The 49,966-nt window shown below is 60.5% G+C and carries 53 protein-coding genes, 1 tRNA gene and 1 pseudogene; 16 read left to right on the forward strand and 39 right to left on the reverse strand.

The features are described 5' to 3' along the window. Together FEU76_RS17745 and FEU76_RS17750 are read left to right on the forward strand one after the other, a co-directional pair. Nucleotides 1–331 (forward strand): FAD-binding protein (locus FEU76_RS17745; protein WP_222114797.1); only part of this gene is annotated, 331 nt, incomplete at its 5' end. A gap of 204 nt (nt 332–535) precedes the next feature. Further along, entirely contained in the window at nt 536–1,495 is a 960-nt protein-coding gene (locus FEU76_RS17750) for an NAD(P)H-dependent flavin oxidoreductase (RefSeq protein WP_144984781.1), read from the forward strand. Here FEU76_RS17750 and FEU76_RS17755 read toward each other — a convergent pair. The 8 genes from FEU76_RS17755 to FEU76_RS17790 form a co-directional block, all read right to left on the reverse strand. Continuing rightward, nucleotides 1,477–2,256: an enoyl-CoA hydratase/isomerase family protein gene (locus FEU76_RS17755; protein ID WP_052196464.1), complete on the reverse strand. Its 780-nt coding sequence runs from the start codon at nt 2,254–2,256 to the stop codon at nt 1,477–1,479. The genes FEU76_RS17750 and FEU76_RS17755 overlap by 19 nt on opposite strands. A 10-nt stretch (nt 2,257–2,266) precedes the next feature. After that, a complete protein-coding gene (locus FEU76_RS17760; RefSeq protein ID WP_144984784.1) occupies nt 2,267–3,385 on the reverse strand; it encodes an acyl-CoA dehydrogenase family protein in 1,119 nt (372 codons plus the stop codon). Between the two features lie 9 nt (nt 3,386–3,394). Then, the gene (locus tag FEU76_RS17765; RefSeq protein ID WP_144984787.1) at nt 3,395–4,588 is read right to left on the reverse strand and encodes an acyl-CoA dehydrogenase family protein; all 1,194 of its coding nucleotides are present in this window, start codon (nt 4,586–4,588) and stop codon (nt 3,395–3,397) included. Further along, nucleotides 4,585–6,078, reverse strand: coding sequence for an enoyl-CoA hydratase/isomerase family protein (locus FEU76_RS17770; RefSeq protein ID WP_144984790.1), 1,494 nt, complete (start codon nt 6,076–6,078; stop codon nt 4,585–4,587). Before FEU76_RS17770 ends, FEU76_RS17765 begins: the two co-directional genes overlap by 4 nt. 282 nt (nt 6,079–6,360) lie before the next feature. Continuing rightward, nucleotides 6,361–7,506: a TAXI family TRAP transporter solute-binding subunit gene (locus FEU76_RS17775; protein ID WP_144984793.1), complete on the reverse strand. Its 1,146-nt coding sequence runs from the start codon at nt 7,504–7,506 to the stop codon at nt 6,361–6,363. A gap of 21 nt (nt 7,507–7,527) precedes the next feature. Next, the gene (locus tag FEU76_RS17780; RefSeq protein WP_144984798.1) at nt 7,528–9,534 is read right to left on the reverse strand and encodes a TRAP transporter fused permease subunit; all 2,007 of its coding nucleotides are present in this window, start codon (nt 9,532–9,534) and stop codon (nt 7,528–7,530) included. Between the two features lie 49 nt (nt 9,535–9,583). Continuing rightward, on the reverse strand, nt 9,584–10,744 hold the full coding sequence (locus FEU76_RS17785; RefSeq protein ID WP_144984801.1) for a TAXI family TRAP transporter solute-binding subunit: 1,161 nt from the start codon (nt 10,742–10,744) through the stop codon (nt 9,584–9,586). A 233-nt stretch (nt 10,745–10,977) separates the two neighbouring features. Continuing rightward, nucleotides 10,978–12,681 carry a SulP family inorganic anion transporter gene (locus FEU76_RS17790; RefSeq protein ID WP_144984804.1) on the reverse strand — a complete coding sequence of 568 codons (1,704 nt, stop codon included), beginning with the start codon at nt 12,679–12,681 and terminating at the stop codon, nt 10,978–10,980. A gap of 237 nt (nt 12,682–12,918) precedes the next feature. Here FEU76_RS17790 and FEU76_RS17795 point away from each other — a divergent pair, with 237 nt between their 5' ends. After that, entirely contained in the window at nt 12,919–14,565 is a 1,647-nt protein-coding gene (locus tag FEU76_RS17795; protein ID WP_144984807.1) for a methyl-accepting chemotaxis protein, read from the forward strand. Here the strand turns inward: FEU76_RS17795 and rarD are convergent. After that, a complete protein-coding gene (rarD, locus tag FEU76_RS17800) occupies nt 14,539–15,444 on the reverse strand; it encodes an EamA family transporter RarD (RefSeq protein WP_144984810.1) in 906 nt (301 codons plus the stop codon). The two genes, FEU76_RS17795 and rarD, sit on opposite strands and share 27 nt — an antisense overlap. 72 nt (nt 15,445–15,516) lie before the next feature. Between rarD and FEU76_RS17805 the strand changes: the two genes are divergently transcribed. Next, nucleotides 15,517–16,332: an amidohydrolase gene (locus FEU76_RS17805; RefSeq protein ID WP_039177846.1), complete on the forward strand. Its 816-nt coding sequence runs from the start codon at nt 15,517–15,519 to the stop codon at nt 16,330–16,332. After that, a complete protein-coding gene (locus FEU76_RS17810; RefSeq protein ID WP_096922958.1) occupies nt 16,332–17,036 on the forward strand; it encodes a pseudouridine synthase in 705 nt (234 codons plus the stop codon). The genes FEU76_RS17805 and FEU76_RS17810 overlap by 1 nt, the downstream gene beginning before the upstream one ends. Nucleotides 17,037–17,188: 152 nt before the next feature. Here the strand turns inward: FEU76_RS17810 and FEU76_RS17815 are convergent, their stop codons facing one another. Genes FEU76_RS17815 through gloB form a run of 6 tightly spaced genes read right to left on the reverse strand, consistent with a single transcriptional unit; the run spans nt 17,189 to nt 24,908 of the window. Next, nucleotides 17,189–18,781, reverse strand: a complete 1,593-nt coding sequence (locus FEU76_RS17815) for an ABC transporter ATP-binding protein (protein ID WP_260851422.1) — start codon at nt 18,779–18,781, stop codon at nt 17,189–17,191. Continuing rightward, nucleotides 18,774–19,847 (reverse strand): ABC transporter permease, encoded by a 1,074-nt coding sequence (locus tag FEU76_RS17820; RefSeq protein WP_144984816.1) that lies wholly within the window; start codon nt 19,845–19,847, stop codon nt 18,774–18,776. Before FEU76_RS17820 ends, FEU76_RS17815 begins: the two co-directional genes overlap by 8 nt. A 1-nt stretch (nt 19,848) precedes the next feature. Beyond that, a complete protein-coding gene (locus FEU76_RS17825) occupies nt 19,849–20,922 on the reverse strand; it encodes a microcin C ABC transporter permease YejB (protein ID WP_039178423.1) in 1,074 nt (357 codons plus the stop codon). A gap of 46 nt (nt 20,923–20,968) precedes the next feature. After that, complete coding sequence (locus tag FEU76_RS17830; protein ID WP_144984819.1) at nt 20,969–22,834, reverse strand: extracellular solute-binding protein; 1,866 nt, start codon at nt 22,832–22,834, stop codon at nt 20,969–20,971. Between the two features lie 53 nt (nt 22,835–22,887). Further along, nucleotides 22,888–24,111: a transglycosylase SLT domain-containing protein gene (locus FEU76_RS17835; protein WP_144984822.1), complete on the reverse strand. Its 1,224-nt coding sequence runs from the start codon at nt 24,109–24,111 to the stop codon at nt 22,888–22,890. A gap of 29 nt (nt 24,112–24,140) precedes the next feature. Then, the gene (gene gloB, locus FEU76_RS17840) at nt 24,141–24,908 is read right to left on the reverse strand and encodes a hydroxyacylglutathione hydrolase (protein ID WP_144984824.1); all 768 of its coding nucleotides are present in this window, start codon (nt 24,906–24,908) and stop codon (nt 24,141–24,143) included. 110 nt (nt 24,909–25,018) lie between these two features. Here gloB and FEU76_RS17845 point away from each other — a divergent pair, with 110 nt between their 5' ends. The 4 genes from FEU76_RS17845 to nudC are packed head-to-tail and all read left to right on the forward strand — an operon-like array spanning nt 25,019 to nt 27,785. Then, nucleotides 25,019–25,807 carry a class I SAM-dependent methyltransferase gene (locus FEU76_RS17845; RefSeq protein ID WP_144984827.1) on the forward strand — a complete coding sequence of 263 codons (789 nt, stop codon included), beginning with the start codon at nt 25,019–25,021 and terminating at the stop codon, nt 25,805–25,807. Continuing rightward, the gene (gene rnhA / locus FEU76_RS17850; protein WP_039177860.1) at nt 25,800–26,282 is read left to right on the forward strand and encodes a ribonuclease HI; all 483 of its coding nucleotides are present in this window, start codon (nt 25,800–25,802) and stop codon (nt 26,280–26,282) included. The genes FEU76_RS17845 and rnhA overlap by 8 nt, the downstream gene beginning before the upstream one ends. Further along, nucleotides 26,270–27,019 carry a DNA polymerase III subunit epsilon gene (gene dnaQ, locus FEU76_RS17855; RefSeq protein WP_144984830.1) on the forward strand — a complete coding sequence of 250 codons (750 nt, stop codon included), beginning with the start codon at nt 26,270–26,272 and terminating at the stop codon, nt 27,017–27,019. The genes rnhA and dnaQ overlap by 13 nt, the downstream gene beginning before the upstream one ends. Continuing rightward, entirely contained in the window at nt 27,012–27,785 is a 774-nt protein-coding gene (nudC, locus tag FEU76_RS17860) for an NAD(+) diphosphatase (protein WP_144984834.1), read from the forward strand. The genes dnaQ and nudC overlap by 8 nt, the downstream gene beginning before the upstream one ends. A gap of 4 nt (nt 27,786–27,789) precedes the next feature. Here the strand turns inward: nudC and FEU76_RS17865 are convergent, their stop codons facing one another. After that, nucleotides 27,790–28,101: an SCP2 sterol-binding domain-containing protein gene (locus FEU76_RS17865; RefSeq protein ID WP_144984837.1), complete on the reverse strand. Its 312-nt coding sequence runs from the start codon at nt 28,099–28,101 to the stop codon at nt 27,790–27,792. 162 nt (nt 28,102–28,263) lie between these two features. Here FEU76_RS17865 and sohB point away from each other — a divergent pair, with 162 nt between their 5' ends. Beyond that, the gene (gene sohB / locus FEU76_RS17870; RefSeq protein ID WP_144984840.1) at nt 28,264–29,310 is read left to right on the forward strand and encodes a protease SohB; all 1,047 of its coding nucleotides are present in this window, start codon (nt 28,264–28,266) and stop codon (nt 29,308–29,310) included. 10 nt (nt 29,311–29,320) lie between these two features. On the opposite strand, the gene FEU76_RS17875 is transcribed toward sohB, so the two are convergent. After that, nucleotides 29,321–29,641 (reverse strand): ArsR/SmtB family transcription factor, encoded by a 321-nt coding sequence (locus FEU76_RS17875; RefSeq protein WP_039177873.1) that lies wholly within the window; start codon nt 29,639–29,641, stop codon nt 29,321–29,323. Between the two features lie 255 nt (nt 29,642–29,896). Between FEU76_RS17875 and FEU76_RS17880 the strand changes: the two are divergent. The 3 genes and pseudogenes from FEU76_RS17880 to FEU76_RS17890 all read left to right on the forward strand — a co-directional run. After that, nucleotides 29,897–31,834, forward strand: a pseudogene (locus FEU76_RS17880) (propionyl-CoA synthetase); the annotation flags it as partial. 138 nt (nt 31,835–31,972) lie between these two features. Next, a complete protein-coding gene (locus FEU76_RS17885) occupies nt 31,973–32,641 on the forward strand; it encodes a 7-cyano-7-deazaguanine/7-aminomethyl-7-deazaguanine transporter (RefSeq protein WP_016913879.1) in 669 nt (222 codons plus the stop codon). Nucleotides 32,642–32,657: 16 nt separating this feature from the next. Further along, nucleotides 32,658–33,464: an alpha/beta fold hydrolase gene (locus FEU76_RS17890; RefSeq protein WP_039177879.1), complete on the forward strand. Its 807-nt coding sequence runs from the start codon at nt 32,658–32,660 to the stop codon at nt 33,462–33,464. Between the two features lie 36 nt (nt 33,465–33,500). Here FEU76_RS17890 and FEU76_RS17895 read toward each other — a convergent pair whose 3' ends face one another. Continuing rightward, nucleotides 33,501–34,889: a 3'-5' exonuclease family protein gene (locus FEU76_RS17895; protein WP_144984843.1), complete on the reverse strand. Its 1,389-nt coding sequence runs from the start codon at nt 34,887–34,889 to the stop codon at nt 33,501–33,503. A 21-nt stretch (nt 34,890–34,910) separates the two neighbouring features. Further along, nucleotides 34,911–35,996 carry an ABC transporter substrate-binding protein gene (locus FEU76_RS17900; protein ID WP_313955447.1) on the reverse strand — a complete coding sequence of 362 codons (1,086 nt, stop codon included), beginning with the start codon at nt 35,994–35,996 and terminating at the stop codon, nt 34,911–34,913. A 259-nt stretch (nt 35,997–36,255) separates the two neighbouring features. On the opposite strand from FEU76_RS17900, the gene FEU76_RS17905 reads away from it, so the two are divergent. Beyond that, nucleotides 36,256–37,962 (forward strand): potassium/proton antiporter, encoded by a 1,707-nt coding sequence (locus FEU76_RS17905; protein WP_096922970.1) that lies wholly within the window; start codon nt 36,256–36,258, stop codon nt 37,960–37,962. Nucleotides 37,963–38,020: 58 nt separating this feature from the next. Next, a tRNA-Ser gene (locus FEU76_RS17910) sits at nt 38,021–38,111 on the forward strand. 42 nt (nt 38,112–38,153) lie between these two features. Here the strand turns inward: FEU76_RS17910 and FEU76_RS17915 are convergent. The 19 genes from FEU76_RS17915 to FEU76_RS18625 form a co-directional block, all read right to left on the reverse strand. Then, nucleotides 38,154–39,248 carry a site-specific integrase gene (locus FEU76_RS17915; RefSeq protein WP_144984846.1) on the reverse strand — a complete coding sequence of 365 codons (1,095 nt, stop codon included), beginning with the start codon at nt 39,246–39,248 and terminating at the stop codon, nt 38,154–38,156. Beyond that, complete coding sequence (locus FEU76_RS18855) at nt 39,131–39,463, reverse strand: helix-turn-helix domain-containing protein (protein WP_144984849.1); 333 nt, start codon at nt 39,461–39,463, stop codon at nt 39,131–39,133. Before FEU76_RS18855 ends, FEU76_RS17915 begins: the two co-directional genes overlap by 118 nt. Before the next feature lie 57 nt (nt 39,464–39,520). After that, nucleotides 39,521–39,754 (reverse strand): hypothetical protein, encoded by a 234-nt coding sequence (locus FEU76_RS17925; protein ID WP_144984852.1) that lies wholly within the window; start codon nt 39,752–39,754, stop codon nt 39,521–39,523. Beyond that, the gene (locus tag FEU76_RS17930) at nt 39,754–40,005 is read right to left on the reverse strand and encodes a hypothetical protein (protein ID WP_144984855.1); all 252 of its coding nucleotides are present in this window, start codon (nt 40,003–40,005) and stop codon (nt 39,754–39,756) included. The genes FEU76_RS17925 and FEU76_RS17930 overlap by 1 nt, the downstream gene beginning before the upstream one ends. A gap of 282 nt (nt 40,006–40,287) precedes the next feature. Next, on the reverse strand, nt 40,288–40,500 hold the full coding sequence (locus tag FEU76_RS17935; protein ID WP_144984858.1) for a hypothetical protein: 213 nt from the start codon (nt 40,498–40,500) through the stop codon (nt 40,288–40,290). Then, the gene (locus FEU76_RS17940) at nt 40,500–40,715 is read right to left on the reverse strand and encodes a DNA replication initiation control protein YabA (protein ID WP_144984860.1); all 216 of its coding nucleotides are present in this window, start codon (nt 40,713–40,715) and stop codon (nt 40,500–40,502) included. The genes FEU76_RS17935 and FEU76_RS17940 overlap by 1 nt, the downstream gene beginning before the upstream one ends. A gap of 34 nt (nt 40,716–40,749) precedes the next feature. Then, entirely contained in the window at nt 40,750–42,435 is a 1,686-nt protein-coding gene (locus FEU76_RS17945; RefSeq protein WP_144984862.1) for a DNA cytosine methyltransferase, read from the reverse strand. Nucleotides 42,436–42,516: 81 nt separating this feature from the next. Beyond that, the gene (locus FEU76_RS17950; protein ID WP_144984865.1) at nt 42,517–42,963 is read right to left on the reverse strand and encodes a hypothetical protein; all 447 of its coding nucleotides are present in this window, start codon (nt 42,961–42,963) and stop codon (nt 42,517–42,519) included. Next, a complete protein-coding gene (locus FEU76_RS17955) occupies nt 42,960–43,460 on the reverse strand; it encodes a hypothetical protein (RefSeq protein WP_144984868.1) in 501 nt (166 codons plus the stop codon). The genes FEU76_RS17950 and FEU76_RS17955 overlap by 4 nt, the downstream gene beginning before the upstream one ends. Nucleotides 43,461–43,630: 170 nt before the next feature. Continuing rightward, a complete protein-coding gene (locus tag FEU76_RS17960; RefSeq protein WP_144984871.1) occupies nt 43,631–44,167 on the reverse strand; it encodes a single-stranded DNA-binding protein in 537 nt (178 codons plus the stop codon). Between the two features lie 51 nt (nt 44,168–44,218). After that, nucleotides 44,219–45,013 carry a DUF2303 family protein gene (locus tag FEU76_RS17965; RefSeq protein ID WP_144984873.1) on the reverse strand — a complete coding sequence of 265 codons (795 nt, stop codon included), beginning with the start codon at nt 45,011–45,013 and terminating at the stop codon, nt 44,219–44,221. Continuing rightward, on the reverse strand, nt 45,013–45,372 hold the full coding sequence (locus FEU76_RS17970; RefSeq protein ID WP_144984876.1) for a hypothetical protein: 360 nt from the start codon (nt 45,370–45,372) through the stop codon (nt 45,013–45,015). The genes FEU76_RS17965 and FEU76_RS17970 overlap by 1 nt, the downstream gene beginning before the upstream one ends. Before the next feature lie 60 nt (nt 45,373–45,432). Further along, nucleotides 45,433–45,678: a hypothetical protein gene (locus FEU76_RS17975; protein ID WP_144984879.1), complete on the reverse strand. Its 246-nt coding sequence runs from the start codon at nt 45,676–45,678 to the stop codon at nt 45,433–45,435. Nucleotides 45,679–45,741: 63 nt separating this feature from the next. Further along, nucleotides 45,742–46,713 carry a hypothetical protein gene (locus FEU76_RS17980; RefSeq protein ID WP_144984882.1) on the reverse strand — a complete coding sequence of 324 codons (972 nt, stop codon included), beginning with the start codon at nt 46,711–46,713 and terminating at the stop codon, nt 45,742–45,744. Then, nucleotides 46,706–47,545 (reverse strand): hypothetical protein, encoded by an 840-nt coding sequence (locus FEU76_RS17985; RefSeq protein WP_144984885.1) that lies wholly within the window; start codon nt 47,543–47,545, stop codon nt 46,706–46,708. Before FEU76_RS17985 ends, FEU76_RS17980 begins: the two co-directional genes overlap by 8 nt. A 74-nt stretch (nt 47,546–47,619) precedes the next feature. Beyond that, entirely contained in the window at nt 47,620–47,958 is a 339-nt protein-coding gene (locus FEU76_RS17990; RefSeq protein WP_144984888.1) for a DUF551 domain-containing protein, read from the reverse strand. After that, entirely contained in the window at nt 47,955–48,251 is a 297-nt protein-coding gene (locus FEU76_RS17995; RefSeq protein ID WP_144984891.1) for a hypothetical protein, read from the reverse strand. The genes FEU76_RS17990 and FEU76_RS17995 overlap by 4 nt, the downstream gene beginning before the upstream one ends. Continuing rightward, nucleotides 48,248–48,481, reverse strand: a complete 234-nt coding sequence (locus tag FEU76_RS18000) for a hypothetical protein (RefSeq protein WP_144984894.1) — start codon at nt 48,479–48,481, stop codon at nt 48,248–48,250. Before FEU76_RS18000 ends, FEU76_RS17995 begins: the two co-directional genes overlap by 4 nt. A gap of 122 nt (nt 48,482–48,603) precedes the next feature. Next, entirely contained in the window at nt 48,604–48,774 is a 171-nt protein-coding gene (locus FEU76_RS18625) for a PA3496 family putative envelope integrity protein (RefSeq protein WP_186299166.1), read from the reverse strand. A gap of 331 nt (nt 48,775–49,105) precedes the next feature. On the opposite strand from FEU76_RS18625, the gene FEU76_RS18005 reads away from it, so the two are divergent. Beyond that, nucleotides 49,106–49,357 (forward strand): hypothetical protein, encoded by a 252-nt coding sequence (locus tag FEU76_RS18005; RefSeq protein ID WP_144984896.1) that lies wholly within the window; start codon nt 49,106–49,108, stop codon nt 49,355–49,357. Here FEU76_RS18005 and FEU76_RS18010 read toward each other — a convergent pair. Further along, on the reverse strand, nt 49,307–49,534 hold the full coding sequence (locus FEU76_RS18010) for a hypothetical protein (RefSeq protein ID WP_144984899.1): 228 nt from the start codon (nt 49,532–49,534) through the stop codon (nt 49,307–49,309). The genes FEU76_RS18005 and FEU76_RS18010 overlap by 51 nt on opposite strands. Between the last annotated feature and the right edge of the window lie 432 nt (nt 49,535–49,966).

Raw genomic sequence — 49,966 nt, forward strand, 5'->3', positions numbered from 1 at the left:
CGGCCGTGGCATGGGCAACGGCGAAAACTTCAAACTGCTGGACGGCATTGCCGACAAGCTGGGCGCCGCCATTGGCGCGTCTCGTGCGGCGGTAGACGCGGGCTTCGTGCCCAACGACATGCAGGTGGGCCAGACCGGCAAGATCGTCGCCCCCGAGCTTTACATTGCCGTGGGCATCAGCGGCGCGATTCAGCACCTGGCGGGGATGAAAGACTCCAAAGTGATCGTGGCGATCAACAAGGACGAAGAAGCCCCGATCTTCCAGGTAGCCGACTACGGCCTGGTAGGGGATCTGTTCGAGATCCTGCCGGAGCTGGAAAGCAAGCTGTAAAAGCTTCTTGCTTCCACGTCTTGGTCGGAATAACCCGTAGCGGGGGTCTTTCGCCATGGATGGCGAAAGTAGCGCCCATGGATGGGTTCACAGCGCCCCCGCGCAGGGTTGTTCCGACCATGCCACTGCAGTGCGTTATCTTCCTGAAAGGCCCAGTGGGGCCTTTTGCAGTATTGGTTCACAATAATAACTGGCGAGTTTTCCATGCTAACCCAACTGACTGCCTCAATGACGCTGCCGGTTATCGGCTCTCCCATGTTCATCGTTTCCGGCCCTGAGCTGGTCATTGCCCAGTGTCAGGCGGGGATTATTGGCGCGTTTCCGGCGCTGAACGCCAGGCCTGCGGAAGTGCTTCGGGAGTGGCTGCAGCAGATTACCGCGACGCTGGACGCCTATAACGCTCAGCACCCGCAAGAGCCCGCGGCACCGTTTGCGGTGAATCAGATCGTGCACCCCACCAATGACCGCCTGGACCACGATGTAGCGCTGTGCGCAGAGTTCAAGGTGCCGCTGATCATCACCAGCCTGCATGCGCCCAACCGGGTGGTCGAGCAGGTACACGCCTACGGCGGCCTGGTGTTTCACGATGTGACGACGATCAGGCACGCCCAAAAAGCCATCGATGCCGGAGTGGATGGGCTGATTCTGGTGTGCCATGGCGCAGGCGGCCATGCGGGGCGGCTCAACCCTTTTGCCTTCGTAGCCGAGGTTCGGCAGTTCTACGATGGGCCTCTGGTGCTGGCGGGGGCGATTACCAAAGGTGAGCAGATCGCTGCCGCGCAGGCACTGGGCGTGGACATGGTGTACATGGGCACGCGCTTCATTGCTACCCAGGAAGCCAATGCCCAGCCTGCTTATCAGCAGATGGTGCTGGAGGCTGCTGCCGGGGATATCGTCTACACCAACCTGTTTACCGGCGTGCACGGCAACTATCTTCGCCAGAGCATCGAGCTGGCCGGGCTGGACCCGGATGCGCTGCCCGAGGGCGACAAGAGCGCCATGCGCTATGGGTCAGGTGGCAGCAGCAAAGCCAAGGCATGGCGGGATATTTGGGGCGCAGGGCAGGGGGTGGGCGGTATCACGACGCTCAACAGCGTGGCCGATGAAGTGGCCACCCTGCGAGTGGATTACCAACAAGCACGGGATCAGTTGCGACGGCGCTGACGAAAGGCGGCCACGCGCGCTTGAAAATCCTCCGTGGCTTTACACGCATCCTGCAGCGAGCCTTCCAGCGTCAAGGTGTCGTCGAGCGACAGGTTGGCTGCCTGTCGCAAGGCGCGTTTCGTGGCTCCCAGCGCCTGGGGAGATTGCGCCACCAGCGCCTGCGCCAGCCCTCGGGCTTCCGCGAGCACCTGATCATCCTCCACCACTCGATTGGCCAGACCCAGCGCCACGCAGCGCTCGGCGTCGATGGGGGTGGCCAGCGCCGCCATTTCAAAGGCCTGGGCATGACCCAGCTTGCGCACCAAATGCCAGCATGCGCCGCCATCAGGAATCAGGCCAATAGTGATAAAAGCCAGCTTCAGGTACGCCGAGCGGCCCATGACCACCATGTCGCTGGCCAGCACATAAGAGACGCCAATCCCTGCAGCGGCACCGCTGACCGCTGCGATCACCGGTTTCTCCATGGTCATCATGGTGCGCAGGGCAGGAAGAAAGAGCGTCGCCAGCCGCTCGCTGGCGGGCTGTGTGGTGGCTTTCTCGAACTCTGCCAGGTCGGCACCGGCGCAGAAGGCGCTGCCTTCGCCGCTGAGAATCACACAGCGCACCTGTGAGTCCGCCGCCGCCCTGGCAAGGGCTTCGTTGAGTGCCAGGGCCGTGGGCTCGTTGAGGGCATTGCGCACCGCTGGGCGCGCAATGGCGATGTGGGCAATACCGTCTGCTGTTGGGTGGACCCGTACCAGCGGCGTGGCTTGCTGACTCATATTCGGCTCCTCAGGCGGCGTCCAGCTGTTCGCTCAGCGTTTCAAGGTGGAAGTCGCTATCGCCCAGGTAGTGATCGAACATGACCAGGTGCTTGGCATAGTGGGCCACGTAGCACTCTTCGGTCATGCCCATGCCGCCGTGCAGCTGAATGGCCTGTTCGGCAATGAAACGCGCTGATTCACCGCAGTACGCCTTGGCCGCGGCCAACTTTGCATCCCGTTCCTGGGCGGGCAGCGAGAGGCTGGTGGCGGCAAGAATCGCCATGGAGCGCGACTGCTCCAGGTGCAGGTGCATGTCCACCATGCGGTGCTGCAGCGCCTGAAACGTGGCCAGCGGCAGGCCAAATTGCTTGCGCTCTTTCAGGTACGCCAGCGTCTGGTCGCAGGCGGTTTCCATGGCGCCGATGGCGTCGGCGCACAGCGCTGCCCGGCCCAGGGCCAATACCTCTGCCAGTGCCTCACCGGCGTCTTCGCTCAGGCAGTGCTCCAGCGGCAGGGCCACGTCGTCCAACATCAGGTCACCGGCGGGCTGGTCATCCATGGTGCAATAGGTGCGCTGCGAAACGCCCTGGGCATCGGCAGGCACGATGAACACGCCTAACTGGCCATTGGGCAGTTGGGCGGTGACCAGCGTGGCGGCGGCATTGGCCAGGTTCATGACCACGTCCTTGCGGCCATTGAGCAGCCACTGGCCGTTGTGCTGGCGAGCGTGGGTCGATATATCGAACGCGTCATAGCGGGCGGCGTGCTCTTGCCAGGCCAGGGCAAGCTGGTGTTCGCCTTCCAGTAATGGGGCCAGCCAGCGTGCCTGCTGTGCTGGACTGCCACATAGCGCCAGCAGTTGCCCCGGCATGACCAGCCCAAACAGGTAGGCTTCCGGGACCAGGCCGCGCCCCAGTGCCTGCATGATGATCATCAGGTCGGTGCCGTCGCCGCCCAGCCCTCCCACGTCTTCGCTGAACGGCATATGCAGCAGCCCCAGTTCGGCAAAGGTGCGCCACAGGGGGCTGGCGGCGTGTGACGGCGCTTCCAGCAGGGCGCGGCGCTGTTCGGGGGATACCTGGTCGGCCACCAGGCGTGTCAGTGTCTCTTCGAGCATGCGCTGCTCGTCGGTAAGTGCGAAATCCATGGTGACCTCTTACATGCCTAGAATGGTTTTAGCGACGATGCTCTTTTGAATCTCGTTGGCCCCGCCATAAATCGACAGCTTGCGCCGATTGAAGTACTGAGCGCTGGCAGCAGCGCTCTGGGCGGCGTCGTCTTCCAGCGTGTCGTCACCGTGGAGAAACTCGGGAAAGAACGGCAGCGCGGCAGGCCCCAGCGCACGGCGGGTCAGTTCGCTGAGCTCCTGACGCAGCTCCGAGCCGCGTACTTTCAGCAGGGAGCTTTCTGCCCCGGGAACGCCGCCCTCCCGGGAGGCGGCAATCACCCGCAGGTTGGTGACTTCCAGCGCCATCAGCTCCAGCTCGGCTTTGATCACCCGTTGGCGAAAGCTGGGCAGCGCCAGCAGCGGCTTGCCGCGATGCTGCATACGGGAGGCCAGCGACTTCAAATGGCGCAGCGCCTGCTTGGCGTGGCCCAGCCCGGCAATGCCGGTGCGCTCGTGGGTGAGCAGGAACTTGGCGCAGGTCCAGCCCTGGCCCTCGTCGCCCACACGGTTCTCCACCGGTACGCGCACGTTATCGAGGAACACCTCGTTGACTTCATGGGCACCGTCGAGGGTGATGATCGGGCGCACGGTAATGCCGGGGGTCTGCATATCGATCAATAAAAAGCTGATGCCTGCCTGCTTTTTGGCCTGGGGGTCGGTGCGTACCAGGCAGAACATCATGTTGGCGTGCTGCCCCAGGGTGGTCCAGGTTTTCTGGCCGTTGACCACATAGTGGTCACCGTCACGCACCGCACGGGTCGACAATCCGGCCAGGTCCGAGCCAGCGCCCGGCTCGGAGTAGCCCTGGCACCACCAGTCCTGATTGTCGAGAATGCGCGGCAGGTAGTGTTGCTGCTGCGCGACACTGCCGAACTTCATGATCACCGGCGCCACCATGTTGACGCCAAAGGGGACGACCGTGGGAGCGTGGGCGGCAGCGCACTCTTCATCGAAGATATGCCGCTGCACCGGCCCCCAGCCCGGGCCACCGTGTTCGACTGACCAGTTGGCGGCGAGCCACCCCCGTTCACTGAGAATGTTCTGCCAGCGCAGGTGGTCGTCGGCGCGCAAATGGCGCCCTAGACGCACCCGCTCACGGATGTCCTCGGGCAGTGAGTCGCTGAGAAATTGGCGGACTTCCTCGCGGAACGCCTGCTCTTCGGGGCTAAACGTCAGGTTCATGAGTGTGCATTCCTGGCAGTGGTCGATGAGGTGTCGGAGGCGGGCTGGGCCAGCGTGGCCTGGCGGTGAGCCCCGCCTGAATGCCGGGGGTAGCCCAGGGCTTCCACCGAAAGCAGATCGATATCGCTTTCCCGGTAGCAGGCTCCCTGCTGGGCCAAGGCCAGGCTGGCCTGCTCCAGCGCCGTTTGGGTGCCCTGGGCAGGCGCTTGCGCGGCGGCGTCATGCAGGGTACTCAGCACGCCAGGGGAACGCGTCACGACCACACTGGCCCGCAATGCCTTGAGGGTTAACGCCGCCCGCTGCTGGTCCAGCGCGCTGGCGTGGTGATTGACCAGTTCATGGAAGGCGCCATGCTCAACCAGCACCAGGCTCAAGGAGGTCGAGGGCAGGTCTGTGTCGATGTGTTCGTCAATGGCTGCGTCAAGGGCTGCGCTGATGGGGGCAGGAAGTGGCCGCAGCGCTAGCGTGACGGCTTGGCCGGGGCAGGTGCTGGCATCCGCGCCGGGCGCCAGCAGGCACAGTTCGGTGTTGGCGTCTGCGGGTGTCAGCGTTATCCCCGCCCGCTGGGCGGCCTGCTGCAGCGTGTCGAACAGCGGGTGTTCACCGATCAGGGCTAGCTGGGTGAAGGGGGCCGCGTTCTCTACGCCGGGTACCAGGTGAGGGCTTCGGGCGGCAAAAAAGAGGTGGATCAGCCCTGCCCGTTGATGGGAGTCCATACAGGCCAGAAACAGTGCCCGCTCCTGGCGCAGGCCCTCTTCCAGCGATGCCGCCTGGGTGCAGGCATCGATGGCTTCGACGATGCGAAACGGCGAAAACAGTTCCGGGACGCTGCTTTCAAGCTGCGCCTGCATGGTGGCAGTGGCCTGAGGGTCGGCGTCGGGTGCGGGGAGCTGCCCGGTAATACGCGTTGCCTGTTCTCCCGCCAGCACTGCTCGTGCAGCGGCAAGCCCGGCTTCCAGCGGCGTTGCGGCGTCGCTGATGGCATCGAGGATTCCGATGGTATGGGCTTCCGTGGCCTCCACGAAGCGCCCGCTGGTGATGATGTCCAGTGCATTTGCCACACCCGTCAGCCGGGGTAGGCGTTGGGTGCCGCCTGCGCCGGGCAGCAGGCCGAGCTTCACTTCTGGCAGGCCAACCCGAGTGCTTGCCGACGCCACACGATAGTGACAGCCCAGCGCGACTTCCAGGCCACCCCCCAGCGCCGTGCCGTGCAGCGATGCCACCAACGGTTTGGGGCATGCTTCCAGTTGGCTAATCACGTCTGGTAGAAGCGGCGCCTGGGGAGGTTTGCCAAATTCGCGAATATCTGCCCCGGCGATGAACGTGCGGCCCTCGGCCATGACCACCAGCGCCTGGGCCTGCTGGTCGGCGATGCCTTCTTGCAGCGCGTCGAGCAAACCGCGCCGCACGGCCTGGCTCAAAGCGTTGACCGGTGGGTTGGCGATACTGATGACGCCCACCTCGCCATGCCGCTGGTAGTGAACACTCATGATGGCTCCCGTGTTTCGCTATATGAAACTAAGCATTGTTATTTGGAATATACATCGATCATGGCGAAAGACGCCGCTGGAGTCAATAATTCAAAACGTAGTTTTGCATTGCGGAATTTATGGCTTTGAATAAAAGGCCGCACAGTGGCGGCCTGGGGTAAAATATGAGGCGCGGCGTGAGGCAGGCTTGTTGAGGTAGGCCTGGCGATGAGGTGCGCATGGGACACCCGCCACGTCAGCGTAAAGTGGCCCACCGCAGCTCGCCGTCTTTTCAGACAGAGCCTAGAACACTGGATTCAACCCAGCCTCTTCCAGCGCGGTGCGACGCACCTGCATCCAGCCGTCGATGAACGCCGTTTCGTCTTCGGGGGCATCGGCTTGATACGCTTCCCAGGTCTCCATCAACAGCTGTTGCCGCGCTACCAGGGCGTTCTGATGGGCCTCCATGGCATCGTTCCACACGCCGGTCTGTTGGTAGTAAGCCACCACGGCATCGTGGAAGGGCACCACCCAGGTCAGGTTCTGGTTTTCCAGCGCATAGCCGCTGGCGCCGGGGGCGTTGTCCTTGTAGTCGTCAAAGGACTCCACCAGCGTGGTGATCAGCCCGGTGACGGTTTCCGGTGCCAGGTCGGCGTTACTCACCATGATCGGGTAGGGGTAGCTGGCGCTGGCCAGCGGCTGCTCGGCATCGATACCCGCGCCAGAGGTCACGTCGTGGGGCTGAAAGTAAGGGGCTACCTCCAGCATGCGTGCCCAGCCTGCGTCATCGTCCGTGGGTAGCGCTGGCCACTGCAAGCCGCGTGGGCTGGCCGCCAAGCGCTGGGCCGCCGGAGTGACCGTGGTGGTAATGGCCGCATCGGCACGGCCGCTGATGATGCCGTCGAAGGCGGCGTTGTAACCGGGGAAATCGACACGCTGCACGTCATCCCAGGTCAGCCCGGCAAACGCCAGATAGGCTTCGGCGGCCTTGTTCAGGGCATCGTCGCCACGCAGGTAGGCTAGCCGCTTGCCCTTGAGGTCGGCGATGGAGTCGATCTCCACATCGCCAGCTACCGCCATGCCCAGCCCGAAGCTGGCCATGGCGGTGGAAATGACGCGAATGGGCTGGGGCCCCCAGTCCGGTCCGGCAAACATCATGACGCCTTCCGAGCCGTAGTAGCTGGCAATACCGCAGGCACACAGATCCACGCGGCCGGTTCTGAGCGGTGTCATGCGCATGGTGTCGTTTTCTCCGGGAATGACCCGGGACTGAGTGCCATGCTCCTCCTGAAGCAGCTGGCTGATCGCCATGATCTGGGCGTGGCCGCTGGTGCCCGTGCCATACGCCGTCCAATTCAAGGTGCTGGGCATGGCGCTGGCGCTGCCCGCGGCCAGCAGGCCAGCGGTGACGCTACTGAGGGCGAGGGTAAGCGTTGTTCTTGTATTCATGATCTCTCCTCGTGGTGGGTATCAAGCGTTGGCCGTCAGCGAACGCTGGTGGTGGCGCTGGCTAAGCCGCGCAAGGGCAACCCCTGGCAATAGTGCTGCCGCGGCCAGGCCAATCAACTCCCACTGGCTCAGCGGAACCATACCGCCCCCGGGGAGCGCCAGCAGCAGGCCCGCTACCAGTACCAGACCACGAATGACCGCCTCTTGCAGCATGCCGTACCCCAGCCGCCCGACGCCCATCAGATAGCCCTGCATGGCCGATGCGAACAGGATGATGCCGATGATGGCCTGAATGAACACGGCGACGATCACCAGTGGCTCGCCCTGCATGATCAGCGCCGGATTGAGGACGAACAGGAAGGGAATGAAGTAGATCACGCTGCCCAGGCGCATGGCCTGCAGGCCGGTCTCCATGGGGCGGGCGCCCGCCACCGTGGCAGCGGCAAAAGCTCCCAGCGCCACGGGAGGCGTGATGAAGCTCAGCATGCCCCAGTAGAGAATGAACATATGCACTGCCATGGGGTCCAGGCCGCCGCCTTGAATCAGCGCCGGGGCCAGCGCCACGGCCAGGAAGATGTAGGCTGCGGTCACGGTCATGCCAATGCCCAGCACGAAGCTGGTGACCGCCCCCATGATCAGCAGCAGCGGTACGCTGCCCCCGGCGATGTTGATGAAGTCGTTGGCAATGGTGCCTGAAAGGCCGGTCATGGAGAGCGCGCCCACCAGCATGCCCACCCCTGCCAGAATGGCGATGAGTTCTGCAAACAGCTTGGCAGCCGAAGATAGCGTGTCGGCAACATCCTTCCATCCCCAGCGGTTCTGGCGGGAAAGCTGGTTGAGTACCAGCAGCAGGGCGGTTGCGTAGAACGGTGCCACCGCTTCGCGCTGCATGACCAGCAGCATCCACACCAGCAGGCCAAAGACGAAGATGAAGTACCAGCCCTCCTTGAGAGTTTGCCAGACCGACGGCAGCTCTGCCGCAGGCAACCCCTTGACATCATGGCGGGCAGCGTAAGCGTCGATCTGGATGAACAGCCCCAGAAAGTAAAGAATCGAGGGAATGACGGCGGCCAGCGCAATGGTGGAGTAGGGCACGTCCAGGAACATGGCCATGACGAAGGCGGTGGCGCCCATGACCGGTGGCATCAGCACGCCCCCGGTGGATGCACAGGCTTCGACGCCGCCAGCGAACGAACGGCTCATGCCGATGCGGCGCATGGCGGGGATCGACAGCACCCCAGTGGTCAGGACGTTGCTGATCACGCTGCCGCTCATGGAGCCCATCAGGCCGCTGGAGAAAATCGATACCTTGGCAGGGCCGCCGCGCACATGGCCCAGCAGTGCAAAGGCCAGGTTGATGAAAAACTTGCCGCCGCCGCTTTTTTGCAGCACGACGCCAAACACCAGAAAACCGATGACCAGCCCGGCAAAGGCCTGCAGTGGCACCCCCATGATGCTCTCGGTGCTCATGGTATGGTACATGGCCGTTTCAGACAGGCTGGAAGGAAACGCTTGAATCGGGCCCGGTACGATATCCGCCACCAAGGGGTAAAGAGAGAATAGCCCGGCAATGATGGCAATCGGCAGGCCGCCCGCCCGGCGGGCAGCTTCGATGATGAGAACCCAGTAGGCGTAGCTGGCGTAAATGGCAGTATCCGGGGCCGAAAACGCCCAGCCGCGCTCGAGAATGGACACCGCGTTATAGACGAAGTAGCCGCCAATCACCAAAGTGACGGCGCTGAGCAGGTAGTCGTACCAGGGGATGGTCTGGTCCTGCTGTCGGCTGAGCATGGGCCATAGCAGAAAGACCAGCGGCAGCAGCAGTGCCACCACTGCGTAATAGAACTGGGTTTCGAGCCCGGTCACGAAGGTGAGCCAGCCCCAGTTGAACAGGTAATCCAGCGTCATCATCATCAGCAGCACGGTGACGGCGGCGGGAACCCAGCGAAGCGCAGGTGGCAGCTCGCGGATTTGGCTGATCTTTTCTTTGACCTGCGGGGCATTGGCAGGCGCGGTATCGGTGGTCATAGGGCGTTCCATCAATCAGCTGGGGCGGCGAGCGCCGCCCCGAGGCGAGTTACTCGAAAATCGGCTCGAATCCGGCGTCGGTCAATGCCGAGGCGCGGGCCGCCATCCACTCGGTAGTGAACGCGTCCGAGTCGCTGGGTGCGTCTGCCATGAACGCTTCCCAGGCTTGCAGCAGGACATTTTGCCGCTCGACCAGCTGATCCTGGTGAGCCTGCATGTCATCGGTCCATACGTCGATTTCCTTGTAGTACTCCACCACCGCATCGTGGAACGGCACTACCCACTGTAGATCCTGGTACTCCAGCGCGTAGCCCACGGCTCCCGGCGCGTTGTCCTTGTAATCGTCGTAATGGTCATTCATGGCTCGAATCAGACCATAGGCGACCTTGTCATCCAGGTCCTGATTGGCCACGACGATGGGATAAGGGTAGCTGGCGCTGGGGACCGGGTTGTCCGCGCTGATGCCGCCCGCGCCTGCGGTGACTTCATGGGGCTGAAAATAGGGTGCAACTGCCGCCATGCGCTCCCAGCCTGCTTCATCGTTTGGATCGAGTACCGGCCAGCTGATGCCTCTGGGGCTACTGGCCAGCTGCTGCGCAGGGGGTGTCACGGTCGTCGTGAAGGAGGCATCGACATCACCGGCGATGATGCCGTCGAAGGAGCGGGCGTAACCCGGATAGTCGACGCGCTCCACGTCGTCCCAGGTAAGCCCGCCAAAGGCCAGATACGCCTCTGTGCCTTTGTTCAGCGCATCGTCACCACGAATGTAGGCAATGCGCTTGCCAGCCAGGTCCGCTGGGGTTTCAACGCCAAGGTCGCCGGCCACGGCCAATGACAGGCCGAATGACGCCGTGGACGTGGTAATGACGCGCAGCGGCTGCGGGCCCCAGTCGCGGTCGGCGAACATCATGACCCCTTCGGCGCCGTAGTAGCTGGCGATACCGCAGGCGCACAGGTCGACACGCCCTTGTTTCAGGGGCGTCATGCGGGAAACGTCGTTGTCGCCGGGCAGTATGCGCACCGAAGAGCCGTAATGGTTCTGCAGCATGTTGCCGATGGCAACGGCCTGGGCGTAGCCGCTGGAGTTGGTGCCGTAGGCCGTCCACGCCATGGTGCGCGGCAGTTCTACTTCGCTGGCGTGGCTGACGGCCGCACCCAGTAGAGAAAGCGGCAGGGCGGCGATGAGCAGGCGGTGAGCAAATGGATGCATTTTCATGCTCCTTTATTGTGGTTGTGATGGTCGCTATCGGGTTGTTACGCTTTGCTACAATGTGTTTTGCTATGCGGTATTTGATTCTGCTAAGTGGTCAGGTGATAGTAGGTAAGCCAGCAGAGGCTGTCAACGCCGTTTGATGAAGTGCTTAAAAAAGCCGATTGCTAAACGCAAAAAGCCGAGCAATGGCTCGGCTTTTTAATTAATTTTCAATGGCTTGAAAGATTGGGCTATTGGGAAAATTCACGCCAGGCAGCATAGGTGCTCAAAAATACCCGGCCGGACAGCTCTTCGAGAAAGTCGCTCTTTTTCAGTTGGTCCATGACTGGCCCCTTGACCTCGGCAAGGTGCAGCTTCACATCGGAATCCTTCAGCCGTGCGTTGATGGCATCCAGGCTTTCCAAGGCAGAGGCGTCGATCAAATTGACGGCCGAACAGATCAGTACCACGTGTTCCAGCTCGGGTCGACTGGCCACCAGGTTGTAGACGGTATCTTCGAGGTAGCGGGCGTTGGCGAAGTAGAGGCTCTCATCGATGCGCAGCAGCGCTGCATGCGGGGCGGTTTCGACATCATGGCGCTCGGTATTGCGAAAATGTTCGGTGTCGGGCACCCGACCTACCAACGCGCTGTGGGGGCGGCTGGTGCGATAGAGAAAAAGTGCGATGGAGAGCGTGACGCCGCCAATGATACCGGCCTCGATGCCTTCGACCAGAGTCAGCAGAATCGTGACCGCCATGGCGGCAAAGTCACTGCGGGAGTAGCGCCAGGTCTGGCGCAGCATGGGAATGTCCACCAGCGTCAGGATGGATACCGTGATGGTGGCCGCCAGGGTGGCGATGGGCAGGTAGTAGAGCCAGCCGGTAAACGCCAGCGTCACCAGCCCAATGCCCAGGGCGGCAAAGGCCCCTGCGGCCGGGGTCTGTGCCCCGGCATCGTAGTTGATCACGGTGCGCGAGAGCCCGCCGGTGACCGGCATGCCACTGGTAAAGCCTGCCGCCAGATTGGCGGCGCCCAGGCCGATCAACTCCTGATTGGGTGAGATACGCTGGCGGCGTTTGGCGGCCAGCATCTGGCCCATGGAGACCGACTCCACAAACCCCACCAGACTGATCAATAGAGCAGGAATCAATAGCGCCCGCCAGAGTGAGGCATCCCCCCAGGGCAGGCTGAACGCGGGCAAACCGCTGGGAATCGTACCCACCACCGCCACACCCTGATAGGCCAGCTGCCAGTGCCAGGTGACCAGCGTCGTGATCAGCACGGCAAATACCGGGCCTGCCTTGGTCAGCAGGTCTGCCAGGGATACAGGCACGCCTACCCAGATCAACGAGCGTTTGCCGTAGCGGCGTAGCGCCACCATAAACAGCAGCGTCCCCACGCCAATGGTCGCTGTGTAGGGGTTGATGTCAGGCAGGTTGGGTAGCAGCGTCATGAGCCGTTCGACGAGCGTAAAGCCGCTGCTGGCAATTCCCAGCAGGCCGCCCAGCTGGCTGACCGCAATCAGAATGCCGGAAGCCGTCAGGAAACCAGAGATGACCGGATGGCTCAGGAAGTTGCTGAAAAAACCCATTTTCAGGCTGCCCATGATCAGCAGGATCATGCCCGAGAGCAGCGACAGCACCAGTGCGGCTTGCAGGTATTCGGCGCTACCGGGGGCGGCCACCGACGAAAGTGCCGCTCCCGTCATCAGCGCAATGATGGCCACGGGCCCCACCGCCAGGGTTCGGCTGGTGCCCAGCAGGGTGTAGAGCAGTTGGGGAAGAAGACTGGCGTAAAGTCCTACCACGGCAGGCAGCCCGGCCAGCAGAGCGTATGCCAGCGACTGGGGAATGACCATGACCGTCACGATCAGGCCCGCCATGAGGTCGGCCCCCAGCAGGCGCCGATGATAGTGGGGTAGCCAGGCAAGAATGGGCAAATAGCGCTTCAACATGGTTTCTCGCAGCGTTGGCCATATCAGGAAAAACGGGACCTGCAAAACGGAACATAGTTTAGCCTGTTTAGTTATAAAAATGTCATGCCCACTTGCCTCAAGGCCAAATATTACCTTTTGCTATCCCCCCAAAGTGCTACTTATTTCAAATGCGTAACTGGTTAAGCTGACTGAGTGGTAAACGCGGTCTGTATTGCGCCATGACTCGACGATCTCAACAATAAAAGAGTACTCACTATGCGACTGCTTCGCTGGCTGTTACCGCTGCTATTGATCAGTGCTGCCGTCGGGATGACCTGGCGAGGAGGCTTCTGGGCGTATGCTGGGCTCGCCAGTGCCCTTGTCGCGGGGGGCGCGCTGGTGGCCGCCGCCCTGTACGACGTGTACCGTGCCGATCACCAACGTTTGGTATCGGTGCCCCGCAGTATCAGGCCGATTCAGGACTATGGTGCGCTACGCGGCATGGCGTATCGCCTGATGCATCGCGCTAGCAGTACTGCCATTGCCTCGGCGGAGGTGTCCCATTACGCCGACCTGATGGCCCAACGTCTTGCCAAACAAGAAAACATGGCCAGTGAGGCCTCTTCCAGCATGAGCGCCATCAACGCTGCCATCATGCAAGTCAGCGCTAGCGCGACACAGGTAGCGACCCTGGCCGAAAGCGCCCAGCGGGCGAGTCATGACAATCATGATGCGCTGGCCGATATCATTCAGGACATGACCGATGTGGCCGAGCGCTCCGGCCTGGCGTTGGATATGCTCACCGAACTGAACGACAAGATCGAACGGGTGCGCAGCGTGACTTCCATGATCGAGGGGGTGGCCGAACAGACCCACTTGTTGTCGCTGAACGCATCCATCGAAGCTGCCAGGGCCGGCGAGCATGGCCGAGGCTTTGCGGTGGTGGCGGGAGAGGTGCGCGACCTGGCGTTGAAAACGTCCACGGCCACCCAAAGTATCGATGGGCTGGTCAAGGATATGCACCAAAGCGGCCAGAGTGTCGTGAGCACCATGGGCGGGCTGATGACCCGGATGCGAGACCGGGCTGAGGAGATGCAGCAGGTAGGGAGCAGCCTGGCCACCATTACCCAGGAGTTCGACCAGGTGCAGCAGGAAATCACCAGCGTGGCGGGTGCCATGGACAGTACGCGGGCCCACAGCCAGACCGTGGCGGACAGCCTCGACCAGCTGGAGCACGATGTAGATGAAGGGAACCGCCATATGCACGCCCTTGCCCAGCAAGCTCACGCCTTGATGGAGGCTGCCGAAAGCGTGGATGCAGAGCTGGCCCAGCAGCATCTTGAAGGGCGCCATCAGCAGGTATTCAAGGTGGCTCGACAAACCGCCGACCAGATTGGCAAGCTGTTCGAAAAGGCCTTGAGCCGAGGCGAGCTATCGGAGGCCGCGCTGTTCCATCCAAATTATGCGGTGATCCCCGGGACCCAGCCGCCGCTTTATCATACCGGCTTCGATGCCTTCACCGACCAGCAACTGCCCGCCCTGCAGGAGCCGCTGTTGGCAGGTCACGGCCTGAGCTACGCCATTGCCTGTGACCGCAATGGCTATGTGCCCACCCATAACGCGGCGGTGAGCCGTGAACCCACTGGCGACCCGCAACACGACCTGAAATATTGCCGCAGCAAGCGCATTTTCGATGACCCTACCGGTCGCCGCTGTGGTGCCCATGAGCAGCCGCTGCTGCTGCAAACCTACAAGCGCGACACGGGCGAGATCATGCACGACCTGTCGGTTCCCATTCATGTGCACGGCAAGCACTGGGGTGGCTTCCGTGTGGGCTATCAGCCTGAGCAAGCCGCACAGCTTCAAGCCGTTGAGCAGGCACCTGCCACGCTGCCCTCAAGCGGCCGCCTGGCGCGGACGTGATTGCCAGGACGACCATGAATAGAGCGCCAGGCCTGTCCAGATCATCAGAAACGTGACGAGCTGAATCAGGCCCAGCGGCTCTCCAAACACGGTCAGTGCAATCAAAAACTGAATGCTGGGGTTGATGTACATCAAGAACCCCAGGGTGGCCAGCCGCAAGCGGCGTGCGGCCCCGGCAAACGCCATCAGCGGCAGGGCCGTGAGGATACCGCTGACTACCAGTAACGCCGACATGGGCGCGTCGTGCAGGAAGTGTGACGTGCCTTGCCAGCTCATCCAGCTCAGCGCCAACAGGGCCAGCGGGAAGAGCAGCAGTGTTTCCACGAACAGGCCTGACAGCCCATCCAATGGCACCTGCTTGCGAAAGAGCCCATAGCTGCCGAAACTCAGCGCCAGCAGCAGGCTGATCCACGGCAACTCCCCCAGCATGACGAATTGCACGGCAATCGCCAGGCTGGCGAGACCAAGCGCCACCAGCTGTAGTCGGGCCATCACTTCTCTGAGCACCAGCATGCCCAACGCAACGTTGACCAGCGGGGTGAGAAAGTAGCCCAGACTGGCTTGCAGCACTTGCTGGCTCTCTATGGCATAGATGTAGATGCCCCAGTTGAAGGCAATCAGCAGCGCGCAGGTGAGCACCCTGCCCAGGCGCCTGGGCTCGACCAGCGCGGCCACCACCGGAGGCCAGCGGCGCAGGACGCTGATCAGCCCGACCAGGAACAGGCATGACCACAAAATGCGGTGGATCAGAATTTCAAAGGCGGGTATTCCATCGAACAACGCAAAGAACAGCGGAAAACAACCCCACATGGTATAGGCGGTCAAACCGAACATGACGCCCTTGACCGCTTCAGGGTCTCTGGGTGCAGATGGAAGCATAGCAGCCTCATTAACTAAAAATGCTAATCTAGCACACAATCGGCCAAGACATTGATGCAAAGGAGGCATGGCATGAGCCAACTGAAAACCAGCCTGGTGCAGTGCGATTTGCGCTGGGAAGACCCCCACGCCAACCACACGCATTTGGCCAAACTGCTGGGCGACCTGGATAGCCGGGACACGGACTTGATCGTGCTGCCCGAAATGTTCGCCACCGGCTTTACCATGAACTCTCGCGAGATGGCCCAGCCCATGGCCGAGAGCCAGAGCGTGGCCTGGCTGCAAGCGCAAGCGCAGGCCCGAGGTTGCGTGATGACCGGCAGCGTGGCCGTCGTGGAGGATGGCCAGTACTACAACCGCATGGTATGGGCAACGCCCGACGGCGAACTGCGCTACTACGACAAGCGTCACCTGTTCCGTATGGCCGGAGAGCATGAGCGATACGGCATGGGGTCGGCACGGCAGATCGTCGAACTCAAGGGATTCAAGCTGCAGCTCAGCGTCTGCTACGACCTGCGGTTTCCCGTGTGGATGCGCCAGCAGCCAGCAGAAGGCGAGCATTTCGAGTATGATGCCGTGCTGTGCGTGGCTAACTGGCCCGCCCCTCGTCGCCATCCGTGGCGCACGCTGCTGCAAGCACGCGCGGTGGAAAACCTCGCCTACGTGATAGGCGTCAATCGTGTGGGCGAAGACGCCAAGGGGCTGGCCTATAGCGGCGACTCCATGCTGGTCGATTTCAAGGGTGAACCGCTCATCGACCATCCTGCCCATACCGCGTTCATCGATACCGGAACGCTCGACAAGACGGAACTGGATGCCTTTCGTGACAAATTTCCTGCCTGGCAAGATGCCGATCGCTTTTCGCTACTGCCAGGAGTGGGCCAATAATGCGCCTTGATCGTTTTTTGAGTGAAACCTCTGCGCTGACCCGCAGCCTCGCCAAGCGCGCCTTGAAAAATGGCGAAGTGACGCTGAATGGCGAGCCCATCAAGCAAGCCGCCACCCATATCGACACGGCCCAGGACGAGGTGCGTCTGAATGGCGAGCGTCTCGAGCTGGTGGGGCTGCGCTATATCATGCTGCACAAGCCCAAGGACGTGGAGTGCACTGCACGCCGGGGACTGTATCCGCGGGTCATCGATATCATCGATGAGCCCAAGGTAGAACGCCTTCAGCCGGTAGGGCGCCTGGATGTGGACACCACCGGACTGCTGCTATTGACCGATGACGGGCAGTGGTCCCACCGAGTGACATCGCCGCGCCACCGCTGTGCCAAGGTGTATCTCGCCGAACTGGCCGAGCCCATGGAAGGTGAGGCGGCTCAGCAGGCGGTCGAGCGCGTGGCCGAAGGCCTGCTGCTCGAAGGTGAAGAGACCCCCACCCAGCCGGCCACGCTGCGTTTCATTACCCCGCAGCAGGCAGAGCTGACCATTACCGAAGGCCGCTACCATCAGGTAAAGCGGATGTTTGCTGCCTTGGGCAACCACGTCGAGGCGCTTCATCGGCACTCGATCGGCAGCCTTGCGTTGCCCGATGATTTGGCACCAGGCGAGTGGCGAGCGCTGACCCAGGAAGAGATCGACAGCTTCTAAACGGGTCATATTTATACCGTTATCTTGTCTAAACTGAAAATGTGCACGCGGCTTTGGATGTTTTCAGGCGCTGGCGGAGAGGCTCGGGTCGAGCCTCTCCGCCAGAAATTTTTTTGCCAGAAATGTCCTTGGTGATCAGCTTTTCAGCCAGCTCACGACAGGTGAGCGGCACTCAAAAGCGCTTGGGTATACGGGTGGCGAGGGTTGGCCAGCACGTCAAGACAATCCCCCTGTTCGACCACCTCGCCATCTTTCAGCACCATGATGCGGTGTGCCATGGCGCGGACGACGGCCAGGTCGTGGCTGATGAACAGATAGCTGAGCTGCCGCCTGGCCTGCAGTTCTCGCAGTAGCGTGACCAGCTGCTTTTGCACGGTGCGGTCCAGGGCAGAGGTGGGTTCGTCGAGGACCAACAGCTCGGGCTCCAGTATGATGGCCCGGGCCACGGCAATACGCTGGCGTTGGCCGCCTGAAAACTCGTGAGGGTAGCGGTCGGCACAGCTTTCGGGCAGGCCGACTTCCTTCAGGGTCTGGCGGACGCGCTCGCGGACCTCGCTGTCGCTCAGGCGCGGAAAGTGAAAGCGCAACCCTTCGCTGACGATGTCGAACACGGGCATGCGTGGAGAAAGCGCGCCGTAGGGGTCCTGAAACACCATCTGCAGCCGATGGCGCTGGCGACGCAGAGCGTCTCCCGTCAGCTCGCTCAGCCGTGCATCGCCCAGGCTGACATCTCCCTCACTGGGCACTAGCCGCATGATGGCCGAGGCCAGCGTGGTCTTGCCCGACCCGGATTCGCCCACGATGCCCAGGGTTTCACCGGGCGCTATGTGCAGATCGGTGGTTTTCAGCGCTTCGAAAGCCGGGGGCTGGCGCTGGAACAGCTGCGTCTTGGGTCGTTTGAAGCTGACGCGCAGCTGGCGGGCGCTCAGCAGGGCAGCACTGCTGAGCGGCGCTGCAGGTCGGCCCTCCGGCTCGGCGGCGATGAGTGCTCGGGTGTAGTCGCTTTGCGGGTTGGCGAAGACCTGTGCGACGGGCCCGGTTTCTTCTACCTTGCCGCGATACATCACGCAGACACGATCGGCATGGCGCCGCACCAGGTTGAGGTCGTGGCTGATCAGCAGCAGCCCCATGCCGTGGTGATCGCGTAGCTCCTTGAGCAATGCCAGAATTTCCTGCTGTACCGTGACGTCCAGCGCCGTGGTGGGTTCGTCGGCAATCAACAGTGCGGGGTTGTTGGCGATGGCCATGGCGATCATGACGCGCTGGCGCTGGCCTCCCGAGAGCTGGTGAGGCCAGGCGTCCAGCAGCTCGTCTGGGCGGGGCAGTTTGACCTGCTCCAGCAGCGTACGCGCCCGCTGCCTGGCCGCTTGTCCGCTCAACCCTTGATGCAGGCGCAAAGTTTCCCCTATCTGCTTGCCAATGCGATGCAGCGGGTTGAGCGATGTCATCGGTTCCTGAAAAATGAACCCGACGCGGTTGCCCCGCAGCGTGTTCCAGTCGCGCTCATGCAGCTGGCTCACGTCACGGCCTTCCAGCAGGCGCTGGCCAACGACCTGGGCATTGCTGGGCAGCAAGCCAATGGCGCCCAGCGCGGAGACCGACTTGCCCGAGCCGGACTCTCCGACGATGGCCAGGGTTTCCCCCGCATTCAGCGACAGCGACAGTTTGTCGACCACCACCTGGCCATCGAACGCCACGCTGAAGTCATTCAGGTGCAGCAGAGGGGCAGAGCTAAGTTCAGACATGGGCGGCTTCCCCGGCAGCATTGGCGCCTTGCTTGACGTGGCGAGGGTCGAAAGCATCCCGCAGGCCCTCACCGATGAATACCAGCAGTGACAGCATGATGGCCAGCGTCATGAAGGCCGTGATGCCGAGCCAGGGCGCATGCAGGTTGTTCTTGCCCTGTGCCGCCAGTTCACCCAGCGAGGGGGCGCCAGGGGGCAAGCCGAAGCCCAGAAAGTCGAGTGCCGTCAAGGTGCCGATGGCGCCGGTAAAGATGAACGGAATGAATGTAAGCGTTGCCACCATGGCGTTGGGCAGGACATGGCGCCACATGATGAGTCGGGAAGGAAGCCCCATGGCCTTGGCAGCCCGCACGTACTCCAGGTTACGGGCGCGCAGGAATTCGGCGCGCACGATATCCACCAGACCCAGCCAGGAAAACAGCAGCATGATGCCCAGTAGCCACCAGAAACCCGGCTGCACGAAGCTGGCCAGAATGATCAGCAGGAACAGCACCGGCAGCCCGGACCATATTTCCGTGAAACGCTGGCCGATGAGATCCACCTTGCCGCCGAAATAGCCCTGCAGGCCACCGGCAATGACTCCGATGACCAGCGAGCCTGCGGTCAACACCAGCGCGAAGGCCACCGAGAGACGAAAGCCGTAAATCACCCGGGCCATGACATCGCGCCCTTGATCATCGGTGCCCAGCCAGTGGCGCCCATCGGGTGGGGCCGGGGAAGGACGGCTCATCTGCATATCGAGGGTTTGATACGAAAAGGGGATGATGGGCCAGAGCGCCCAGCCATGGTCATTGATCTGCTGTTGGATGAACGGATCGAGATAGTCGGTACGGGTGGGCAAAAAGCCGCCGAACTCGGTTTCCGGATAGTCGACCAGCAAGGGAACGTACCACTGCCCTTCGAACTGCATCACGATGGGTTTGTCGTTGGCGATCAGCTCCGCGAACAGGCTGATGATGAACAGTACGCCAAACAGCCACAGCGAGATGCGTGCCCGCCGGTTGGCCTTGAACGCCGCCCAGCGCCGCCGGGTAATCGGGGAAAGGCGGGAGGAGATGGCGTGCATATCAGGACTCCCTGGAGGCGAAATCGATACGTGGGTCGACCCACACGTAGGTCAGGTCGGAGATCAGCTTGAGCACCAGCCCGATGACGGTATACAGGAACAGGGTGCCGAAGATGACCGGGTAGTCGCGTTGCATGACCGCCTCGAAGCCCAGCAGCCCCAGGCCATCCAGCGAGAAAATCACCTCGATGAGCAGCGCGCCGGTAAAGAATATGCCGATCATCGCCGAGGGTAAGCCGGCGATGATGATCAGCATGGCATTACGAAACACGTGACCATACAGGATACGCTGCTCGTCGGCGCCCTTGGCGCGCGCCGTCAACACATACTGCTTGTGGATTTCATCCAGGAAGCTGTTCTTGGTCAGCATGGTGAGCGTGGCAAAACTGCCAATGGCAGCGGCCAGTACCGGTAGCGTGATATGCCAGAAGTAGTCCTTGATTTTGCCCCAGGTGGAGAGGTCGGCAAAATCGGGGGAAGTGAGGCCTCTCAGCGGGAACCAGTCCAGATACGAGCCCCCCGCAAACAGCACGATCAGCAGGATGGCGAACAGAAAGCCGGGGATGGCGTAGCCGACGATGACGAGCCCTGAGCTCCACACGTCGAATCGAGACCCGTGACGCAGCGCCTTGCGAATGCCCAGCGGAATCGAAATCAGGTAGACCAGCAGGGTGGTCCACAGGCCTAGCGAGATGGAGACCGGCAAGCGCTCGATCATCAGCTCGATCACCGGGCGGTCGCGAAAGAAGCTGGTGCCAAAATCGAAGGTCAGATAGTCCAGCATCATGCCGATAAAACGCTCATGGGCGGGTTTGTCGAACCCGAACTGCTGCTCCAGCTGTTCGATGAAGCGTGGGTCGATACCGCGCGCGCCACGGGAGTCATCGCTTACCTGGATATCGGCACCGCCCATGTCCAGGCGCGTGCTGGCCATGGCGTCGGCCCCTTCGAAACGGGCCAGCATCTGGTCGATAGGCCCTCCCGGCGCTGCCTGAACGATCACGAAGTTCAGCAGCATGATGCCGAGCAGTGTCGGAATCATCAGTAGCAATCGACGAAGTGTGTAGCGTGCCAAGGTGCACCCCATGAAATGAGAGTTGAGCGGTTGTCTTGTTCTGCGTTCAGCGGCGGTTGCGACGCTCCAGCGCAGCTTCGCGCTCACTGTCGACCCACCAGGCATCCAGGTCCATGGCGTAGGCGGGTGCCGGGTCGGGATAACCAAACTTGTCCCACACGGCAATCCGGGTTTCCCCCGAGTGGTAGTGCGGAATCACATAGAACCCCCAGCGCAGCACACGATCCAGCGCGTGGGTGATGGTGTCGAGGGTTTCTCGATCCTCGGCGCGAATCAGCTGTTCCACCAGCGAGTCCACGGCCGGATGCGCCAGAGCCATACGGTTACGACTCTGCGGTGACTCGGCGGCCGCGCTGGTCCAATAATCGCGCTGCTCGTTGCCGGGGTTGTTGGATTGGGGGAAGTGGCTGATGACCATGTCGTAATCGTAGCTGCGCACACGGTTCAGGTACTGGTTGATATCGACGATGCGCATGGAGGTCTGGATACCCAGGCGCGCCATGTTACGCAGCATGGGCTGGACCACGCGCTCCATGCCGGAGTCGTACATCAATACTTCCAGACTTAGCGGGCGCCCCGTCTGCTCGTTGACCAACACGCCATCCTCCACCACATACCCTGCGTCTTCCAGCAGCGTCAGCGCACGCCTGAGTCGCTCGCGTAGCTCGACAGGCTGCTCGATGGGCAGCGGGTCGGTAAACAGCCGCTCGGATCGATGCGATGCCAGCAGCTCGTCACGGAAGGGTTCGAGCAGTGCCAGCTCTTCTTCGGTAGGCAGGCCGACGGCTTCCATCTCGGAGTTTTGAAAGAAGCTCTCGGTACGATAATACGTGCCATAAAAAATATTGGTGTTCAGCCACGGAAAATCGAAGGTGAGGCTTAACGCTTCACGTACCCGTGGGTCTTGAAACTTCTCGCGACGCAGGTTGAACACGAAGGCCTGCATCATCGAGGGATTGACATCGGGAACGGTAAGACGTTTGACCTGCCCCTGACGATAGGCAGGGAAGTCGTAGCCAATCGCCCAGGTGGCAGCGCGGGCATCGATGCGAAAATCGGTCAAGCCTGCCTTGAAAGCTTCCCAGGAAATATCACGATCCCGGTAATACTCATAGGCAATGCGGTCGATGTTATAGCGCCCGACATTGACGGGAAGGTCCTTGCCCCAGTAATTGTCGTCGCGCTGGTAGACGATGCGACGGCCAGGGTCGACCTCGCTGATGCGGTAGGGGCCAGACCCCGGATGGGCCGCCAGGGTGGGGGCGGTAAAGTCGCGCGGTTCCCAGTAATGGCGCGGCAAGATCGGCAGCTGCGCGACGATCAAAGGCAGTTCTCGGGACTGGGTGTCATTGAACTCGAAACGCACCTGATGCTCATTGATGGCCGTGACCCGTTCGACCCCCGCGTAGTAGCTGGCGTAGAAAGGGTTGCCCTGTTCGCGCAGCAGGTCAAAGGTGAACACCACATCGTAAGCGGTGACCGGCTCACCATCCTGAAAGCGTGCCTGCTCGTGCAGGTCGAACTCGATCCACTCGCGCTCAGGGTCCAGGCGCACGCCACGGGCCAGCAGGCCATACAGGCTGAACGGCTCGTTGGGGTTGCTGGCCATCAGCGTGTCGTAAATTTGTGAAATGCCGGTGGCCGGAGTACCGCGAATGATGAAAGGGTTGGTGGAGTCGAAACTGCCACCCACGGCGGTATGGGTGATGGAGCCGCCCTTGGGAGCCTGCGGGTTGACGTGGGGGAAGTAGGCAAAGTCTTCGGGCAGCTCAGGGCTATCGTAAAGCGATAGCCCGTGCACCGTGGGGACGGGAACACCACTCTCACCTAGCGGTGAAGCCCATAGAGTGGCACTCAGCAATAGGCCACTGACCAGTAGGACTGCTTTTGACAACAACTCACCGCGTGGCATTGGTAACGTCCTGTAGTGGCAAAACCGGAGGTGATCACGGGGGGCTGGTCGCGCTAGCCATCCGATAACGAGAGCAACTGACCGGGCTGCAGGGCTTCTGGGCGATCCAGCCCATTCCACCTGATTAAATCTTGCTGATCAAGATTATAGCGCGCGGCAATTGTGGAAAGATTGTCACCGCGTTCAACGCGGTGTACGGAAGGGGAGTTTGCCGCCGCGTAGCTGCCGCTTGTCTGCGATAGCTGCGCCAGCACCTGGGTGTCCACTTCCTCGGGTACCAACAGTGTTTGAGCGCTGTTGGGGTCGATGCTGCCATTCAGCAGGCCCGGGTTCAGCTCGGCCAGGGCCGACTGGCTGACATCCAGCAAGCGAGAGGCTTGTGCCAGGCTGACGGGCTGCTCCAGCTGTACTTTGGCGAAGGCCGGTTCCGCGTGAATGTCAGGCAAACTGACGCCGTAACGTTCAGGATTGTCGATGATGGTGGCAATGGCTTTCAATTTGGGAACGTACTGCATGGTCTCGTTGGGTAGCGCCAAATCCCAGTAGTGGCCCGCCATGCCCTGATTCTGAGCCTGCTGGCGAGCACGATTGACTGTGCCAGCGCCGGCATTGTAAGCCGCCAGGGAGAGCATGATGTCGCCTTCGTACCACTCGTCGGCCTGCATTTCCAGGTAGTTGAGCGCTGCATCCGTGGAGGTCACCACGTCCAGGCGGCCATCGTACTGACCGTTGCGAACCAGGCCCAGTGCATCACCGGTGCCGGGCATGAACTGCCATAATCCGGCGGCACCCATATGGCTGCGGGCGCTGGGGTCGAAAGAGCTTTCGACAAAGGGGATCAGGGCAATTTCACCGGGCAGGCCTCGCTCGGATACCTGTTGGGCAATCCAGGCAAGCCAAGGCGTGGCACGCTCGGTGATCGAAGCGATATTCTGGGGGCTGGCGCTGTAGAATTGAATCCACTCGTCTACCCGTGCCTGGGCATCGGCGGGCAGGTGCTTCTCCTGCCACTGAAAACTCGAGCGCAGGATGCTCCAGGCGTCCTGGGGTTGCAGTTCGAGAGCTTCCCAGAAGTGGTGCTGAAACGCAGTGGGTCGGGCCGTCAAGGCATCCTCGGCATCACCTAGCGCAGAGGAGTCGATATTGCTGGTGTGGGAGCCCCATTGGGGATCCGTGGCAGAGGCTTGAGTATTCGCAGCGGCGGCCAAAAAAAGGCCCATAATAACCGTACTGCCGGCGCTCAATAGCAAGCGCTGGCGAAGCGTTCGATAAGTCATAGTGTGTTCGTTTCTATTCGATAGCGTTCTTAAAAACGGTTCTTCCACTCACGCAGAGTGGTGAACGTAGCGAGTTCGTCGTCATTTGCCCCTTGCATGCCTGCGGCTTGGCGCACACTTTCGGTACCGACACGCAGGTAGGGGTTGATCGTCAGCTCGCGTCCTATCGTGCTGGGTAAGGTGGGCCTGCCTAGCGCCCGGGCCTTTTCGCACTCCTGTTGTGCGCGTGTTACAGCATCGTTTTCAGGATCCGCAGCACGTGCAAAGCTCAGATTTGCCTGAGTATATTCATGCGCTGCAAAGACCAGTGTTTCCTGGGGGAGTTCCGCAAGACGACGCAATGAAGTCAGCATCTGCTCTGGTGTGCCTTCGAAAAGGCGGCCACAGCCGGCATGAAACAACGTGTCGCCACAGAAAAGAAGGGCGGGGATACCTGGCGTAAAGTAGCTGATATGATCGAGCGTATGGCCTGGGGTTTCCATCACTTCGAAGGCGCGGCCCAGTACTCTTACCTGCTCGCCCTCGCCGACGCGCTGGTCGATACCCTGAATATCCGGGTTGTGCGGGCCAATCACCATGGGCGAGTAGCGCGCTTTCAGTGCCGCCAGCCCGCCGGTGTGGTCATGATGGTGATGGGTGATCAGGATCGTATCGAGGGTCAGGGATTCCCGCTCGAGGAAATCGATCACGGGGGGCGCTTCACCGGGGTCCACCACGCAGACGCCTTGACTGTTATCCTGTCTTATCAGCCAAATATAGTTGTCGCTTAAGGCGGGTATCGGTGTCACGCTCATCATGGGCGAGATCCCTCGGAGTTTGTCAGACCTGCTTGAAAAATTTGCCGTGCGCTGCGTAGCGTGGCAGCGCGCCCCTCAAAAGCCCAATACTGTGGAGGCAAGTGCCGTTCATGTCAAATTCGCCCAATGCACCGCGCCTTGCCCACTCGCTTGCAGAGGCGCGAGCCTACTGGCAGACAGACGCTGGGCGCGCTTTGTGGGATGCGCAGCGTGCTTGCCTTGGGCCCGTGGTGGAAGGCAGAAAAGGTGGGCACAGCCTGGAGATGGGCATGGCCCCGCCATTGATGACCATGTCCGGCATTGCTCATCAAGTGGTCTGGGCGCCCAGCAGAGAGGCCGCCCAGAGTGAATCCACCCTGATTTGCCCCCCGGAACAGCTGGCACTCCCGGACCGCTGTCTGGACGTCATGGTGATTCATCATTGGCTCGAATATTTGCCGGATGCGCACCACACGCTCCAGGAAGCCGCGCGGGTCACGGCAGACAACGGCGTGCTGGTGCTGTTTGGCTTCAATCCAGTGGGCCTCAACGGGCTCAGTCGCCGGTGGCGCAAGGCCGAGTATCCTTGGCAAGGTCAGTGGCGCACGTTGAACCGCTTGCGGGACTGGCTCGCGTTTGTCGATTTCGAGGTGGAGCGCGTAGACTACTGCTGTTTTCGTGGCCCCATGAGCACCACTTGTCGCGAACGCTGGGAGCGGCTTGGCCGACGCCACAACATGCCGCTGGGTGAGAGTTACATGATTCAGGCGCAGCGTCGGCAGCGTCATGCTCCCATTCAACGCGTCAAGTTTGGTTTGCGTACGCCGGTTTCATCATCGATCGGTGCCACACGCACCAGCGCAGCCGCCCGGCTACCCGCTGGAAAACGTTGTATAGAAAAGGATAGTGAGCGTGAGTAACCAAGCAGCCAATGGGCTGCCCCGTGTCACGGTGTATACCGATGGGGCGTGTCGTGGCAATCCTGGCCCCGGCGGATGGGGAGTGCTGCTGGTCAGCGGTACCCATGAGAAGACCTTGAAAGGCTTCGAAGCGAACACCACCAATAATCGTATGGAATTGATGGCGGCCATCATGGCGCTGCGCACGCTCAACAAGCCCTGTGATGTGGCGTTGTGGACCGATTCGCAGTACGTTCGCCAAGGCATTACCCAGTGGATTCACAACTGGATGAAACGTGGCTGGAAAACCGCCTCCAAGCAGCCGGTGAAAAATGCCGAGCTCTGGAAATCCCTGCATGAAGAGACCCAGCGCCATCGTGTCGAATGGCACTGGGTCAAAGGGCATAGTGGCCACCCCGGTAACGAGCGCGCCGACGCCTTGGCCAACGAGGCCATTGATGAGCACCAGAGGAGCAAGACCCCATGCGCCAAGTAATTCTGGATACCGAAACGACTGGTATCGACCCCAAGGATGGCCACCGTCTGGTAGAGATTGGCGCCGTCGAAATGGTCAATCGGCGGTTTACCGGGCGCACGTATCACCAATACATCAACCCTGAGCGTCATATCGATGCCGAGGTGGTGGCCGTCCACGGCATCGATGATGCCAAAGTAGCCAACGAGCCGGTATTTGCTCAGATTGCCGACGCGTTCTGGGCCTTCATCGATGGGGCCGAGCTGGTCATTCACAACGCGCCGTTCGACGTGGGCTTCATCGACCACGAACTGAACATGCTCAACAAGCGGCGCAAATCGCCGATACTGGGGCCGGTCAGGGAGCACTGCCGTATCCTGGACACGCTGGTCATGGCCCGCGAAATGCACCCTGGCCAACGCAACAATCTGGACGCGCTCTGCAAACGGTACGACATCGATAACGGCCACCGAGTGCTTCACGGGGCCTTGCTGGATGCGGAAATTCTGGCCGATGTCTACCTGGCGATGACCGGTGGGCAAACGGCGTTGACCCTGGATGCCGAGAGTGGCAATGACCAGCGCGAAGAGCGCCAGGCCAACGAAGGGCTGTCGGTTCAGCGGCTGTCGTTGGCGCCAGGTCAGCTACGAGTGATTCGCCCCAGCGCAGAAGAGCAGGCCGCTCATCAGGCAAAGTGTCAGGCGCATCAACTGCGTTGGCTGTCGGCAAGCGGCGAGAGTGGTACGGCCGATGCTTAGGCGTGAAATCCCGCACCATGCGCGTGAAGGCCGAGTGATTCGCGTCGCGCGCAGTCACATTGCGCCGGCACCGCTGGTGGGTGAGCTATCCCCGCTTCAGCCCCATCAACCCTGGGACGAGCACATGCAGCCCTTGTGCTACTGGCATGATGAGCCCGTGGCCTTGCAGCTGGAGAGTGAGCCTGGGGATGCCTGGATAGAAGGGCGCCAGTGGTTGGCAGAGCTGCCAGCTTCTTGGTTTAGCCTGCTGGCCACGGCATTGCAGGTAGGCGCCTGGCTGGAAAACCACCGTTTTTGTAGCCGCTGCGGTGAGCGGGCATCCAAGCTGGAAGCCGAGTTCGCCATGCACTGCTATGCGTGCGGGCATCGCAACTACCCGCGAATTTCACCCTGTATCATCACGCTGGTGACCCGGGGTGAAGCCATGCTGCTGGCGCGCAGCCCGCGTTTTCCGCCCGGCCGCTACTCTACCCTGGCGGGGTTCATCGAGCCGGGGGAGTCGGCAGAAGAGGCCGTACATCGGGAAGTGTTCGAAGAGGTAGGCGTGCACGTGGACCAACTGCGCTACCACCACAGTCAGGCTTGGCCTTTCCCGCATTCGCTGATGTTGGGCTATTTCGCCGAGGCCACGACCCAGCGAATCACCATCGATGGGGTCGAAATCAGCGATGCCGCCTGGTTTTCGCCGCGGCAGCTGCCTGCGCTGCCGCCGCCGTACTCTATTTCACGGGATTTGATCGAGACGCATCTGGCCCGTTGGCGCTGATGGCTTACTTGGCCGGGAACAGGCTGGTCAGCTTGGTGGCCAGCATGACGTTGCCGGTCGCCTTGAGTTTGCCGGTCATGAAGGCGGTCATGCCGTTGATGTCGCCACTCATGATGCCTTTGAGCGTATCGGTGCTCAGGCTCAAGCTCACAGACGGGTCGTCGTGCTCGCCTTCATGCACCCCCAAGCTACCGTCCTGTACCGAGAGATAGTGGCTGCCAGCATCGGAAAAATGAAACTGGAAGACTTCGTTCATGCCTTTGGCTGCGTCGGGATTAAAACGAGATTGCAGTTTTTCAAGCGTATTGGATGACATAAGGTATGCTCACGTAACGAGTTGGTGCGGATTGACGTTATCTCACGAGAGTATTTCAAACAGTTGTTTTAATCAAGCCTCGTTGACACTTCCTCACAATCTGCGGATAAAGCCCGTACACTAATACTTTCCAGCGTTTAAAAATACCTGAGGAGACGAATCATGGCGGAATGGTTGGTGGAAATGGGCACCTTCCTGCTGCAAACCACGCTGGTATTGGCAGCAGCGGCAGCGTTGCTGATGCTGGTGATGCGTAGCAAGGAGTCCCCGTCATCGGGACTGAAGTTGCAGGTGGAATCACTGAACGATCAGCGTCGAGCCCGTGGTCGGCGGCTGCGAGTCAGTACCACCGAGCAGGGCGCCCGCAAGAAACTGATCAAGGCCTTTCGTCAGGAAGAGAAAGCGCGGCAAAAGGCGGCCAAGCAGGGTAAGAATCCCTCTGATTCTGTTCAAAAAGTGTGGGTGCTGGATTTCCATGGCGATATCAAGGCCTCCCAGGCTGAAACCTTTGCCCAGGAAGTGTCGGCGGTGATCGAGGTGGCCACCGCCAGTGACGAAGTGGTGGTGCGCCTGGAGTCAGCCGGTGGGTTGGTGCACGCCTATGGCCTGGCGTCGGCCCAATTGGACAGACTGCGAGAAGCAGGGCTGACCACCACGGTGTGTATCGATAAGGTCGCGGCCAGCGGTGGCTACATGATGGCGTGTACCGCTCACCACATCAAAGCGGCCCCGTTTGCGGTCATTGGCTCCATCGGCGTCGTGGCCCAGGTGCCCAATATTCACCGTTTGCTCAAACGCAACGATATCGATGTGGAGTTGCTCACTGCCGGCAAGTACAAGCGTACCTTGACGATATTGGGAGAAAACACCCAGGAAGGGCGTGAGAAGTTCATTGATGACTTGGAGAATACCCATCGCCTGTTCAAATCTTTCGTTGCCAGCCACCGTCCCGAGATGGACATCGAACAGCTGGCCACGGGAGAAATCTGGTACGGCAGCGAAGCGCTGGAAAACAAACTGGTGGACAGCGTAGGCACCAGCGAAGCCTACCTGGTCGAGCGCATGGCCGATGCGCAGGTATACCGGGTGAAGCTGGAGCCGCCGAAAACCATGGGGCGCAGGTTTGGCCTTGCGGTATCGGCGGGTATCGAAAATGCGCTGGTGAAAGCGTTGGGGGTGATCGAATCAGCCGGTTGGCTGCGTCGTTGACCTGAAAAAATCAGGCCGCATAGTGTTGGGCCAGGGTGCTGATGATCGCCCTGGCACTGTCACTGTTGAGCGAGTAATAGATGGTTTGTGATTCGCGGCGCGTCTCGACCAGTTTGTCGCGCCGTAGAATGGCCAAATGCTGGGAGAGCGCGGACTGGCTCAACGCCAGCTGTTGATTGATCTGCGTGACAGACAGTTCCGTTTCTGCCAGCAAGCAAAGGATTTGCAAACGTTTTTCATTGGCCAGGGCCTTGAGCAATTGAGTGCCTGCCTCAATGGCGAGTCCATTGTGTTCCAGAAGGCGTGCAGCGGCGCTAGTAGAAGCAGACATGAAACTCTCCTTGCCTACACTGTGGTGACAGCGTTGTTATTGATTATGTAGCCATCGTCGCGTCGCGAGGATTGGGTTGTTGAATGATCATTAATTTAGCGCTTTTTGTCCAAAACCACGTTTAACGTTCTATCAATGATAAGTGCTGATTTTTTGTCGACAATTTGTGTTTTTTGCTTTTGCTTTGGTCGAATTTAAGCCGATAGTATGAGGGTGAAAGCATGCTTTGCTTTGTAGAGTGTCAACAATCAAGCTCACAACAATGACAAGGCCACCATGAATCGTTATCACTCCGTTTACCGCCAGTCGGTGGAACAGCCAGAAGCGTTCTGGGCCGAGCAGGCTCGCAAGCTGCCCTGGTTCACCCCTCCCAGCACCATCCTCAGTTACGACGAGCAGCAGCACGCCCGCTGGTTCGGCGATGGTGTGCTCAATATCTGTCACGCCGCCATCGACGTGCACGTAGAGCAGGGCCGCGGCGAACAGGCGGCTATTTTCTGGGACTCGCCGGTCACCCGCTGCAAACAGACGCTCACTTACCGTCAGCTGCGTGACCGAGTCGCCAAGGTAGCCGGTGGCTTGGCACAGCTGGGCGTCACCCAAGGTGACCGGGTGATCATCTACATGCCCATGGTGCCCGAGGCGCTGATTGCCATGTACGCCTGTGCCCGCCTGGGCGCGGTGCACTCCGTGGTCTTTGGCGGCTTTGCCCCCCACGAGCTGGCAGTACGCATCGAAGATGCCGAGCCCAAGGTGGTGATTGCGGCTTCTTGCGGGGTCGAGGTCGATAAGGTGCTGCCTTACAAGCCCATCGTGGAGCGTGCCATCGAGCTGAGCAGCTTCAAACCACAGGCGTGCGTGGTGTTCCAACGCGATGCCCACCGGGCCGAGCTGCAGCCGGAGGATCACGATTGGGCGACGCTCGAAGCCAGCGCCCAGGCCGCCGACTGTGTGCCCGTCAAAGCGACCGACCCGCTGTATATCCTGTACACCTCAGGTACCACGGGCAAGCCCAAGGGCGTGGTGCGCGATACGGGTGGTTACGCCGTGGCGTTGCACTACTCCATGGAGGCCATTTACGACCTGGCGCCGGGCGACGTGATGTTCACGGCTTCTGATGTGGGGTGGGTCGTCGGGCACTCCTATATCGTCTATGCGCCGCTGCTGCGTGGCTGCACCACGGTGGTGTACGAAGGCAAGCCCGTGCGCACGCCGGATGCCGGGGCATTCTGGCGGCTGATCGAGGAGTATGGCGTCAAGAGCTTCTTTACGGCGCCTACGGCGTTCCGGGCCATCAAGAAAGAGGACCCGGACGCCAAGCGACTCTCGCAATACGATATCAGCAGCCTGAAACATCTGTATGTGGCGGGGGAGCGGCTCGATCCCCCCACGTTCCATTGGCTGGATGACCTGCTGGACGTGCCGGTGATCGATCACTGGTGGCAAACCGAAACCGGCTGGCCGATTGCCGCCAACTTGCCCGGCATTGAAACCGTGCCCACCAAGGCCGGTTCGGCCACATATCCCGTGCCCGGCTTCGACGTACGTATTCTGGATCGCGACGGCGAGCAGGCCGAGTCCATGCAGCAGGGCAGCGTGGTGATCAAGCAGCCGTTGCCGCCAGGTTGCCTGATCGGCGTATGGCGTGACCCGCAGCGTTTCCACAGCGCCTACATGGCGGCTTTCCCAGGTTTTTACCTCACCGGGGATGGCGGCTATTTCGATGAGGAGGGCTACCTGTTCATCATGGGGCGCACCGATGACGTGATCAATGTGGCGGGGCATCGCCTCTCCACCGGTGAAATGGAGGAAGTGGTGGGTGCCCACCCGGCGGTGGCCGAATGCGCGGTGATTGGCATTCATGACGAGTTGAAAGGGCAGCTCCCGATAGGACTGGTCATCCCCAAGGATGGCTTCCAGGGCGACGAAGCGACGCTGGAAGCCGAGCTGATCGAGCGAGTGCGTGAACATATCGGCCCGATTGCCTGCTTCAAGCAGGTGCTGGTGGTCAATCGGCTACCGAAAACCCGTTCGGGCAAGATATTGCGCAAGCTGCTGCGCAATATCGCCGATGGCAAGTCCTACGGTATTCCATCGACCATCGATGACCCCACCAGTCTCGATGACGTGCATGAAGCCATGTGCCAGCGTCAGATCGGTGCCGCTGAGCAAGCGAAGCCGCAGCAGGACTGAAACCAGGTTGGCCGCCCGGATAGCCTGGGCGGCTTTCATTACCAGCGAGAAGGCGTATAATGCGCGCCCCAGTAGCGTCATTACGCTGTTCACGAGGGTTCCCTAACCCCTCTTGCCACCAAAAAAAGGTCTCGCTCCATGTTTGCGCTCACCGATCTTCAGCATCGCCGTTGCCTGACGGTAATGGTCCTTTTCCATATTGCCATCATTGCCGCCAGCAACTATCTGGTGCAGCTTCCCTTTACGCTGTTCGGCTTTCACACCACCTGGGGAGCCTTCAGCTTTCCGTTCATCTTTCTGGCTACCGACCTGACCGTGCGCCTGTTTGGTAAAGGGCCTGCACGCACTATCGTATTACGGGTCATGTTTCCCGCGCTGCTGGTATCCTATGTGGTGTCGGTGGTGTTTCCCCGTGGCAGTTTCGCGGGCCTGGAAGCGCTGGGCGAGTGGAACCTGTTCGTGGCGCGGATTGCCCTGGCCAGCTTCCTGGCCTACGTGCTGGGCCAATTGCTGGATGTGCAGGTCTTTGACCGGTTGCGCCAATGGGCCTGGTGGGTAGCGCCGGTCTGCTCCACCATCCTGGGTAACCTGGCGGATACCTTTGCCTTTTTTGCGACCGCCTTTTACAACAGCCCCGATCCGTTCATGGCCGCCCATTGGGTGGAAATTGCCACGGTGGATTACGTCATCAAACTGGCGATCAGCCTGTTGTTCTTCCTGCCGCTGTACGGCTTATTGCTGGCGTGGCTGACGCGCAGGCTGGTGGTATGGACCGGCCAGACAGACGCCGAACCACGCACCGCTTAATCATCAAGGAGCCCCCATGACCGAACAGGCCACTGTCGACCTGCACGTGATCGATCTGCCCGCCGAGGTGGAAGCACCTGAGCAAGCGCCGCTGATCGTCATTCATGGATTGTTGGGAAGTGCCGACAACTGGCGCTCGCATCTCAAGGTGTGGCAGCGCAAGCGCCGGGTGGTGGCGGTGGATCTGCGCAATCATGGCCGCTCGCCCCATGCCGAAGGCATGCGCTACACCGCCATGAGCGATGACGTGCTGGCCGTGATGGACAAGCTCTCCATCGAGGATGCGCATATTCTTGGCCACTCCATGGGCGGAAAAGTGGCCATGACGCTGGCTCGGCAAGCCCCCGAGCGCTGCCTGTCGCTGATGGTGGCTGACATCGCTCCGGTGGCCTACCAGCATGGTCATGACGATGTGTTCGCGGCGCTGAATCGCGTCAGAGACGCCAAGCCTGCCAACCGCCGAGAAGCCGATGCGCTATTGGCGGAGCATGTCAGCGAGCGGCCCACGCGCCTGTTCCTGGCCACCAACCTGGTACGAGACGAGCAGGGGGGGATGAGCATTCGCGTGGGTCTGGACGAAATTCAGCGTGGCTATGAGCACATCATCGGTGAGCCGGAAGGAGAGGCTGCCTACGAGGGGCCAACGCTGGTGCTGCGTGGGGCCAACTCTCACTACGTGACGGATGAGATGCTGCCCAGGCTACGCGAAGTGCTGCCACGGGCCCGCCTGGTGACGCTGAAGAATGCTGGGCATTGGCTGCATGCCGACCAGCCCGAAGCGTTTCAGCAGGGGGTCGACGCTTTTATTGCGGCGCACTCCTGACGCTGGCCCACTCAATCCAACCACCAATCCAGCCACTCAACCCAGCGGCTCGATCGACAGCCCGTGCTGATCGGCGTCGCGGATGAAGCGGTTGAGAATGCGGTAGGTATCCATATCGAACTGCCCGGCAGGTGTTTTCAACGCCAGCGCCGCCTGCCGCGATGGGGCGCTGCCCAGATAGCACCAGTGATCGATCAAGTGATAGGCCGCCGGACCCGTGGGGCAGCTCTGTTCGCGCAGAATGATACGGCCAGGCCACGGCCAGGCGCTGATCTGCAGGCCCGCCAGCGCTTGCTGGGCACGCAGCGTGTGTGCCTCTCGTGTTTCCTCGCCGCAACACGCCCCCCGGCATCGCCCCAGCTGGTGGGCAAAGCAGCGCCCCTTGCCCTTTTCCAGCCCCAATACCTGCGGGCAGAGCTGATGCGCTTCGGCCAAGTGGCGCAGTGCCTCTTTGGCTTCCTTGGCGCTGCGGAACAGGCCAAACAGCTTGCCCGGCTGCGGTTGCCCCAGCAGCTTGCCATTGGCCAGCGTGGGCTGCGCCGCATCGTCCGGCCAGTACCAGGTGTGTAGCTTGCCCTGGCGGCGTAGCTGTCGGTTCATGATGGGCATCAACTGCTTTACCAGCTGCGCTTCTCGCAGTTGGGCGCTCAGGTCGCCTGCCGTTTCCTCCCATTCCACGTGCTGGATCTGCTGGGCCAGGCGCATCTCCTTGTCATCCTGATGATCACGCTGGAAGTGGCCGAGCACCCGCAATCGCAGATTGACGCTCTTTCCCACATAGAGCGGCAGGCGGTTGTGCCCATAAAACAGGTAGACGCCCGGTGCTTCCGGCAGCCCCGCCAGTTGCTCGCTGGGAAGGTGTGCGGGCAGGCTGCGGTGACGCTGCTCGTCAGCCAACGCCGCCTGCCAGGTGGGCGTATCGAACCGCTGTTGCCAGGTTTGCCAAAGGCCCCACAGGGCTTGCGCATCCTCTTCGGCTCGGTGGGCGTTGGTTCTGGGAACGTTGTAATGGGCCAGCAATGCCGTCAGATTGTGCTTGGCCAACTGCGGCTCCAGTCGACGGGCAAGGCGCAGGGTGCAGATCACCTTGGGTCGGTAAGCAATTCCGGCGCGTTTGAACTCGTTGCGCAGGAAGCCTGCATCGAAGCGAGCGTTGTGCGCCACCAGCGTGTCACGCCCCAACCACCCGTTGAGCTCCTCGGCAACGCAAGCAAAGGTGGGCGCATCCCTGAGCATTGCATCGTCGATTCCTGTCAGTCGGCTGATATGGGCCGGTACTCCCGTTGTGGGCTGAATCAGGCTGACCCAGCGCTCCACGACGTGACCGCCGTTGATTTTCAAGGCGGCAATTTCCGTGATGCGGTCACGGGTAGCGCGTGTGCCGGTGGTTTCTATGTCGATGAAAATCAGTGGCGTATCGTTCATGCGGCTCCCGCCTGGGCGCGCTTATGGCTCGGCCAGGGTATGCGGATTGAGTGCCAGCCGGGAGGCAGGTAGCGTGGCGTCTATCGTGCCGGAGGCCAGCAGGTAACGTTCGAAGGCGCTGTAACGACGCTCATCCAAAGCGGCCGGGCTCAGCGCCAAGCGGCGCACGATATTTGCCCAGGCGCCCTGGTTGACCGGGTTGTCGAGCACTGGCTGAGTGTTGATCACCAGTTGCCAGGCCTCATCGGGGTGGTCGACGATCCAGTTGCTGGCTTCTTCCAGGGCCGTCACCAGGCGCGACCAGGTGGCTGCCCGCCGCGCGACAGAATCGCTGTTGGCCAGCAGGATCAGGCCATCATGGCGGGGAATGTCGAGCGCTTGATAACGCACTGTGTGGGTGACGATACCGTCTGAGGCCAGCTCTTCCGGCAGGGTCAGATAAAAGCCGTCGGCAATGGCGTCGACGCGCCCTTCGCGCAGGGCGCCGGCCGCATCGAAGTGGACGTTTTCGGCGGGCGAAAATTCATCGATTTGCCGCAGCGACAGGGGCACCAGCGGTTCCGCCAGCAGGTCGCGCCCTTCGCGGGTCGAAAAGCCATAATGGACTCTGCCCAATCCCTGGAGGGGGTCGGGCGAAGTGGCGGTGCCTGCCACGACCACAGCATTCAACGGTGTTTCGACCAGCGTGGCAATCCGCACGATGGGGGCACCATCATGCACATTCAGGTGTAGCAGCGGCTGGCGCGACAGCGCCAGATCCACTTCTCCAGCCGCCAACAGTTTGATGGCGATGGTCGGGTCTGCAGGCGTCTGTAGTTCCACCTCCAAGCCTTGCAGCGCAAACAGACCGCGCTCCTTGGCAACGATCAGGGGAGCATGCTGGGGGCTCAGGTACCAATCCAGCATCAGGTTCAGACGCTTCATGGGCGGTGGGTCCAGAGGCGGCGGTGGCACCAGCGCCATACTGGGAGCATCGTCTTCACTGGACGCTTGTTCCGGGGCAGATGTCTCAGGCTCGTCGCTTTCGACGGTAGCCGCTTCTACTTCGGGTTGGGGAGCGCTGTGCCACAACCCTTCAGGCAGCACCAGGTCGCTCTCCAGCTGCAAGGGTGTGTCGGGTGTTTCCGTATCATTTGCGTAAGTGGCTGAAATTGAAAATAATAAAAAAAACGCTAAGACTAGGGTAAGGATGGAACGGGCACGCAAGAATGCGTTCAACATAACCTGAACTCCAGAAGGTACGACGGCGGAGTTTAGCTGTCAGGAGAAGTCTCTGGCTAGCCCTGGGGCAATCTGGCCAACTCGCTCAGTAAAATCAGCCTGGGCATGCAATAATAGAACGGCATTGATGTAGAGACGGAGACTCATGGACGCAATTTATACCTTCTTTCTGGTAGGCGGTACCCTCATGGCGCTCAGCATCCTGGCGAGCCGCTTGTCTTCCATGATGGGCGTGCCGCTGCTGCTGATCTTCCTGGGTTTGGGTATGCTTGCCGGGGAGGAGGGCTTATTGGGTCTCGAGTTCGATGACTACTCCATGGCCTTCACCATCGGCCACCTAGCGCTGGCCATGATTCTGCTGGATGGTGGGTTACGTACACGACTCAAGACGTTTCGCGTGGGGTTTCGTCCAGCCCTTTCGCTGGCAACGCTTGGGGTGTTCATCACCAGCGCCATCGTTGGCGTGATTGCCATGTGGGTCTTCGACCTCACCTTGATCCAAGGGCTACTGGTGGGGGCCATCGTCGGCTCCACCGATGCGGCGGCCGTGTTCTCGATGCTCAGTGGTCGTGGAGTGAACCTGAACGAGCGGGTTGGGGCAACGCTGGAGATCGAGTCAGGCACCAACGACCCGATGGCGATTTTCCTGACGCTGATGCTGGTCGAGATGCTGGTGGGGGATATTGGTGGCATCAGCGAGACGCTGCTGTTTTTCGTTTCTCAGTTCGGCATCGGCCTGCTGGTGGGCGTGGCGGGCGGCTGGGGCAGCGCCAAGTTGTTGCGCTGGCTGGACCTGGCGCCTGGCCTCTACTCCATGCTGGCGCTTGCCCTGGGGTTCAGTGTCTTTGGCCTTACCAGCGTGCTGGGCGGCAGTGGCTTCCTGGCCATTTACCTGGCTGGGCTGATGATCGGCAATCAGCCGGGCAGGCACCTCAACTTCATTCTGCCGGTGCACGACGGGCTTGCCTGGTTAAGCCAGATCGGTCTGTTCCTGGTGCTGGGCCTGCTGGTCGCGCCCAGCCAGCTCTGGGAAGTAGCGCTTCCGGCCAGTCTGGTGGCATTGGCCTTGATCTTTATTGCCCGCCCGCTGGCGGTGCTGATAACCATCAAGCCGTTTTTCAAGTTCCGCTGGCGCGAGACCTTCTTTATTGCCTGGGTTGGCTTGCGGGGTGCCGTGCCTATCGTGCTGGCCATTTTCCCGGTCATTGGCGGCGTCGAAAATGCTTCTCTCTACTTCAACGTGGCCTTCGCGGTGGTGCTGATGTCGTTGCTGATTCAAGGCGGTTCGCTCAATCTGGTGGCCCGCTGGTTGAAGGTGCAGGTGCCTGTGGGCACCACGCCCAATCGGCGCGGCCCGTTGGGCATCCTGCCGGAAAACGATTTTGAAATGTTCGTCTACACGGTGGAAAACCAGGACCTGGACGATGTGCCTATCCGGCTGCTGCGGTTTCCCTCCGGCGCCTTGATCTCGTCGCTGTTTCGCAACCACGTCATGCTCCACCCCAAAGGCAGCACCCGATTGAAGCTGGGGGATGTGATCTGCGTGATTGGTCGCAGTGAAGACCTGGTGGCCCTGAATCGCTTGTTCAATGGCGATGCCAAGCTCAAGCAGGAGCGGGCGTTCTTCGGTACCTTTACCCTGGACGGCACCGCTCAGATGCAAGACATCGCCCAGGCCTACGGCCTGACCCTGAGCCCCGGCGAGCAGGAGATGACCCTGGCCGAGTTCGTCTCCCTGCGGGTAGGCGGCCACCCGGTGGTGGGGGACGACGTGGACTGGCACGGCATTCACTGGGTGGTCAGCGAGATGGAAGGCGGCGACATTACCCGAGTAGGCTTAAGACTCTACTAATTGATTCAAAAGGCGTTGACTTCCAAGGGAAAGCTGTTATTATACGCACCCATAAGCCGGAGGGATGGCAGAGCGGTTGAATGCACCGGTCTTGAAAACCGGCATAGGTTAATAGCCTATCCAGGGTTCGAATCCCTGTCCCTCCGCCACCTCGATTCTAAAGCCTCGTTTTTACGGGGCTTTTTTCGTTTCTAGGCTTTCTTTTTCCTCCCCAGCAGTGCCTCGATATTCTCCACCGGTTCTTTAACGTGATGAGAACGTGATTGCAGCTTGGCCACGGCGTCCCTTGCTCGGTGTGGTGCCAGGTGTGCGTAGCGCTCGGTCATGTTGATCGTGGAGTGCCCCAACACTTCCTTTACATCGGCCAGCGGCACGCCTTCCGACACCAGCCAGCTTGCGCAGGTATGCCGCAAGTCGTGGATGGTGAAGTCTTTGATGCCTGCCAGCGAGCACGCCTTTTTGAACACTGGGTTTGGGTACACGTAACGGCTGCCGTCACGCTTGCAAAATACCCAAGGACAGGAAGGGCAGTAGGTTTGCGCGTAACGGTACCGTCGCCTGAGCGCGGCCACGGCCGACTCGTTGAGCGGGATCGTCCGGCGCTTGCCTGCTTTGCTATCCTCTGGCTCAAGCGTTATTAGCGCGTGCTCCCAATTCACGCGCCGCCATTCCAGCTTGAGCAACTCCCCCTTGCGAGCCCCCGTATGCAGGGCTAGCTCGATGAAGTCGGCCAAGCGTTCGCCCTCACGGGTGGTCTTGGCTTTCTCGATCAGCGTGTCCGCTTCCTTGCGTGTGATCCAGCGCACGCGCCCGGGCGGCTCTTTCAGCATCCGACCCTTCACAGGGTTGGGTAGCGACCATTCAAGATGCGTGACCGCGTGCGTAATCATGGCGGCGAGTATCGCCAGCTCTCGGTTGATCGTTGCAGGCCCAACGCCTTCACGCTGCCGAAAGGCAATAAAGGCGCGAACGTCGGCGCCTTCTAATTTCCCCATCACCTTGTCAGCACCAAAGAAGTCGTAGAGCTTGCCGGTGCGCATCTTGATATCGGCCAATGAACGCTTGTCCTGACTGGCGATCAGGTACTCGGTGGCTACTTCTGCAAAGCTGCGCTCGGGGGCTTCGTCCCAATAGGATTGGCGATAGAGTTGCGCCTTCCATTTCCCCTCTAACGCTTCAGCCGCTTGCTTGTCGGTCGTCCGAGTAGAGCGTCTAATTGGCTCGCCGCCTCCCGGCGGGGATAGGTAGACCCACCAGAACGGCGAGTCTGGGCGCTTATACGGCATGGCTTACCTCCCGTTATCGCGCCGGGTGCATCGGTAGTGTGGCTGACCGGCGCATCTCCGGCAATCATCGCTTTGAGTGCTTGCTTGTTGACGTAGGTTTTACCGCCGATCTTCATGCCGGGCAGGGTGCCTGACTTGACCCATTTGGAAATAGTGGCGGGGTGGCACGACAACTCTTTGGCCGCTTCGTCGCGACTCATTAGCATTTCGCCCATGGCTTTCTCCAGGCACAAAAAACCGCCAGTTGGCGGCCTACTTATCGGTGGGAAAAATTAACATGGCGTATCAGCAGGGCTTTTGCATACATCCTCCGGCTTGGATGCGGCTCGTCTCGCCCGCCACCACTGGAAATATCCATTAACGCCAGTTGCATTAAATTCGTTGGGATCAGGGTGCGTATTGAAGTCCACGAGGAATGACTGAATAGCCACCTCGTCAGCATCGTTAAGCGGGCTTGAAGCAATAATGGTTTCATCCGGCGTAGGGATGAGCTGACCAATTTCCATCAGAAAGGCCCCATGATAGTTGCGGGAAATGCGCCTTTACCCTTCTCGCACCGAGTCCACCAAGACTCGTAACCTTCTCGGGGTGTTTTGCGCATATAAACGTGCTGCACCTCTTCAGCGCTCGGCCATTCTTCTTCTGGATCCCCCGAGAAAGAGCAATATGCCTCTATAAAGTCCTTCGGGGGGTGATGGCCTTTAGCCGCTACAATAATGTTACCTCCATTTTCAAGCTCATTTATTTCGATGTTCATAAATACCTCCCAATAAAAAACCGCTCATTGGCGGCGGTAGTCCTTGAACAACCTGGTCGATAATCGCCAGCGTGGCGTATCAGGAATAAGCCGCCGTTTGCGGACTATCTCGGCAATCCGCTTTGCGTTCGGTAGCTGGTCGAGCATCTTGGTACTCCGTGCAGCTGACGATGATGCGATGCTTGCTCGTGCTGAGAACAGGCATGGAAGAAAAGGGCAGGTGGCCACAGTCGACAACAGCGTGGCGGCAGGCCATGCACATAGCGCGCTTCGGCTGGTGGGTCATTGCTGGGCCTCAGCGCGCTTGAGCGCTTCTTTAAGGCCAGGCATGGCCATGTTGTGGTCAACGAATATACGAATGTCGTGGGCATCGGCACCTTCCAGCTGATCGCCATGCTGAATGCCAGCAGCGCGCAGTATTTCATGAGCTGTCACACTGCACTGGGGACAGGCGATACCTGCCGCAACTATCATCCCTTGAGTAAAGCCATTCATCACGCAGCCCTCATCGTTGCCAACTGTTTCGCCTGCTCGGCCAGCTCAAGCCGCAGCTTGGCGTTTTCGGCCGCCAGCGCATTGTTCTCCTCGATCAGTCCGTATTTTTCGGCTTCCAGGTCGTCGTTTCGGTAAATGAGTTGTGTCACAGCAGCACGGCGGCATGCGCGTGACAGCAAGGCACCGGTGCCCAGGTGGGTGGCGATAGTGGTCATGGTAGTCTCCAAAAAATGCCGCTCTGAAAGCGGCTCAATGAACGATATGGGTGGGTTGTTGAAGCGATAGGCTGGCGGCTACGTTGCGCACCCAGATGGGCGTATTGCCCAGCGCGAAGGTCTCGCCGCTCCATGCCAGGAGCAGTGTGGTGCCCATCACGTTGGCGATGGCTTCTGCCGCAGGCGCAGGAACAGCGTTCCCGATACGTTCCCGCCATGCGCTATCGCTCAGGCCCTCAAGCTCCAGGTGTTCACATGGGTCAACCAGCCCCTGCAGGGCGGCCAGCTCCAGCGTTGTGAATGGTCGGTGCCAAGTGCCGTCGAGTGCGCGGATGACGGCGACCAGCTTGTCGTTCGGTTCCGGCAGGCGCGGATCGGCTACCGACCAGGAGCCGTTATCCTGCCGGGCCGATGCTGATACGGCGCCGCATGTTGCGCTCCATGGCACGACGCCGTAGTGGCCTGCATGAAGCCACGGATCACCTTTGCCGCGTTTGAGCCCTGGGCGCGGATCAGCAACGCCAAACGCTCCCTGGCCAGTCGTGCTGCCTGAAATGACGGTGCCCGTGGACTTATCCCAGTGGGTGATTGCGTATTTGCCATAAGTCGGCCCTTTGCGGCGTGGGTCTGCGACCGCAAACGCCCCTTGCCCGGGCGACTGCTGGCCCGTAATGGCTCCGGTAGGGCCGTCCCAGCAGCGTACGCCGTATGCTTGGCCATCCTTCCATTTTGCTGACTGGTGGAATCGAGGGTCAGCGATGCTGAAAGCACCGTTGGTGGGCGTGCTGCGTCCGGCTACGACGCCCATGGATTCATGCCAGTAGTTTACTCCCATGTAGCCTGACCGATACTCCGGCACGATGAGGTAATCACTCAGGTAGCCATCCTCGACCGCCAATTTGTTCAGCGATCGCCAATCGCTACCAGCTTCTACAAACGCCAGGCGCACCCAGGTTTTCCACTGCAGGCGCGGCACGCGATGCATCGGACCCGCCAGCTCATCGCCTGGCAGCGGCATTTGCCCAAGCACGTCGCCCACGGCACGAAGCGGGCGCTTGATGGGCTCATATAGGAAGGGGGGCACTTTCTCGGCGTGGCGCGCCACCAGCAGGAAGCGCTTGCGAGACTGTGCCAGGTGACCGATCTCGCCGCAGTCGTGCGTGGTTTCAGCAACGTGGTAGCCATAGCGCTGTAGCATGCTGGTGATCTTGTTCATCAGCTCTCGGCCGCGGCTCGCAATGCGTGGCACATTCTCGAAGATGATCAGCTCGGGCGGATCGTCGGCCCAGGCCTCCAAGGCAAGCCACATGCCGCGAACCGTGAGCTGGTTCAGCGCCTGATACTTGGGCGTGGTACTGCGCGTTTGGGAGAGCAGACCACTGAACCCTTTGCAGGGGGCGCTGAGAAAGATGATGTTGGGGCGCTGATTGCTGGCGGCTGCCTGTATGTCGGCAGGGGTGGCTTCCTTCCAGTCATTGGGTGGCTCGTGGCCATGAAAGGCGGTGTACTGGTCGCGGCTGAACATATCCAGCACGGTGCCTGGAGTGCCGGTGAGGCGCTGAAAGTCCGCGATAGCACCCGCGTCAACATCGATGCCGCCCAGGCATTGGAATTTGGCTTCGATGTTTCCAACGCGAGCATGGCCTCGATTGAAGCCAAGGGCGCCGCCGCCGAGGCCGCAGAAAAGGTGAAAGTGGTTGATTACCTGGTGCGATATCATTGCGTATCCCAAAAAAAGCCCCGCTGATGAGCGGGGTGGTTATCCATTGGCGCCGAGTGATGGTGGTTGCTCCATTCGCTTCTAAGCCACCAGCTCGCCCTTGGCGCCGTCAATCTTTGGCAGCTCGTCCATGCGCTTGAACAGGGCTTCGGCTTCCTCGTCAGTCGCTTTCTCGAATCGGTAAAAGGCTGCCTTCTTGGCCGCATCCATAAAGCTTGGCACCAGGTTCCAAAGCGATTCGTTCGGGAGGCTGCCTGCGCTGCAGGGCTTGCCGTTGACCACGGCGATGGCCTGAATGCGCTCCAAGCAGTAACCGGTAGAGGCCTCGGTAATGTTGATGGCGGCGCAATCGTCGCCATTACAGAACCAGGCAAAGGCATTGATGACGCGTCCCTTGTGCTTACCTTCCACAACCTCGGCCTTCAGGTCGCCCAAGGCGCTTGCTGTTTCAACCTTGCCGCCAGCGACCAGTGAGCGCTTGTCGCTTTCGTCGTCGCCGATGATGTGTGTTGTGATCTTGAGCTTCATGCGTCACCTCTCAATGCCTTGATATCGTCGTCACTCAGGCCTGCCGCCTTGGCCCGCGCCAGGGCGTCTTGCTTCCGCTTTTGTGCAGCCCGCTGATGCTGGAGCTCTCGCTCAGCCGCTCTGTCTTCGGCATTGGGCTCGTGTATCCGACACGGTGCCAGCCAAGAGCAGGGCGTGGCATACGGCTGGTTGCCAATTCGTATCGCCACGGTTGGCACAATTCCGCAATCCGAACCTTGAACGTCTCTGCCTTTCCCCAGGCGGCGAGCTGTTGACTCGGCCTCGCATACCGCCATCACGTAATTAGGCCCACGTCCTTCAGTGCCATCGGCGTTCTGGATGACGGCAAACACTAGCCTGGTTTCAATGATGGCGGGCTTATCAAGCAGCTCCAGAACCGCCTGGCTCAATTCGTGCACTTCAGACATGCTCAGGTGCTCGCATTTACTCCCTGGCTGGGTCAATCGCTCTGCTAACTCTTTCAGTCTCTCGTGCATGATCCTCTCCCGTGGTTGCCGCACTCACGCGGCGGCTTACGGCTTACTCACGGCCCTACTGCAACGCAGTTTCGCGCATCCGGTGGGCTAGTACCGGGTAGCGTCATCAGGGACGGCACCGCGCAAGCAGGCGATGTTATTGATCCCCACCGTCGCCTGGGGTCTCTACGTTAGAACGGGATTTCGTCGTCAAAATCGTCGTACTGACCGGGATCGGGCGCGCCATATTGTGGCTGCCCTGGTGCGGGGCGCTGCCCTTGGGGCTGCCGGGCACCGTATCCCGAGTTATTTGGCGGGGGCTGGGGGCCTCCGCGCTGCTGATTCTGAGGTGGGTGCTGATACCCGCCTTGTTGCGGGGCTTGCTGCTGGCCACCGCTGTCCAACATCTGCATGTCGTTGGCGACGATTTCAGTGGTGTAGCGATCCTGGCCGCTCTGGTCCTGCCATTTCCGCGTTTGCAGGCGGCCCTCGATGTAGACCTTCGCGCCTTTCTTCAGGTACTGCTGGGCGATTTCCGCCGCCTTGTTGAACAGCACCACGCGATGCCATTCGGTACGCTCCTGGCGCTGGCCGCTCTGGCGATCTTTCCATGTGTCGCTCGTGGCTATGTTTAGAGACGCCACGGCGGTACCGGAGGGGGTGAAACGAACATCTGGGTCTTGGCCCAAATTGCCAATCAGAATGACCTTATTTATGCCTCGGGCCATGTGACCTCCAAAAGAAAGGGCCCGAAGGCCCTCTGTGGTTGGGTGCTGCTGTCAGGGCTGGAATGTGCCCAACAAGCATTCGCTTTCCGGCAAGCCATCAGTCACAAGCTTGGCGAACTCGGCGGCGATCTCTTCTTTGGCCGCGTCCAGCGCGATAGCACGCAGCCCAAACGATGGCCCGCCCTTGGTCTTGCTGGACACGCGCATTGCCAGGGTGCGCTCTGTCAGGCCCTCGTACGGGGTGAGCTTCCAGTAAATCACCGTGGGCAAACGGTCGGCATTCTTGACGGTGACGCTATTCATCACGCCTACGCGGCTGGAGTGCTCCTGCTGGTCGCTTTCGATGCTGGTCAGGTCATCCAAACTGACCTTGCGGAACGCATGAATGACCTTGCCGCGCTCCAGCGCCTCGCCTTTGCTGTTCTCAAACGTCAGCAGGTGGCCCCAGTCTTCGACCAGCTCGACCATTTCCTGCTGGCCATGCGTGTCACCATCTGCGCTCAGATAGGCGCTGAACTCCGGTGTCTTGGGCAGGTTGAGCGTAGCGGAGTGGTCGCAGTGGCCAGGCAGTGCCTTGTCGCCGATATCCAGATAGGAGCATGCCGCCATGGCGTCACGGTCGATAAACACCGGCGCATCGGCTTGCTGCCCTGATACGTAGGCGATGAAGTCTTTCAGCCCCTTGGTCTTGAACTGGCCACGGAATCGGCGGCGATGGTCCTGGTACTTCTCCATATCCACCAGCTTGAAGCCTTCACCGACGATCAGAGCGTGACCCTCGGCGGCTTCGGTGCCTGTTTTATGGCTGGCTTCAAGGTGCTGCAGGGCGTCTTTGGTCAATGACATCAGTGCTTCTCCTGGTGCGAGTCTTTATCGCGGTGGGGGTGGCCGATCATGTCGAACTGGTTCTTGGGCTCGAGCGTCATTTCGCCGCCCGTGTTCACGCACATGACCGTTTCGGTGGTGTGTTCTTCCGACTGCGTGCCGTGCTCGGTCGGAATCTTGAAGGCCAGCTTATGGCTGACGCCGACCCGGCTGCCGGAGCCAATGTTCTCGACCGTCAGGTCAATCGAGACCTTGGCTTTCTTCTTCGGGTTGTTCGTCGCCGCCGCCGCTGCGTGGCTCAAAACAGTGCCCAAGCGCTCAGCCAATACGCCGCCATCCAGGTCCTCAATGAACCTGGTCACATCGGTTGGGTGTGACATTGCGTGTTACCTCATGGAGGTTGGGGTGGTGGGGCCATTGGCCCCGGGGTGTGGGAAGGGTTAGGCGGCTGCCGCTTTGGCGCCGGGGTGGCCCGCGCATGAGCCGTCAGGATTGCGGTTATCGCAGCTGCTGTCACAGACCAGGACTTGCTTGCCATTTTCGAGCATTTGCCGAAGCTCTTTGCGAGCCCCTTCTACGCCATCGGCGTGTGTGACGATCTCCCCGAGGCGCTTGTCGCCATAGCTCAGCAAAACGCTAACGGGGATATGGATGTGAAAGGTGGTAGGGGTGCTGGTAAGGGTCATTGAGGGGCCTCATCGAGGAGTCCAGAAAAAGGGGCCTTGCAGCCCCAGCCGTAACGGGTGGGTTCAGGCGGCAAGCTGCTCCATGGCGTCGGCATATCCTGACCAGTTATCGACGCCCGCTGCCTGCAGGGCGAGCAACATGGCCTCGGCTTCCAGCAACCGCTCGTACTCCTTGCGGGAGATAGTCACCTGTTCTGGCGCCTTCGCGGGGACGCCGCCCTGGAATGATTCAGCGGCGGCACGAAGACGGCTGGTGTCCAGCGGCTTGCCTTGGGCAGCTGCGGGCAAGGGTTCCGGCTCAGGTTCCGGCTCAGGTTCCGGCTGTGGCTGTGGCTGTGGCGTGGGATTACGCTTCGCCTCCTGCTCGGCCTTGAAGCGTCGCAGCTCTTCCAGCTCCTTTTGCTCGGCTTCGCGCTTCTCGTTTTCCTCACGCAAGCGGCGCCGCTCGGCTTCCACTTCGGCCTGCTCGGCAGCCAGGCGCTCTTTCTCAAGGGCGCGGCCATGCATGTCGCTGATGTGCTGCAGCACCTCTGCTTTTGCGTCCTCTGCTTCTTTGGTCACGTCAAAATAATCATCGGTGTTTATGTTGACGGCTTCATCATGCAGCTCAGCCAGGGCGTTTGAGTCGAGCCCAACCGCTGTGTCCTTGTAGCTGAGGATTTCGACCTGTATGCGCTCACGCAGCTTGGCGATGCGCTGCTGCTTTTCACGTTCAGCGCGCTCGTCTTCGTGCTGCTTTGCGTCTTTCAGCGGCTGCTCGATCATGCGCAGCTTTTCAGTCAGCTCTTTGCCGTAGGCGTTCACACGGTCGACGAAGTCACGGTGGGGCTGGGTGATCGACTTGCGCAGTTTCTCGGTGCTGGTCCGGTAGCTGGTCAGCTCGCGTATGCCGGTCTTGCAAAGCGCGTAGCCGTCCTTTGTGCGAACATCGGGCACCGTGCCGTATTTCTCGCGCAGCCCTGCCAGGGCCTGCTCAACGGCGTCGAGCTCAATCAGCTCGCCTTTGTAGTCGGTGTTGGGGGCTGCGTTAGTCATTTTGCGTTACCTCTTGTGGTTGCTTGGTCTTTTCCTTCTCGGCGTATACCCGGGCGATGCCTTCATCGCGGGCCTTGATGATCATGTCTCGGCCTTTGTCGGGCTCGACGCGGGCCATGGATGCCTTGTCAGGAATACGGTCGATCATTCTGCTGGCAGCCAGCTCGATGCTCTTGGGGTGGGGGATTTGGTGGCGAAGGGTTTCGCACTCACGTTTGAGCCAGTCCGCGTAGTCCTGCCGGAGCTTTTCTATTTCGGCGTCCTGGTCTTCGGCCACCGCAATTCGGGTAGCCGCTTGCTGTGCCTGGGTGTAGTCCTTGTTGTCGAACTTGCCGTAGTAGACGTCTGCCGAGAAGCCCAGCAGCGACAGACACTTCTTGATGGCGTCGGTGATCGACTTCTTCGGTGCCTCGCCGTCGGTCTTCCATTTTCCGGTGCCTGTCCGGTAGATATAGCGGGTGTGGCCAAACTGAGTGACTTCGCCGCGCTCCCCATGCCAGCGGTACCAGAGCACCAGGCGGATCGTGTGGGTTTGCTCGTGAGCGATCAGCTCTCCCTTGTTGCCTAGAATCGGCGCGCCCACGTCAAAGCGCTCATCCTCAATGCGGTAGCCCCAGCCAATGCCCATCGGGCCAAACACTTTGGTGGCCGTCTCGATGACGTGCATCGCATCCAGCGTGGTGATCTGCTGGCCGTCTACGCTGGCTTCACGAACCGCAGTGGTCGGCGTCTTATCGACTTGGCGCCATAGCTCCAAGTGGTCGGCGCTATCGACCACGCGATAGCGCCCGGAAGGCACGCGTATGCGTGGCTTCTCGCTGGTGTGTGTCATGGTTTATACTCCGTGGTGATCGATCTCGACGTTGATCAATGGCCCCTGACGTGTTCGCGCACAGAAGGGGCTTTTTAGTTGGCGGGCGGCTCTGGCATTGGCATCCAGAGGGTTACATCTGATGCCCAGCAGGCCGCTCCCTTATCTTCGTAATGGAATGGCTCAAACCAGTCGGCTGAATCATCTGCACCGTCGCGCACATACGTCACATTCTGAGTCACGCCATTGGCGACTATCAGGCAAGGCTCGCCGTATTCGGGAAGTCGATCATTCACGCTCACCCATCCAGCCAACAGCGCCTTCAGCTCGTCTTCCTCGGCAGCATTGAATCGGCTGCCGCCTTTGGTGACCGGATAGACCATGCCGACGCCTTCAACGAAGCGGGGTGGCCCAGTGATCTTCCAGTTGCTCATGCCGCCCTCCAGTTCGCTTCCATTTCGGCGCGGTCTTCTTCCTCGCCTTGCAGCTCGTCTTCAGCTACATCCTTGGCCCAAGCAAATAGAACCGCCTCGCCGGCGGGTGACTGGATATAGGCATCAATCATGTCGGCCACCGTGGTCGTGGCGGTGAGCTCTTCGACAGCGCTGGCCAAGTCGCCAACCTCATTCAGATATGTGCCAAAACGCGCAATGCCTTCGGCGTCACCGTCATGGATGGATTCGCTCAGGGATTCTGCGCGTAGCTGGATTTGTTTGGCTCGGTTCATGGTGCTGGCCTCATTCCTGGGCAAATCTCAGCAGCGTTGCCGCGGTAATCGGGGTGGCCGGTGCGGTGATGCGGGTCAATGCCTCTCGCCGCCTCAGCGGCCCACACGGCGACCTCCTGGCAGTATTTGCGGTGCATCCGCTCGTTATCGGATGCGTCCAGTTTGCTGGCGACGATCATGCTGCCGATGATGGCGGCCAGCGCGATGAGGCTAAGGGCTCTCGCGGTCATGGCGGGTTACCTCTTTGATTAAATGGGGTGGGTAGCCCATGCGTTTGGCAGCGACGCGAGCCAAACGGCGGCTACAAAAAAGCCCCAGATCGGGGCGGGGGATTACCAGGTGACGATGCCGCTCACGCAAGATGAAGCGGGTCATCCCACACCTCTCGAATTTGGCGCTGCAGCGCTCGGTCAGCCAGGCGCTGGTCAATGTCTCGGCGCTTGCTGTAGCGGGCTGCTGCCGTTTTGTCGTTGCGGCTGTTCAGCTCGCCTTTCGTGATTGCCTTAGTGGGTAGGGTTTCCATAAAGCCTCCTGTGTTGGGCGCGCTGCCTCGCGGCTCTCGCAGTGCCAGTGCAGTGAGTCGTGGTAGGGAAGCAGCGCGGGCATGGTCACGATGCGCGGCCATGCCGTAAAAAAGCCCGCTGGGCGCGGGCAATGAGTGCGCATCCTTGCGCAGGGGAGTTGATGCTTCAGGAACATCGGTGGAATGCCCTCTCGGGGACATACCGCTTTTAACGGAAAGGACACTCCCCGATGCCGCCTGTATTCTCAGCCCAAGCGGCAGGCTCTGAATGGCACTATCGCAGGCCCCGCGTCTTAGCTATCCTGAAGTTTCCACACACCAGGAGCTAAAAATGGATAAACCACAAAAACTGCCGCGTGTAGCAGCGCTAACAGATGTAGATTTTGGACAGCAGCATGATGAATTGAGAGAGCAGCTAAGCACGCTTTCAATGCTGGCAGCTAAGTCAGGTCCTGAGGGCGCTACGGCTGCTATTCGCGCTCAATCATGCATCAACAATCTGTTCGCGAATTTAAGTGCTCGTATGCAAGTGCTAGAGCAGCTTGCTATTCGGGACGGCAAGTACCCCACTGAATACGAGTAACGCTGCATTGGTAAAAGGGTGGCTGTCATCGCCTGCGTTGGCAGCCACCTTGTTCATCAGCATCTGTTCAAGCTCTCGCTGCTCTTGTCTGAGCTGAGTAATTTCAACTTCTTTTTGCTGTATGGCCGCGTGGTTTTGCTGTGCTGCAAGGTAGAGCGCTTTCAGTTCTTCGTTCATGATGACCTCCTTTGAATGGCTTTTCGGATGCTCCCGGCATCAAAGCAAGGAGCAACCATCGAACTCTCGTTCCTTACGCACAACTGATCTCGCTATCGGCAGCCTGGGGTCGCAATCCAGAGTGCCTACGCTTCCACGTCAGTTAGGAAACGCCCCGCGACGAGTGCATCTTGTGGGTGTGCTTTCTCGCCTCCGCTTACGGGGTGGCTGTGCGCGTACTACGTCATGTTGTTAAAGAGCGTGGCCTGTGAGGGCCTGAACACGGTGCGCTGTGTTCTGCTCATAAATATAGGCATACCTTTCACATCAGTCAACAGGAATACCTATATTTTTTGAAAGGATCGGGTAGGGGCCGGGGTCACCCCCGGCGCCCTCCCACACCACCGTACGTACGGTTCCGTATACGGCGGTTCATGAAGAACGGTTAAGCCC

Origin of the sequence: Halomonas sp. C22, from assembly GCF_007655045.1 — a bacterium.
GTDB lineage: Bacteria > Pseudomonadota > Gammaproteobacteria > Pseudomonadales > Halomonadaceae > Vreelandella > Vreelandella hamiltonii.

Bases quoted from the DNA above. Each gene is read 5' to 3' on its own strand.
- FEU76_RS17810 (WP_096922958.1), top strand. From the start codon at position 16,332: ATGCGCCTTGATCGTTTTTTGAGTGAAACCTCTGCGCTGACCCGCAGC.
- FEU76_RS17950 (WP_144984865.1), bottom strand. From the start codon at position 42,963: ATGAAGCTCAAGATCACAACACACATCATCGGCGACGACGAAAGCGAC.
- FEU76_RS17980 (WP_144984882.1), bottom strand. From the start codon at position 46,713: ATGACTAACGCAGCCCCCAACACCGACTACAAAGGCGAGCTGATTGAG.
- FEU76_RS17925 (WP_144984852.1), bottom strand. From the start codon at position 39,754: ATGGAAATTGGTCAGCTCATCCCTACGCCGGATGAAACCATTATTGCT.
- FEU76_RS17820 (WP_144984816.1), bottom strand. From the start codon at position 19,847: ATGCACGCCATCTCCTCCCGCCTTTCCCCGATTACCCGGCGGCGCTGG.
- FEU76_RS17865 (WP_144984837.1), bottom strand. From the start codon at position 28,101: ATGTCATCCAATACGCTTGAAAAACTGCAATCTCGTTTTAATCCCGAC.
- FEU76_RS17905 (WP_096922970.1), top strand. From the start codon at position 36,256: ATGGACGCAATTTATACCTTCTTTCTGGTAGGCGGTACCCTCATGGCG.
- FEU76_RS17755 (WP_052196464.1), bottom strand. From the start codon at position 2,256: ATGAGTCAGCAAGCCACGCCGCTGGTACGGGTCCACCCAACAGCAGAC.
- FEU76_RS17965 (WP_144984873.1), bottom strand. From the start codon at position 45,013: ATGTCATTGACCAAAGACGCCCTGCAGCACCTTGAAGCCAGCCATAAA.
- FEU76_RS17995 (WP_144984891.1), bottom strand. From the start codon at position 48,251: ATGAACCGAGCCAAACAAATCCAGCTACGCGCAGAATCCCTGAGCGAA.
- FEU76_RS18005 (WP_144984896.1), top strand. From the start codon at position 49,106: ATGGATAAACCACAAAAACTGCCGCGTGTAGCAGCGCTAACAGATGTA.
- FEU76_RS17770 (WP_144984790.1), bottom strand. From the start codon at position 6,078: ATGAGTGTTCACTACCAGCGGCATGGCGAGGTGGGCGTCATCAGTATC.
- FEU76_RS17750 (WP_144984781.1), top strand. From the start codon at position 536: ATGCTAACCCAACTGACTGCCTCAATGACGCTGCCGGTTATCGGCTCT.
- nudC (WP_144984834.1), top strand. From the start codon at position 27,012: ATGCTTAGGCGTGAAATCCCGCACCATGCGCGTGAAGGCCGAGTGATT.
- FEU76_RS17785 (WP_144984801.1), bottom strand. From the start codon at position 10,744: ATGCATCCATTTGCTCACCGCCTGCTCATCGCCGCCCTGCCGCTTTCT.
- FEU76_RS17795 (WP_144984807.1), top strand. From the start codon at position 12,919: ATGCGACTGCTTCGCTGGCTGTTACCGCTGCTATTGATCAGTGCTGCC.
- FEU76_RS17935 (WP_144984858.1), bottom strand. From the start codon at position 40,500: ATGAATGGCTTTACTCAAGGGATGATAGTTGCGGCAGGTATCGCCTGT.
- dnaQ (WP_144984830.1), top strand. From the start codon at position 26,270: ATGCGCCAAGTAATTCTGGATACCGAAACGACTGGTATCGACCCCAAG.
- FEU76_RS17805 (WP_039177846.1), top strand. From the start codon at position 15,517: ATGAGCCAACTGAAAACCAGCCTGGTGCAGTGCGATTTGCGCTGGGAA.
- FEU76_RS17790 (WP_144984804.1), bottom strand. From the start codon at position 12,681: ATGTTGAAGCGCTATTTGCCCATTCTTGCCTGGCTACCCCACTATCAT.
- rarD (WP_144984810.1), bottom strand. From the start codon at position 15,444: ATGCTTCCATCTGCACCCAGAGACCCTGAAGCGGTCAAGGGCGTCATG.
- FEU76_RS17815 (WP_260851422.1), bottom strand. From the start codon at position 18,781: ATGTCTGAACTTAGCTCTGCCCCTCTGCTGCACCTGAATGACTTCAGC.
- FEU76_RS18625 (WP_186299166.1), bottom strand. From the start codon at position 48,774: ATGGAAACCCTACCCACTAAGGCAATCACGAAAGGCGAGCTGAACAGC.
- FEU76_RS17885 (WP_016913879.1), top strand. From the start codon at position 31,973: ATGTTTGCGCTCACCGATCTTCAGCATCGCCGTTGCCTGACGGTAATG.
- FEU76_RS17970 (WP_144984876.1), bottom strand. From the start codon at position 45,372: ATGTCACACCCAACCGATGTGACCAGGTTCATTGAGGACCTGGATGGC.
- FEU76_RS17830 (WP_144984819.1), bottom strand. From the start codon at position 22,834: ATGCCACGCGGTGAGTTGTTGTCAAAAGCAGTCCTACTGGTCAGTGGC.
- gloB (WP_144984824.1), bottom strand. From the start codon at position 24,908: ATGATGAGCGTGACACCGATACCCGCCTTAAGCGACAACTATATTTGG.
- FEU76_RS17890 (WP_039177879.1), top strand. From the start codon at position 32,658: ATGACCGAACAGGCCACTGTCGACCTGCACGTGATCGATCTGCCCGCC.
- FEU76_RS17975 (WP_144984879.1), bottom strand. From the start codon at position 45,678: ATGACCCTTACCAGCACCCCTACCACCTTTCACATCCATATCCCCGTT.
- FEU76_RS17945 (WP_144984862.1), bottom strand. From the start codon at position 42,435: ATGATATCGCACCAGGTAATCAACCACTTTCACCTTTTCTGCGGCCTC.
- FEU76_RS17765 (WP_144984787.1), bottom strand. From the start codon at position 4,588: ATGAACCTGACGTTTAGCCCCGAAGAGCAGGCGTTCCGCGAGGAAGTC.
- FEU76_RS17760 (WP_144984784.1), bottom strand. From the start codon at position 3,385: ATGGATTTCGCACTTACCGACGAGCAGCGCATGCTCGAAGAGACACTG.
- FEU76_RS17775 (WP_144984793.1), bottom strand. From the start codon at position 7,506: ATGAATACAAGAACAACGCTTACCCTCGCCCTCAGTAGCGTCACCGCT.
- FEU76_RS18010 (WP_144984899.1), bottom strand. From the start codon at position 49,534: ATGAACGAAGAACTGAAAGCGCTCTACCTTGCAGCACAGCAAAACCAC.
- sohB (WP_144984840.1), top strand. From the start codon at position 28,264: ATGGCGGAATGGTTGGTGGAAATGGGCACCTTCCTGCTGCAAACCACG.
- FEU76_RS18000 (WP_144984894.1), bottom strand. From the start codon at position 48,481: ATGACCGCGAGAGCCCTTAGCCTCATCGCGCTGGCCGCCATCATCGGC.
- FEU76_RS17915 (WP_144984846.1), bottom strand. From the start codon at position 39,248: ATGCCGTATAAGCGCCCAGACTCGCCGTTCTGGTGGGTCTACCTATCC.
- FEU76_RS17940 (WP_144984860.1), bottom strand. From the start codon at position 40,715: ATGACCACTATCGCCACCCACCTGGGCACCGGTGCCTTGCTGTCACGC.
- FEU76_RS17930 (WP_144984855.1), bottom strand. From the start codon at position 40,005: ATGAACATCGAAATAAATGAGCTTGAAAATGGAGGTAACATTATTGTA.
- FEU76_RS17895 (WP_144984843.1), bottom strand. From the start codon at position 34,889: ATGAACGATACGCCACTGATTTTCATCGACATAGAAACCACCGGCACA.
- FEU76_RS17780 (WP_144984798.1), bottom strand. From the start codon at position 9,534: ATGACCACCGATACCGCGCCTGCCAATGCCCCGCAGGTCAAAGAAAAG.
- FEU76_RS17990 (WP_144984888.1), bottom strand. From the start codon at position 47,958: ATGAGCAACTGGAAGATCACTGGGCCACCCCGCTTCGTTGAAGGCGTC.
- FEU76_RS17955 (WP_144984868.1), bottom strand. From the start codon at position 43,460: ATGCACGAGAGACTGAAAGAGTTAGCAGAGCGATTGACCCAGCCAGGG.
- FEU76_RS17985 (WP_144984885.1), bottom strand. From the start codon at position 47,545: ATGACACACACCAGCGAGAAGCCACGCATACGCGTGCCTTCCGGGCGC.
- FEU76_RS17835 (WP_144984822.1), bottom strand. From the start codon at position 24,111: ATGACTTATCGAACGCTTCGCCAGCGCTTGCTATTGAGCGCCGGCAGT.
- FEU76_RS17875 (WP_039177873.1), bottom strand. From the start codon at position 29,641: ATGTCTGCTTCTACTAGCGCCGCTGCACGCCTTCTGGAACACAATGGA.
- FEU76_RS17845 (WP_144984827.1), top strand. From the start codon at position 25,019: ATGTCAAATTCGCCCAATGCACCGCGCCTTGCCCACTCGCTTGCAGAG.
- FEU76_RS18855 (WP_144984849.1), bottom strand. From the start codon at position 39,463: ATGGGCGAAATGCTAATGAGTCGCGACGAAGCGGCCAAAGAGTTGTCG.
- FEU76_RS17960 (WP_144984871.1), bottom strand. From the start codon at position 44,167: ATGGCCCGAGGCATAAATAAGGTCATTCTGATTGGCAATTTGGGCCAA.